The following is a 57,671-nucleotide window of genomic DNA, read 5'->3' as shown; positions in this document are numbered from 1 at the left end:
CATCGCCACGGCCTCGGCCAGCATGTCCGGAATCATGTTGTCCAGCAGCACCACATCGGCGCCGCCGGTTTCCAGAACCTCGGCCAGCTGGTCCAGCCGGTCCACTTCGATCTCGACCTTCATCATGTGCGACGCACGCGCCTTGACCGCCTCGAGCACTGCGCTCACGCCGCCGGCGGCGGCGATGTGGTTGTCCTTGATCAGGATCGCGTCGGACAGCGAATGGCGGTGGTTGAACCCGCCGCCATGCAACACGGCCAGTTTCTCGACGATCCGAAGGCCCGGTGTGGTCTTGCGGGTGCAGGTGACGCGCGCCCTGGTCCCGGCGGTCTGCGCCACCAGCCCGGCGGTCAGGGTCGCCACCCCGGTCAGACGACCGGCAAAGTTCAGCGCCACGCGTTCGCCGGACAGGATCGAGGCCGCGCTGCCGGCGATCTCCATGAGGGTCTGGCCCTTGGTGCAACGGTCCCCGTCCGCCACAAGCGGCGTGATCTTCAACGTCGGGTCCACCAGCCGGAACGCCAGGGCCGCAACCTGCATGCCCGACACAACCGCATCCTCGCGCGCGTTCAGCCGTGCGGCATAGGTCACGTCCGCCGGGATCACGGTGCGGGTAGTGATGTCGCCGCAGGTGCCCAGATCCTCGGTCAGGGCGGCGCGAACCATCGGTTCGAGGATCAGGTCGGGGACAGTGGCATGATGCATTTTGCGGTTTCCTTGAAGATTTTCGACCGCAGCGCCACGGCCTCGTCCAATGTCAGATCAGACCGCCGCCCCGGCCCTTCGGCCGTAACCGGACAATCCGACCGATAGTGCGCGCCGCGGCTTTCGGTGCGCATCAGCGCTGCTGCCGCGATCAGCGTGGCGGTTGCTGTCATGTTTCGGAACAGGTGCGACTGGCCGTGCAGCGACTCCAACACGGCGATCCGGCCCAAGGCGCGGCGCAGCCCGTCCGCGTCGCGCACCACCCCCACGCCATCAGTCATGACCTGGCGCAGTTCGGCTACGGCTTGGGGGTCGGGTTCGGTGCCGCCGGACGGCAGGCCCAGCCGCACCTCGGGCGCGTCGGCCACCGTCAGGGTGCCCGCAATGTCACGGGCGCAGGCGCGGGCAAAGACCAGCGCCTCAAGCAGACCGTTCGAGGCCAGCCGGTTCGCCCCGTGCAACCCGGTCGAGGCCGCTTCGCCACAGGCCCAGAGCCCGGCCAGCGAACTGCGGCCGTTCAGGTCGGTGGCCACGCCGCCCATGTGGTAATGCGCCGCCGCCGCCACCGGAATCGGTTGAGTTACGGGGTCGACACCGTTGCGCAGGCAGGCCTCGGTCACCGCCGGAAACTGACTGCGGATCGCCGCGCCGATCGCTGCGCGCGTATCCAGCGCGGGCCGGTTGTCGGCCTTGGTTTCCAGATAGACGGCGCGCGCCACGACATCACGCGGGGCCAGCTCGGCATCCGGGTGGATGCTTTGCATGAACCGTTCGCCGTGGCGGTTGATAAGCACGGCGCCCTCGCCACGCAAAGCCTCGGTGGCCAGTGGCATCGGGTCTTCGCCCACGTCGATCGCGGTGGGGTGAAACTGGATAAACTCGGCATCGGCGATCCGGGCCCCGGCCCGTGCCGCCATGCCGATCCCCTGCCCGCGGATCCGCGCCGGGTTGGTGGTCCGAGCATAGAGCCCCGCCGACCCGCCCGTGGCCAGTACATGCGCCGCCCCGCGCAGCAGCACCGGTTCGGTCCCCGGCGCGTCGGTCGGCGCCAGATATACGCCCGAGACCTTGGCCCCGTCGCTTTCCAGCCCCACGGCCAACGCCCCTTCGATCACCTGGACTGAAGCACGCCGTCGCAGTTCGGCGATCAGGGCGCGCATGATCTCGGCGCCGGCCTGGTCGCCTTTGACACGCACCACGCGGGCCACCGAATGCGCAGCCTCCTGCGATTGGATGAATCCGCCATCGGCGTCCCGGTCGAACCCGGTGCCCAGATCGGAAAGGTCCAGAATGTGATCCCGCGCCGCGCGGGTGACGAACTCGGCCACCTCCTGCAGGACCGATCCTGCGCCGGCGCGCATCGTGTCGCGGGCATGGGCTTCGGGGCTGTCGGACGGGTCCATCGCCGCCGCCACCCCGCCCTGCGCCCAGGCCGAACTGGCACCCGAGCCCAGCGGCTCGGGCGAGATCATCACCACCGGGTGCGGGTCGAGCTTGAGCGCGGTATAGACCGCGGCCAGCCCGCCGCCGATGATGACCACCCGAGGGGTCGAGACCGTCTGCATCGCCCCGATCAAATTCCCAGTTTGCGCGACAGGTCGATCATCCGCTGAACCGAAAGGCGCGCTTTTTCCGCCACGTCGGGGTCAACCTCGACCTGACCGGTCATGGTGTCCAGCGCATACAGCACCTTTTCCAGCGTGATCTTCTTCATGTAGGGGCACATGTTGCAGGGGCCGACGAAATCGACCTGCGGCAGCGCGTCGGCGATGTTCGACGCCATCGAACACTCGGTGATCAGCATCGCCTTTTCGGGCTGTTCGTCGGTGACGTATTTGATGATGCCGCTGGTCGAACCCGAGAAGTCGGCCTCGGCCACCACGTCGGGCGGGCATTCAGGATGCGCGATCAGGCGGGTGCCCGGGTTCCATTCGCGGAACTCGCGCAGGTCCTGCGCCGTATACTGTTCGTGCACGATGCACGATCCTTCCCACCAGACCACGTTCTTCTGCGGCACGTCGCGGGCCACGTTCTGCGCCAGGTACTGGTCGGGAGTCATTATGACCGTGTTGCTGTCCATCGCCGCCACGATCTGCGCCGCGTTGGACGAGGTGCAGCAGATGTCGGATGCCGCCTTCACCTCGGCCGTGGTGTTCACATAGGTCACGACCGGCGCGCCGGGATAGCGGCGGCGCATCTCGGCAATGCCTTCGGCGGTGATCGACTCGGCCAGCGAACAGCCGGCCTCCATGTCTGGCATCAGAACCGTCTTTTCGGGGCTGAGGATCTTCGAGGTCTCGGCCATGAAATGCACACCGCATTGCACGATCACGTCGGCCTCGACCTCGGTCGCCTTGATGGCCAGCTGCAGGCTGTCGCCGACGAAGTCCGAAATGCCGTGATAGATTTCGGGCGTCATGTAGTTGTGGCCCAGGATCACCGCGTTGCGTTCGGCTTTCAGATCGTTGATCGCCTTGACATAGGGCGCGTAGATCGCCCAATCCGCTGGCGTGACGACTCGCGACATGCGGGCGTAGATGTCGCTCATGCTGGCGGCCAGCTCGGGCGACGGGGTCAGATCGAATTTCTCGGCAAGATGCGCGCGCTGCGCGGGGAGGTCAAACACTGGACTGGTTTTCCGCCTGTTGAATAGGTGGCCTCGTTCTTATGGGGTTTCCAAACCGTTTTCCACAGTCGAACCGCGAAAAAACGCCCCGAAATTCAACGGGACGTTGGGCCACGTGACCAAATATCGCGGACAGGCCGGAGTCACCCGGCGTCAGGCACCTCAACCGCGCACCAGACGCAGTCATGATCCGAGAGCGGCTTGGCGTCGGCGGTCAGCGACGACAGCAGACCCCGGTCGCGGCAGATCAGCCCCTTGCCGGCGAACCAGTCCAGCTTCATCACCCGGTCCGGGTGCGGCGTGATCAGGCTGGGCCGGGTAGTGTGGCCTTCGGTCGTGAACTCCCAGGAAAAGCCGCGCTGCTCGGCCAGAGCAAACAGGGTTTCCCGGCGCCAGTCGAAATCCGGTGGCAGGTGGTTGCCGGTATTCAGATCGCCACCGATCAGCACCGGCATCCCGGGCGCAAACTCATCGAGCGCATCCAGCAGAAGCTGAAACTGCGTATGGCGATGCGCCGCCGCAGCATTGCTTTCCAGATGGGTGGAAACCACGCATACAGGCCCGTTCTCGGTCGCGACTTCTGCTGCAATCGCCATTCGGCCACCCAGCCGCGGTTGTTGCGGATCCGACGCCCCGGACTCGGCCGCAAACCAGTGGCCATGGTCGTCAAGACGGATCATGGCCACGCGTTTGAACGGAACCGAGGACAGAATCGCGTTCCCATGCCACCCGAGGGTGTTGAAATCATCCTTGCAAAAAGCGCGCTCGGTCGGGCCGCCCAGATCCAGTTCGTGGAACTCGACCCCAAAGGCGTAGGCCATACCCAGCTTGTCGGCCATTTCTGCCGTCGTGTGACGTTGACCGGTACGGGACATACCGTGGTCCACCTCGGACAGCAGAACGATGTCCGGGGTCGCAGCCGCCAGGTGGGCTGCGCTTTCTTCGGGGAACAGGCAACGTTCCACATTCCAAGCCGCAGCCGAGAAACGTGCACCCAGAACGTCCCGGGTTGCGTTTCCGCCCAGTTGCACCGCGTTCATCGCCGGTGTCTGCGCCATCAGGGCGCGGTGCGCCTCGGCCGTTCGCGGCGCTGCCAATATGCGGTCTCGGACATCATCCGAGACCGGTGGCAAAGACGACACGATGTTCGTGATCACAGGGCTTTTCCGGTTTCCGGGTGGAACAGGCTGATCGCGTCGGGCTTGAGTGAGATCCGCGTTTCTCCGGGCGCGGCTTCGACATCCTTGCCCACGTGGATCGTGAACTCCTGATCCGCCAGACGCCCGTGCAACAGGCGGTGCGCGCCAAGCTCTTCGATAATGTCGACGTGAAAAGCGATCGAGCCCTCAGCCCCGATCAGTACATCTTCGGGCCGCACACCTACAGTCACCGCGCCAGACCCTTCGGCCGTGGCAAGCACCGTGTCGCCGTTGATCATCACGCGGCCGCCCTCCAGACGTGCGCCGATCAGGTTCATCGGCGGAGCGCCCATGAAGCTGGCCACGAAGGTCGAGGCCGGGCGGTGATAGATCTCGGCCGGGGTACCGATCTGTTCGATCCGGCCCGCGTTCATCACGATGATGCGGTCGGCCATGGTCATCGCCTCGACCTGGTCATGGGTGACATAGATCGAGGTCACGCCCAGACGCCGCTGCAGCGCCTTGATCTCGATCCGCATCTGGTTGCGCAGCTTGGCGTCCAGGTTCGACAGCGGCTCGTCGAACAGGAACAGCGCCGGATCACGCACGATGGCCCGCCCCATGGCAACCCGCTGGCGCTGACCGCCCGACAGTTGCGAGGGCTTGCGGTCGAGAAACTCGTTCAGGTTCAGCATCGAAGCGGCTTCGGCCACCTTGCGGTCGATTTCGTCCTTGGGCGTCTTTCGATTTTTCAGACCATAGGCGATGTTCTTGCGCACGGTCATATGCGGGTACAGCGCATAGTTCTGGAACACCATGGCGATGTCGCGATCGGCCGGGTCAACGTCATTCATGACGCGGCCATTGATCGTCAATTCGCCTTCGGTGATTTCTTCCAGGCCGGCCACCATGCGTAGCAGAGTGGACTTTCCGCAGCCCGACGGACCGACCAGAACCACGAATTCGCCATCACCGATGTCGAAACTGGACGGGGTCAGCGCCTCGGCGCCGTTGGGATAGATTTTTCTGATGTTCTTCAGGGATACCTGAGCCATTGATTCTGCCTTACTTGTCGGATTCCGTCAGGCCCTTGACGAACCAGCTTTGGAAAAAGATGACGACCATGACCGGGGGGATGATGGCGATTATCGCCAGCAGGTTGGCCCGGCCGTATTCGGGAATGCGGTTGCCCTCCAGCACCTGCGTGATCTGCTTGATCCCGCGCACCAGGGTGAACATGTCCTCTTCGGTGGTGATCATCGTGGGCCACAAATACTGGTTCCACCCGAACACGAACATGATGATGAACATCGCCGCAATCATCGTACGCGACAGAGGCACCAGGATGTCGATGAAGAATTTCACCGGGCCGGCGCCATCGATCCGCGCGGCCTCGACCAACTCTTCTGGAACCGAGCGGAAGAACTGCCTGAAGAAGAACGTGGCGGTGGCCGAGGCGATCAGCGGGATGATGAGGCCCTGATAGGTGTTCAGCATCCCCAGCTTCTGCACCACTTCGTACGAGGGCAGAATGCGCACCTCCAGCGGCAGCAACAACGTGGTGAAGATCACCCAGAAAGCCAGCGTGGCAAAGCGCAGCCGGAAATAGACGATCGCATAGGCCGCCATCATGCCGATGATGATCTTGCCGAGGGCAAAACCGATGCCCAGGATGAACGAGTTTTTGAGCATGTTCATGCCCGTGTTCTGGCCGGAAAAGCCCGAGGCCTCGAACATTGCCTTCTGGAAGTTGGGGCCAAGTTCGTCCCCGATCGTCAGGCTGGGTCCGGTTTTGATCACCTCGACATCCGGAACGGTCGTCATCTGGAAGATCATCAGCAGCGGCAGCATCATGAACAACGATCCGACGATCAGGATCGTGTGATCAAGGATCGTGGACAGTCGGATGCCGCGCTTTCGCGTTTGGGTGGGTGAAGTGGCGGACGCCATCGCAGGGGTATGTGCTTCGGTCATTGTCTGCCCTCCTTACGTGTAGTGGATGCGGCGCTCGACCAGCCGGAACTGGAACACCGTCAGGGCCAGAACCAGAACCATCAGAACGACCGACTGCGCCGAGCTGCCACCCAGGTCGTTGCCGCGGAAGCCGTCCACATAGACCTTGTAGACCAACGTCATCGGGTTGTTGCCCGGCTCACCCTTCACCATCGTGTCGATCACACCGAAAGTATCAAACAATGCGTAGGTGATATTGATGATCAGCAGGAAAAACCCGGTCGGCGCCAGCAGGGGGAAAGTCACGTCCCAGAACCGGCCCGTAGACGAGCGGTTGTCGATCAAAGCCGCCTCACGCACCGATCGCGGGATCGATTGCAGGCCAGACAGAAAGAAGATGAAGTTCACCGGAACCTGTTTCCAGACCGAAACGATAACCATCGCGGTGGCGGTGTCATTGAAATTCACGCCCAGTTTGAAATCCCACCCGATCGAGCGCGCCAGTTCGGTCAATGGCCCCCAGCTCTGGTTGAACAGGATCAGGCCGATGAAACCCGCCACCGGCGGCGCCACGGCGTAAACCCACATCAGCAGCGTGCGATAGGTCTTGGCGCCGCGCAGCACATTGTCGGCCTTCACGGCCAGCAACAACGCGATCGACAGCGAAAAGAACGTGACCAAAACGGTGAAGATCACCGTGAACCAGGCAATGCTGAGATACTCGGAATTCCCGGCAAGGTCGCTGTAGTTGTCCAGCCCGACGAAGGTCGACCCAAACCCGAACGGATCCTGCAGGAAGAACGAAGACTGCACCGCGTGAGCGGCAGGCCAGTAGAAAAAGACCGCGATGATCAACAGCTGCGGCAACAGCAGAAGAACCGGCAGCCAGCGAGTGGAAAAACCAGCGCGTTTCATGAAAACTCCGAAAAAGGGAGGACGGTCGCACTTCTGCGACCGCCCGTTTCTTGGCGAGTGGGATCAGCTCTGGGTCTTTGCGAAACGCTCGAGCAGACCGTTGGCTTCGTCCTCGATTGCCTTGAAGGCGTCCTCGACCGAGGTTTCACCCGTCAGGATGCGGCCATATTCGCGGTTCATCACGTCGCGGATCTGGACGTAGAAGCCCATGCGATAGCCCTTGGTGTTTTCACCAGCAGGCAGCGACAGCTGCTTGATGCCGACTTCGGCGGCCGGAGCACGGTCATAGTGACCATCGCCCTTCGCCATTTCATAGGCGGCGGTGGTGATCGGAACATAGCCGGTCTCGCGGTGCCACATGTACTGGGTTTCGGGCTTGGTCAGGAACTCGAAGAATGCCGCGGTGGCCTTGTTTTCCTCGTCGCTCTTGCCGGCCATCGCGAACAGGGCCGCGCCACCGATGAAGGTCTGCTTGGGTTCTTTGGTCACAGCTTCCCAATAGGGCAGGAAGGTGGCCGAAAACTCGAACGGCAGGTCCTTCTTGGACAGGCCGCCGAACGAACCGGACGAGCCCAGCCAGATGGCAACCTTGCCTTCTTCGAACGGAGTCTGGTTGTCGCTCCAGCCGGTGCCGTACCATTCGAAGAACCCGTTGTCCTTCCAGTCTTTGACGGCGGTGAAGTGTGCCTTGATCGCCTCGTTGTTGACAAGAATCTTGGTGCCGTCAGCGCCTTCATAGCCGTTGTCGTTGGTGGCAAACGGCAGGTCGTGGCGCGAATGGAAGTTCTCGGTGAAGATCCAGGGCAGATGCGACTGCGACAGGCCGATATAACCGGCCTCTTTCAGCGCCGGCGCCGTCACGGTCTGGAACTCTTCCCAGGTTTTCGGCGGCGTCACACCCGCTTTTTCCAGCGCATCGACGTTGTAATACATGATGGGCGAGGACGAGTTGAACGGCATCCCGATCATCTTGCCGTCGCTGTCGGCATAGAAGTAGCGAACGCCCGAGATATAGTCCTCGATGTCGAACGCAACGCCGTTCTGCTCCAGCAGGTCCTGAACCGGAACGGTCGCGCCCTTAGCGCCAATCACGGTGGCGGCGCCGGCGTCGAATACCTGCAGGACGTTGGGCTGTTCACCCGCACGGAATGCGGCGATGCCGGCGGTCAGGGTCTCTTCATATGTGCCCTTGAAAACCGGCGTGATCTTGTAGTCGTCCTGGGACGCGTTGAAATCCTCGGCAATCTGGTTGACGGTGTCACCCAGGGCTCCTCCCATGGCGTGCCACCACGTAATCTCGACTTCGGCCGAGACCGTATTCGCTATCATCGCGAACGCGGCAGCAGCAGCACCTGTTTTGACGTTTATCATGTAGTTCCTCCGATTCATGTTGCGCCCCTACGGGCGGGCCAAAGCCCTGGAAACTATGGGGTATTTTCCCCGATGACATATTTCACATCCAGAAAAAGGCTGACACCTTTCCCAAAATGTGCACACGTGTTCACTAGCTTCCAACCGTGACAGTTTGATGAAAGATTCGATTCATTGCAAGAATGTTGAAACCCTCTGAACAGGCGAAACGCAAACCGCATGTGTAGCGAGAGAAACAAGGACGCAAAACGCCCCCGGCGCGCAACGGCCCAGACCGTTGCGGACCTTGCGGGCGTCTCGCGTTCAGCTGTTTCGCGCGCTTTCACGCCCGGTGCCTATGTCGATTCCGAGAAGCGTAGACGGATCCTCAAGATCGCAGCCGATACCGGGTATCAGCCGAATGCCCTGGCCGCTGGCCTCAAGGCCGGGCAATCAAATTTGGTCGCCGTCTTCGTCGGCAACATGCGCAGCCCCTACGACTCGGCCTTTGTAGGTGAACTGGCCCAGGCCCTGAGCGGGTTGAAGAAATGGCCCATTCTGATCGACCGAACCGGCGCCAACACGGATCAGGCGCTGCGAGAGCTGCTGCGCTATCCGTTGGACGCATTGATTCTGCGCGGCGGCAGCATGTCCGAAGAGATCGTCGACAGATGTGCGCGGTTCGGCATCCCGATGATCTCGTCAGGCCGTCCCGTTCAAGGGCCCCGTGTCGACAATGTCTGCTGCCGCAATACCGATGGCATGACCATGATCACCGACTTGCTGATCAGCCGGGGGCGGCGGCGGTTCGGGTTTCTCAGCGGACCCGAGGAGTTCTACTCGTCTTCGCGGCGCCGCGCCGGGGTCCTCCAGGCGCTGGATCGGGCGGGGCTTGACCTCGTGGCCGAACACCCGACTGATTACTCGGTCGACAGCGGATACGGCGCCGCGCGCAGTCTGTTGTCCCGCGCCTCTCTGGATGCGCTTGTCTGCGCCAATGACGCCACGGCGATCGGGGCGCTATCGGCTGCGCGCGATCTGTCTCTGAACGTACCCGGCGATTTGGCGATTGTTGGTTTCGACGACATCGCCATGGCGAAATGGCCAACATTCCGCCTGACAACAGTCCGGAACCCCATCGACGCCGCCGTTGACGCGATCATCGCGTTGCTGGAGCGTAGGCTCGTCGATCCCGGACGTCCCGAAGAGAGTATCTTTTTGGACCCCAGCGTCATCGAACGCGAGACGCATTGAACAGCCGCGTCAATCGAAAAACCTAGGCAGGGCCACCGGCGAACTGCTTGAGCTCCACCCCGCTCTCCTGAAGGGCACGGCGGACACCGGCCGCAATCGACACCGCCGTGGGCGTGTCTCCATGCAGGCAGATCGTGTCGATGCGGGTCGGGATATGCTTGCCTCTTTCGGTGATGATCGCCCCGGCCTTGACCATCTCGATCATGCGCGCGGCGGCCCGGTCAGGGTCGTGGATCACCGCGCCGGGCAGACTGCGATCAACCAGCGTGGCGTCGTCGTTGTAGGCGCGATCGGCAAAGATCTCGCAGGCCACCGGACAGCCCAGTTCGCGCGCGGCGCGTTGCTGGGCGGTTCCGGCCAGAACCATGATGATCAGATCCGGAGCCACCGACAACGCGGCCTCGTAGCATGCCCGCGCCATCGCCTGATCCTCGGACGCCATGTTGGCCAGCGCACCGTGCAGTTTCAGATGACGCACCTGCCCGCCGGCCGCCCGTGCCATCGCCTGCGCCGCGCCGACCTGATAGCGGATCAGGTTCTGCAGCGACGGCAGGGGATAGTGCATCCGCTGACGCCCAAAGCCGTGCAGATCGGCAAAGCCGGGATGCGCGCCGATGCCCACGCCGTTTTCGACCGCCTGCGCCATCGTCGTGGCCATCACGTCCCAGTCGCCCGCATGAAACCCGCAGGCCACGTTGGCCGACGTCACGATCTTCAGCAGCGCCGCGTCATCGCCCATTTTCCAGGGGCCAAAGCTTTCGCCCATATCGGCGTTCAGATCGACTTGAAGTGCCATGGCACAGGCTCCTTTTCTACAAAACGTCCTCTTCGCGGGCGATGGCGCCGCTGATCAGTTGATAGGATAGCAGGTCGGACATGCTGCGCGGATCGCGGATCAGCGGGCGTAGCGCCCTGGGTAGCGCGGCGCGGGCTTGCGCCGCGGCGCGCTCAGCGGCCACCGCCTCGTCCAGTGACACGAAGCGGAACCGCAGGTCGGCCCCGGCCGGGGCCTGCGCCAACTTGGGCAGGTCGCAGGGCAGAACGGTGCCGATGCGGGGATAGCCGCCGGTGGTCTGACACTCGGCCAACAGCACGAAGGGCGTGCCGTCGCCGGTGACCTGGATATCACCCGGTACGATAGTTTCCGACAGCACGCTGCGCCCGCCCGAGACATGAAAGCCCGGTCCGTCGCTTTCCAGCCGCACGCCCATGCGGTTGGCGCGCGCGTCCCGGCGAAAGGCGGTGGTTTGCAGCCGCTCCAGAACGTCGGCGGCGAACAGGTCGGTCTGGAAACTGGCCACGATTCGGATCTCCCCGCCCAAGAACCGGTCCTCGGGGTCAAAGGTCATGCCGGTTGCACCGCCCGCGTCCTGGCCGATCGCCAGGCGGTCGCCCGCCTTCAGCACGGCTCCGATCCCCGCCGTCAGATGCGCCGAACAGGCGCCAAGAACCGGATCGCCCTGCACCCCGCCGCCGATGCTGAGATACCCATAGCTGCCGGCCACGGCCGGACCGATGCTGAGCCGGGCGCCCGCAGGCAGCAGGTGCGAGGCATTCCAGACCGCCGTCGCGCCGTCGATCTGCGCCCGCATCCGCGCGCCCGTCAGGGCAATGCGCAGATCCTGATCGGCCTGGAATTCGCCGCCCATGCCAGCCATTTCCACGGCGGCTAGGTCGTCCGGCTGTCCCAGCAACGCCGCGCCTTCGGCCAATGCAAGTCGGTCCACCGCACCACCGCGCGACAGGCCCATGTCCAGATATCCGGGCCGCCCCATGTCCTGCAACGTCAGGCCGGGCCCGGCGCGCAATATGGTCAGATGCGCGCTCATGCCAGCGCCTCGCAACTGGCGCCGCCGCGCGGATCGCTGCGCATCCGCGCCAGCGATTCCGGGTCGGTGGGGCTGAACTGCACCTCGTCCCCGGGGCGCAGCAGGAATGGTTCTTGCATATCGGGCTGGAACAGACGGATGGCGGTCTGGCCCACATGCTGCCATCCGGTCGGCGTGGTGACCGAGAACAGCACAAGCTGCCGCAGCGCCACCACCAGCGCACCTTCGGGTACGCGCGGGGTCAATTCCTTTTGCCGGGGGATGTCCCAGGCGGGCGGCAATTCACCCAGATAAGGCTGACCGGGGGCAAAGCCGATGGTCTGCACACGCACCCGCGCTTCGGACAGCGACCGGATCGCCTCGGCCTCGGACAGGCCCGCCGCCTGCGCCGCCTGCCCCAACTGCGGCGCCAGATCCGTGCCAAAGACGGTGGGCACCCGCCAGAACCTGCGCCCGCCGGGCAGGTCGGCCGCGTACCAGTCGCGCTGGTCCAGCAGCGCCTGCACCTGCCGGTGCAACGCGGCATGCGTCAGATGCAGCGGATCGAACCGTACGTAGGCCGAGACCAGCGAGGACGAGGTTTCCTCAACCCCCGCCCAGCCCTCCGACTCGAGCGCGGCGCGAAAGGCGAGCGCAGCCCGGTTGGCCGGTTCGCTGAGTGCGGCGGCAAAGCTGATCAACAGCCCGTCCACCCCGGCGGTTCGTATGATCGGAAAATCCTGCATCGCCCCTGTCACATCTGGTTCGGCAGAAAGGTCACGATGCCGGGGAACACCACGATGATCGCCAGCGCCACGATCATCAGGAAGAAGAACGGCAGCGCCGCATGGGCCACCCGCAGGATGTCGCGCCCGGTCAGCGATTGCAGCACGAACAGGTTGAAGCCAACGGGCGGGGTGATCTGCGACATCTCGACCACGATCACCAGGAAGATGCCGAACCACAGCGGGTCGATCCCCGCCTGCATCACCATCGGCATGATGACCGAAGCCGTCAGCACCACGACCGAGATCCCGTCCAGAAAGCATCCCATGATCACGAAGAACACGGTCAGCGCCGCCAGCAGCGTGAAGGTGGACAGGCCCAGCGACCCGATCCATTCCGCCAGAACACGCGGAATGCCGGTGAAGCCCATCGCCACGGTCAGGAACGAGGCCCCTGCGAGAATGAAGGCGATCATGCACGAGGTCACGGTGGCCCCCATCAGCCCGTCGACGAAACTGGCCCGGGTCAACGTGCCCTCGCGCCAGGACAGAAGCAGCGCCAGCACCACGCCCACGGCGGCCGCATCGGTGGGCGAGGCGATCCCGGCATAGATCGAGCCGATCACACCGACGATCAGCAGGATCACCGGCACCAGTCGGCGCGAGCGACGCAGTTTTTCCGCGAAACTCGCCTGGATGTCCTCGGTGGGCAGGTTGGCGCGGTTGATCAGCGCCCAGATTGCGACATAGCCCACGAACAGCCCCACCAGCAGCAGTCCCGGCAGAACTCCGGCCACGAACAGACGGGCGATGGATTGCTCGGTCGCCACGCCATAGACGATCAGGATGATCGACGGCGGGATCAGCAGGCCCAGTGTGGCCGAGCCGGCCAGCGTGCCGATGATCATCTTCTCGGGATAGCCGCGGCGCGAGAGTTCCGGGATCGACAGCTTGCCGATCGTGGCCGCGGTGGCCGCCGACGACCCGGACACAGCCGCAAAGATCCCGCAGGCAAAGACGTTCACATGCAGCAACTGCCCCGGCAGCCGGTTCATCCAAGGCGACAAGCCGGTGAACATGTCCTCGGACAGGCGCGAGCGGAACAGAATCTCGCCCATCCAGATGAACAGCGGAAGCGCTGCCAGCGCCCAGGAATTGCTGTGCCCCCACAAGGTGGTCGCCATGACCAGCCCCAGCGGCGCATCGGAGAACAGCGCCATCGCCGCGATCCCGACCCCCAGCAGCGAAAACGCCACCCACAAGCCCGACCCCAGAAAGGCGAACAACAGAACAAGAAGAATGATGGAAAGCGTGGCAATCGACATCTGCTGGCCCTATTCGCTCAGAAGGTTTTCGCCCTTGCCGTCCCAGCTGGGCGCGTGGCCCGCCAGCAGACCGACAAGTTCGTCGACAAGGGCAAGAGTCAGGATGGCCAGTCCCAGCAGGACCGGCATCTGCACGATCCACAACGGCACCGACACCATGCCGGGGCTGCGGTCGCCATATTCCAGCGACTCCAGAACTAGCAGGCCCAGATACCAAGTGGCATAGGCGCTCATGGCAAGGGCAACCGTCACCACGCAGATCTCGGTCAGGCGGCGCGGTCCCTTGGGCATTCGCCCGATCAGCAGCGTCACCCGGATATGCCCGCCGGCGCGCAGCGTATAGGCCAGCGCCAGAAAGCTGGATGCGGCCAGAAAGAATCCGGTGAAATCGGCATAGGACGGGATGGTCAGACCCACGCCCCGCCCGGTCAGCGCGGCCCAGATCTTGTCGGCCAGGTTCAGCCCGACCTGCGCAAAGACCAGCACGACGATGGCCAGAATGAACAGCGCCGCCAATCCGCCGGCCGCACGATAGATGAAATCAAGACTGCGCCGCAGCATCGCCATCCCCTCCCCTTGTTGTCGAACCCGGCCGGGCGTTTGGCGCCCGGCCGGTTCGGGTCGTTTACTGCTGATAGGCCTGCAGCAACGCGGCACCGTCCTCGCCGGCGTTGGCCTTCCAGTTTTCGAGCATCTGCGCGCCGATTTCACGCAGGCCAGCCATCAACTCTTCGGATGGCTGTACCACGGTGATGCCGTTTTCCTGCAGAACTGCGGTCTGCTTGGCGGTCTCGGCCTGGCTCATTTCCCAGCCGCGGGCTTCTGCGGCGGCGGCAGCCTCGAGAACGGCGGCCTGGGTCGCGTCATCCAGACGGCGGAAGGCGCGCTTGTTCACCACGACCACGTTTTTGGGAATCCAGGCCTGGATGTCGGTGTAGTGGGTCAGAAAGTCCCACGCCTTCGAATTCACCCCGGTCGAGGGCGAGGTGATCATCGCCTCGACCCGGCCGGTGCTGAAGGCCTGCGGAATATCCGGAACCTCGACCTGCGTGGGCGCGGCGCCCGCCAGGTTGGCGAATTCTTCCAGCGTGGCGTTGTAGGTGCGGAACTTCAGGCCCGCCAGGTCATCCACGCTGTTGATTTCCTTGGTGGTGTACAGGCCCTGCGGCGGCCACGGCACCGCGTACAGCACCATCATGCCTTGCTCGTCCAGCAGACCGTTGATCACGTCTTTCTGTGCCGCCCACAGCTTTTGGGCGTCGTCATAGTTGGTGGCCAGGAACGGCAGCGAGTCTGCGCCGAAGGCCGGGTTGTCATTGGCCAGCAACGACAGAAAAAACTCTCCGACGGGCACCTGGCCGCTGCGGACTGCCTTGCTGATCTCGGGGTGCTTGAACAGCGAACCTGCAGAATGGACCTTGATTTCAAGGGCGCCGTCTGTGGCCGCGGTCACGTCCTTGGCGAAGTCGTGGATGTTCACGGTATGGAAGGTGGCGTCCGGATAGGGCGTCGGCATGTCCCAGGTCTCGGCCTGCACCTGCATGGCCAACCCGGCCAGCGCGGCAACCGCGCCACCGGCAATCTTCATCAGTTTCATTTTGGCTCTCCCTGCTTGAGTACTGGCGCAGAAGCTGACTCAACGTTTGCGATTTGTCAACGTTTTGTTATCGTTTTGACCAAAACACTGCAGAGCCCAAAGGTCAGCACGTTGAAAACACACGCCCTTCATGCCAAAACACTGATAATTTCTCAGCGTTTTGCAGATCAAAAGGCCGCAATATGACCGATTCTTCCCCCGACACACGCCGCATCGTTTCCTCTCGCCACTTGGCCGAGGGCGAAGGCTGGGAACTTTCCGAACTCGAATTCGGCCTGATCATTGTCTATAATGCGTTCTCACGCTGGATGACCCGTTGCATGGCCGCAGCCGGGCAGGCCGATCTGGGACCGCTCGACATCCTGATCCTGCACAACGTCAACCACCGCGGACGCGACAAGCGCCTGACCGACATCTGCTTTCTTCTGAACATCGAGGACAGCCACACCGTGAACTACGCCCTGCGGAAACTGCTGAAGGCTGGGCTTCTGACGTCGGAAAAGCGTGGGAAAGAGGTGTTCTACCGCACCTCGCCCGAGGGAGTGGCGCTATGCGACGCCTACCGGAAAGTTCGCCAGCAATGCCTGCTGGAAGGGCTGTCAGCCACCGACCTGTCGGGCCCGGATCTGAGGGACCTGGCCCGCGATCTGCGGGCCCTGTCCGGCCACTATGACCAGGCCAGCCGCGCGGCGGCGTCTTTGTAGCGCCTTAGCATCCGCCCACGCAGCATGATCGGTAAGAAATAAAATGGTGCGGGTGGAGGGACTTGAACCCCCACGCCTTGCGGCGCCAGAACCTAAATCTGGTGCGTCTACCAATTTCGCCACACCCGCAACACGGCGCCGACGCGCCGAATGGAAGGGCTGATAACAAACCTTTTGGACAAGCGCGAGAGGAAATCTTGCCGTCTGCGGCGGAATATTGACCCCCGTTCGGAAACAATGGAAATGACCTAGGCGAGGGGAAGATCGACCCGCGCAACGGCGCCAGAATGTTTGGCATCCGGCTTCCCGGTTTATTTTTATCGCCAAATGGATTTCTTGACGCGGAAACCCGTCGTTTTCGGAGCGAAACAAAGCGCCATAATTGTTCTGTTTTTGGACACATTCCCAAATTTTCAAAAATTGCTAAATTCTCGCTGACGTTGTGGATCACATTGGGACGTCTCGACCACCCTTATCAACCTCGCACTGAACCAATAGCAATGCGGTCCCTCCGCCTTCTGCCGTGGCGTGAACTCATCCTCTGATCTGGTTTTCCATTTTTCATATATTTTACAAACACTAACCGTCAGTCGAATTCATCACGACAAACCAAATCGCACGCCGAAACACACCCCGGTTTCAAACCCGGCGGTCCTGTCTATTCTGATTATTACACCCTGAAGTTGCGGCATTGTCATGCAACGGCCACCATAATTGCGCCACATTTCAAACGCCAAAATATCTCAATCACGTCAAAATAACACCGTGATGAAGGTAATTCTGTCTACCAAGGAGTTAATGAGTCTTTTTCGCCTTTCCGGCACCGTACGAGTTTTTTGCTCAACTCCAGTACAAGGGTCTCAGTCGTGACCGAACAGATCAACTCCGCTGCCACCGAGCAAGACGTCGTCTTTCTTGCAAGAGAAAGCTTTGTCGGCGAGCTCAAAAACCTCAACCAGCAATTCCCGAACACAGGTTTCGGCATTGCCCTGAAGACGCATGAGGGCAACGAATACCTGTTGGCAAATGCGCGAATGCCCCTTCCATCGGCCAAATCAAATGGGTTTCCGACCGGACGTCGGGTCGCGCGCCTGGACAATGGAACCCGGTTCAGCTCGATCGAAGTGCTGGCCGATTCGCGCGCCTTCGATACCATCTCGCCCGGAACCGAGGCCGAGATGCTGGGCAACGCTCTCGAACTGATCGCCCGGATCGACAGCTTTTCAGGCATGGCGCCTGCCAGTTTGACGGAATCCGGGCATACCCAAATCGCTGCAACCGGAACCGGAGGCTGAACATGGCCCGCAACGACCACCTTTTGTCTGTAGGAAACGAGGCATTGGCGCCGATGTCGGAAGCCATGTCCGCACTGACGACACAGATCGACCAACTGACAGAGGTGGCGGATGCGCGCTCGACTGCGCGGCTGGCCACGCTCAAGACCCGTATGGAAAACTTCACCGCCAGCGTCACTTTCGTCGGCCAGGTGAAGGCGGGCAAATCTTCGATCGTCAACATTCTGGCCGGTCGGCCCGGTCTGCTGCCGTCGGATGTGAACCCGTGGACCTCGGTCGTGACCACGCTGAACATCAACACCCGCATGCCCGGTGAATACAGATCCAAGTTCACCTTCTTCGAGCAGGAAGAATGGGACAATCTTATGGTCGGCGGTGGCCGTTTGGGCGAACTGGCCAATCGCGCAGGCGCCGACGACGAGATGGAGGACATCCGCCGTCAGATCGCGCAGATGAAGGCCAAGTCCGAGGAACGCCTTGGCAAGCATTTTGACCTGATCCTAGGCCAAAGCCACCAATACGATTACTTCGACGAAGAGCTGATCCAGCGCTATGTCTGCCTGGGTGACGAAGACGATCCGGACATCAACCCGAAAACGGGCCGGTTCGCCGACGTGACCAAAGCCGCGGAATTGTACATGGACATTCCGCAGTACCCGATCGCGCTGAAATTGTGCGACACGCCGGGCGTCAACGACACGTTCATGGTGCGCGAACAGATCACTCTGCGCAGCCTGCGCGGATCGGAGGTCTGCGTCGTGGTTCTGGCGGCAAGCCAAGCGCTGACCACTATGGACATGGCGCTGATGCGGATCATCGCGCAGTTCGAGAACCGGCAGATCGTCCTGTTCGTCAACCGGATCGACGAGCTGACCGACCCGGTCAAGCAAGTCCCCGAAATTCGCGACCGAATTCAGGATACACTCAAGCAAAACGGAATCGACACAAGCACCAGCGTTGTTTTCGGCAGTGCGTTGTGGGCCGAGGCCGCGCTGACCGGCAACCCGGACATTCTCACCGACGATTCCCGCCAGGCCCTCAACACGTTCTATCTGGCCGCCGGCTTTGGAGATCAGGCCGCATCGCTGGACAAGATCTGGGCCCTTTCTGGTCTGCCTGACCTGCTGTTGGCCATGAACGAACGTATCGCCCAAGGCGCAGGAACGCGTCTTTTGGACCGTGTCCGTCACCGCGCCCGCAACATCGCAAGTCAGATTCGCGCCACCTCGGTCGCCAAGAGCCTGTCGGGCGGAGACGGCGTTGTTCGCGATCTTGACGGCGTGTCACCCGAAGATGCGATCGCCACCGTCGCGGCCGAATATGACAAGAAAGCTGCCGCCCTGACGACGTCCCTGCGCGACAAGGTGTTGGAACGTCTGGCTTCGGCCGAGGCAAACTTCGTCAAACGTGCAACGGACTCGTTGATCGCGCATCTCGAGCAGAACGGCGAACAGGGCACCTGGCAATACGACCCGGCCGGGCTTCGTACCCTTCAGAAGGCCGCCTATTTCAGCTTTGCCCGCGCAATGCGCAAGGACGCCAGCGCGCTGTATTCCGCAGCCGCAGCGGATGTCGAGGCCCTGTATCAGAAGCTTCTGGGTAACCACTTGGGCGAATTCAGCATCGAGGCGCCCATTGTGCCGCGCGTACCGCCGCCATTGGGCATTGGCAGAACGATCGCGCTGGACCTTCAAAGCACATGGTGGCGTCGCTGGTGGCAACGCCGGAAAGGGTTTGAAGCCTATGCGGCGGACTACACCCGCCTGATCGCATCAGAAGCCAATTCGATCACCAAGGATCTCGAAGAAACCCAGATCGCAGCCGTTCTGGAAAATGTTCGGGCCGTCCTGTCGGATTTCATGCGCGAGCAGCAGGAAACCCTTCTGAGCATCTCGCAATCCGCCGAAAAGGCACCGGGGACCGCCCCAGACCTGATGGCCGGGCTCGAGCCGAAGAAGTCACGTGACGAAATCCTCGGCGACATCCTCAAAGACCTCAGCAACGAAGCAGCGTAAGAAAGCCATGGCAAAAGATTCACAAATCCGCTTCGTCTCTCCTCGGGCATGGGAACGCATCGAGCAGTGGTCCCGCCGCAAACCGGTTTTTGCGCTGATGGGAGAGTTCAGCGCCGGAAAGTCCACGCTCATGAACTTCCTGCTGCGCAAGCAGGCCCTACCAACGCAGGTGACGGCCACCCAGCTGCCGCCGGTCTGGTTCAGTTGGGGCAACAAACCGGCTTACGTCCAGCGCCATGACGGGACCACTTCTCCGATTGGTTTGGACGAATTGGACAAGGTGGGCGTCAACGACGCGCAGTTCATCCGCATCTATCTTGAAGCGGACATTCTCGAGGCCGTCGACCTGATCGACACGCCCGGCATTTCGGACCCCAAAATTCAGGCCGATGTCTGGCGCCGTGCGGTAGGTCAAGCCAACGGGGTGCTATGGTGTACGCACTCGACGCAGGCCTGGCGCGAGACCGAACGCGCCACGTGGGTTTCGTTGCCGGAACGGCTTCAGCACAACTCGCTTCTGTTGGTCACGCGCGCGGACGCACTGGATCTGAAAGACCGCCAGAAAGTGCTCCGCCGCATCAACCGCGAAGTGGGGCACCTGTTCAATCGGACAATCCTGTTTTCCGCCCGTGACGCGATCATCGCGCGTGACAAAACGGGCGACGCCGAGCTGTGGTCGCGCAGCGGCGGCGGCAAGATGATCGACAGCTTTCTTGAGATCACCGAGCAGATCATGGACAGCCGTGCGGAAAAACTTGCCCGCTACCAGATCGACAAGAGCCTCGCCGGCACGCCCCCGGTTCAACCGGTGCGTCCCGAACGATCCGATCGCCAGACCGCAGCCGAAGAGCCCGCGCCTTTCAAGTTGACCAACCCACTGGATCAGGATGATGGATTCGAGGCGGTCCGGAACTCGGACGATGTGATCGCAACCTTCCCGGTTCGACCGGCCCGGGTGGAGCGCCGCGGCGAGTCGACCGAACGCGAGCGAATCAACCCGGATGACGCCGACCGCTTGCGCGCCGAAATGACGCCGGTGCCCGATGACGATTTGCGGGCCTTGTTCCGGGACGAGGAAGAGGATCGGCTCAGCGTCGCGGCAACTTCGACTGCGGTGACTCAGCTGGACGACGAAGACTTTGACGAGATCGATGACGATACGCTCGACGTCGAGGACGACGAAATGTTGGTCGCAGATAGCGATGACCAGACCACCGATCAAGGCGCGCAGGACGAAGACCTGCTGGCCACGCTGTCAGAACGGTTGGTTGGCGAGTCCCCCGCGCCGGCGACGGACGATCAGGACGAGACACCGGCACCCAGTGTCGAAGACTCGGTCTCGTCCATTGCTTCGCTGTTGTCCCAGCAACAGGGTGACGATGCCACGACCTATGAACCTGAGCCGGAATCGAACGGCTTGATTTCGGCCCAGACCCCTGAAGACCAGGAACCCGAAGTGCCTTGTGAGCAGGTCGGCGAAGGCGAAACCTCGCTGGAACACCTTTTGAGCGTGCCGGCAGGAGCTCCGCTCAGCGCGGCGGCGATGTGGCGGGAAATCGCGGCCAGTGAAGATATCCCCCAAGACGTGGACGGGCTGCACGCCGTGTTCCAGGCCTTTCTTGAGGAGTTCGACAAGATCGCTCACGAGCACACCGGGCGCGACGAACAGGACAGGATTCAACCGGTGCCAAATCCGAAAGACAGGGCGGAGTGGCATGTGTTGTAACCGGGCCTCATGGGACACGTTGGAAACGGTAAACCGTTTCCCATCCCGAACGGCAATGCTACTCAGCGGCGCGACGGTTTCGAACCGCTGCGCCTTTGGGCTTAATAAGGGATAACAGAGCTTTAGATGACGATTGACGCCGCATTGACCACCGCCATGGAAACCATTCCCGACTGCATCGCAGCGGGATATGTCGACATGGAAACGGGCATGCTTCTGGGCATGTCGGCAACCGGGACCGAGGATGGTGCAGCCTTGGAAACCCTCGCCATTGCGGTGGCAAATCTGTTTCAGGGCCGGGGCGTTCAAGCATTCGAAGCACTGTTGGCCTCGGCCGGACTACAGGATCCGGAGAACCCGGGATTTGGGGAAATCTCGGTGTTTTCGAACGACCGGCTACACATCTTCATGCGGACCCGGGCCTATCCGGAACACGTGGTCTGCTACATCTGCCGCGACAGCGCGAATATCGGGCTGACGCTTACGAAATCACATCTCAGCCTGGGGCCGGTAGCGGCCGCAGTTTAGACGGGACCAGAGGGGGTCACGGCATGATGGCGACAGACATAATCAACATGCTCGAAAACATCGGGCGGTCTGCGACGCCCCGTTTGTCGCCGGCCGTTCGGTTAACCGGGGACACGGCCGAGGCCCGGCGGGCCAGCATACTGAACCTGATCCGGGGAACGGTTCTTCCAAGACGCTTGGAGTTCAACGCCCAGAACGGAACGATCCTGGCGATCGAGGTGAACAGCTCACGGATCACGGATGTTTATTCGGCAAGCACCGGCGCCCTTCCGGATTTCGAAACCGAACCGCGCGAAGCGCTGATCGAAAAGCTGGCGCGGCTCGTGTCCGACCTGGCAGCGATCGCCCCTCCGATCGAAGTGGTGTCTCTGAAACCGGACGGGCCGCTGGAGGCGGATGACGTCGGCATCACTTTCAGCGAGATGCAGAAAGCCTGTGCCGAGCTCGTTCTGCCGTCAGAGCCGCGGGTTTCGGTTGTCCCGGATCCCGTCGAGGACACGAAAGAGCAGGACAGCGCTGAAAGTGCAGAACTCAGCGTAGCCGCGGCTTTCTTCGACGGCGCCGAGCGGTTCGCCATGGGACGTCTGCTGACAAGTGCCGAGGGGGCGACCCACCAGTTCGATGGCGTGTGCGCCGATGGCCAGCCTCTTCACCCTTCGGATGATCTGTTGACCCGGTTCGCACAGGATCTGGCGGGATGGGATGCGGACAATACCGGGCTGCTCGAACAGCCGCAACTGATCGTCATGCGGCCGTCAGGTGGCAAGGGCGCGGGTGTCGCTCTGGTCCGGGATGGTCGCAATACAGCCGCCGCCGTACATGACGCGCGCAAGCTGGGTGCCGTCGTCAACCTGTGGAAATCTCTGCGGGAGTCGGTCTGATGACACCGCTTTCGCGACAGTTGAAGTTAAGTTTTAAGCAAATCTTGGGTACCAGTTTTTAGGGTAGTGTTATGAGTGAAACCAACCGCCGGGAATTGATCCGGATCGCCAGCGAAATGAAAGAGGTGAGCAATGACGAGACCTGTCAGTTCATCTCTCGCATCGTTGACGATCTCAGCGGCCTGAAACCGTCGATTGCATTCGTCGGGCAGATCAAGGCCGGGAAGTCCCGTCTGATCAACGGCTTTACGGGACAGGCAGAATTTCTGCCGTCGGACGTGAACCCGTGGACGACCGTGATCACCGACATGCATTTCGGTCATCCCTCCGGGCGCACATCGGGGGCCGAATTCCATTTCTTCGACAACCGCCAATGGCAGGCGCTGATCGCCGAAGGCGAAGAACTGCGCAACATGTTCCCCGACGATGAGGACAGCTATAAGCGCGAGATGATCGAGGAGCAGGTCGAGGCGATGAAAAACCGCGCTCGTCTGCGCCTGGGTGACAGTTTCGAACAGCTGATGGGCCAGCATCACGACCTCGAAGAACTGACGTCTGATGACCTTGCCCGCTATGTCTGTGCCGGGGATGATCCGACCGACGAAGCCGAACATGATCCGGGATCGGACCGGGGTTTGTACAGCGACATCACCCGCAAGGCCGAGGTGTATTTTGATCTTGGACACTTCCCGTTCCCGCTGACCGTGACCGACACGCCCGGCGTCAATGATCCGCTGTTGATCCGCGAAGAGATCTCGCGCCAGTACCTCAAGGAATCCGACTTTTTCGTCGTGGTTCTGTCCGCGCACCAGGCCCTGTCGCGCGCCGATTTGAAACTGTTCCGGCTGATGCAGGCGCTTGAGCTGGGTCAGATCGTGGTTTTCATCAACCGGGTCGACGAATTGGGCGGCGGTGCGGAAGACGCGGCGAAAGTACGCGCCGACGTTTTGGACGGGTTGGAAAAGGCGCTGGGGAAGTCCAGCATCGACGTTCTGATGGGCAGCGCTCAGTGGGCGCATTACGCACTGACCGGGGACGAAACCGGCGTCAACCACGATCACATCCTCGCCTGGCTGCGGGCGCATCCCGAACAGATGAAGCAGTACCTTGCCGGCGTCGAAGAGATCAAACGCGGCCCCGGCCCCATCAGCCGCGAGGCGGTTCTGCGGTATGCCGCGATGATCGCCTCGGGATTGCCCGATCTGCGCCGGCATGTCACCACCGCGCTGACTGACGGCCCGCGCAACGAACAACTGCGTATGGCGTGGCAACATCTGAACGGCTTTGCCCAGGGCGAGCTGGAACGCAGCAAGGCCCGCCTCCGCGCGCTGGAAGAAGATGGCCAACCTTCGGACGATGCGGCTGGCGAGAATGACAAGACCCTCGCCGAGTTGCGCAAGCTTGTATCGGACAAAACCGCAGAAATCACCCGCGACATGGATGATGTTCTGGCAAACTTGCGTGGTGTGATGGATGACACCGTGGCCGAAGCCGTCGTATCGGTTGTGCGCGGACCCGACGGGCAATCCCCGTTGCTTGCCAAAGGTGGCGCAACCGAACTGAACTTTACACCGTTGCGCGAACGCATGCGCGAACTGGTGCAGGGTGCGACTCAGGTCATTCGCCAGCGGATGCTCAGCGAACTCTATGCCATCGACATGCAGGCCAACGCGTCTCTGCGGTCCCTGCCGGGCTGGCAGGAGCCGACCGACAGCCGTATGAACACCAGTGCCGTGCGCTGGTTCCGTCCGGACACCACCGCATTGACCCGAGGGATTACGGTCGAGTTGCGGGTGAACTGGTTGTCGCGTCTAATTTCGCGGAAATCCGTCGTCTCTCGCGCCGAGCGCATGATCGTGCAAGAATTCGAGATGATCGGAGATGATCTGATCGATACCGCACGCGAGAACCTGCTGGAGCGCTTGAACACCGCTCTGGATCATTTCCTGGCCCTGCTCGCCGGGCATCTTGAAAACCGCACCGCGACGGGCGAGACATGTGAGCGCACCCAGGCGCAGGTCGATTTCGACCGCGCACGCCGGATCGCGGACGAACTGCAATCGACCTTTGGCGCTGAACACAGCGACGAACGACAAGCGGAGGCCGCCGAGTGATTGAATTTCCCGGAACCGAGACGGAAGTGCGTCAGCTTGACCGTTTTCTGACCGCAACCGAACGCCTTCCGTCCACGCCCGAGTTGGACGGCATGCGCGCGCGGGCACAGTCCCACGCCGAGCGGTTGTCAAACGCGGTCTCAATCGGTTTTGCAGGGGAATTCGGCGCCGGGAAGTCCAGTCTTGCCAACATGCTCGCCGGAGCTGACATCCTGCCCACGGGTCCGCAACATCTGAAATTGCCTCTGGTGATTGTCACCTATGCGGACACGCCTGAAACGACCGTTGGGTGGTGGGACCGCGAGCCAAAGGTTTATTCCGGCATCGCCCTGGAAAAGGCCGCGGCCGACAATCCTGATTTTATCTCGGTGGGGCTGAACACCCCTGCCCTGCGCGAAATCTCGTTGTTCGACCTGCCCGGCTCCGGTGCGCTGGACGACACTTACAAACAAACGCTTGATTTGTTGAAATTCGTCGATTGCGCCATCTGGTGCACGAACGGAACCAACGCTTGGCGCGAGACCGAGCGCCATTTGTGGGCACAAGTCCCGCAAAACCTGCGCGACAACAGCTTGCTAGCCGTCACTCACACGGACCTGCCCCCTGTCCGCGACGCCCTCGATCGCGTTCTGTCGCGGTTGGAGAAGGAGAAGTCGGGCATGTTCCGCGCGATCGTACCGATCGGGACACCAGTTGCCGTTCGCGCCATGGCGCAAGAGCCGGAACCGGACTTCGCCTTGTGGGAAACCTGCGGCGGCCAGAACCTTGCGGAGAAGGTGCTTGAAATTGCATCGCATCGCCGCCGAACGGATCTGGAGGCCGCGCGGCAGGACCTTGCCGCTGACTTCCTGCCGTTCTTGGAGACATTGACCGGCGCGGGCGAAGCCGCAGCCTCGGACACCAGAACGGTACAGCCCAGTCTGGAATCTGCGCTGCCGCCGCTGGACAACCCGATCCTCGAAGACTGGCTGGCGGCGATCGCCAGCATTTACGAAGACCTGCGCGACAGTTCGGACATCGAACCGGCCGCCTTCCTGCAAAGCTGTCAGGAAATTGTCGAGGATTTTGCTGAACGGCTGGAAAACGGGTCCGAGATCGATCCCGAAGCCGACTGGATTCCGGGCGAGTTCGAAAAGGCCACCGACCTGCTTCTGCTGCTTCAATTCGAGAGCGGCGAAGGGCCACTCAAGGATGCGATCAGCATACTGGCGCAGCTCAGCGACAACCTGGCGTGGGCCGGCAGCACGGTCGCTTCGGCCCCTCCGAAGACCGGAACCTGAGTCATTCCCGCAAAGATTGAGCCGCGGCGCGGCGAATCGTTAACACTGGAATCATGATTCCATTGTTTCGAATCCGTGGACCATGGGTCGTCTGGCACCCGGACTGAATTCTTTTTGTTCGCCGGGAGACACTACATATATGTACTCTATCAGATTTTAAATCAATATATTGATCTGCACCCGAAACCGTTCTCAGTGAAGCCACGAGGCGGCCCCATTAAAGTCAAATTTGAAACGTCTAACCGTTCTCAAGTGTCCTGCGGTTGTGTTGGTTGTGTGTTCGTGGGCTGATTGCCCGGTTATTTTGGCCGCAAGTTTTTGGAATGATGGGCGGGAAGAAATGAACCACAACCAGGCTGTCGGTGCATCGCACGACGAACCTCAAATTCAAGGTCTGCAACCGGGCGCGAAACTGCTGCGCGGCCAGTACGAAATTCTTCGCTTCCTCAGCAATGGCGGGTTCGGCATCACGTATTTGGCGCGTGACAGCCTGGAACGCGATGTGGTCATCAAGGAATGCTATCCGGGTGCCTTGTGCCGCCGCAACGGTGACCTGGTCGAACCCAATGATCCGGCCTTCAAGGACGACCTGCGCGCGATCATCGACCTGTTCATTCAGGAAGCCCGCAACCATGCTCGCCTGGTCCACCCCAATATCGTCGACGTGCACCAGGTCTTCGAAGACAACGATACTGCATATATCGCGATGGACCTGATCCGCGGATGCGATCTGCTGGATTACATCGAGGACCCCAAGACCGAAACCGGCCCGGACTTTATCGTCCAAGTCACCGAAAAGATGCTGTCCGCGGTTTCATTCATCCACCAAAGCGGGATGCTGCACCGGGACATTTCGCCAGACAACATCCTGATCGACGAAAACGGCGAACCGATCCTGATCGATTTCGGCGCCGCGCGCGAACAGGCTGCCAACCAATCGGCGGCGCTGTTGACGCTTCGGGTGATCAAGGATGGGTACTCGCCGCACGAGTTCTACGTGCGCGGCTCCGAGCAGGGTCCCAGCAGCGACTTGTATGTGTTGGCGGCAACGCTCTACCACGCGATCAGCGGCGAGCGCCCGATCGACGGCCAATCGCGCCTGAATGCCTTCAACAACGGACAGAAAGATCCCTATCAGCCGCTGACCGGTCGCTTCCAGGGTTACCCGGATGGCTTCCTTGAGGCGATCGACAAGGCCATGGAGGTCCACGCGACCGACCGCCTTCAATCCGCACTGGACTGGTTGCGGATGTTCCGCGGCCCCGGTGTCGAATTCGACAGCTTTGCCTATCGCCCCGTTTCGGTAATTGTCGCCTTGGACCGCAAGGACGAAGAGGCCGAAAAGGCCCGTATCAAGGCGGAAAGCGAAAATGCCGAAGCGGTGGTAACAGCCCTGCTGGCCGGTAATTCCGATCTGGCTCTTGGGCATGGCGAAAAGAACGACGACGGTCCGGCAAGTTTTGCCCAGAAGGACGAGCCCGCAGCGGCAGTGGATACGGTCGTCCAAAAAGGATCGGGCGGCAACGGCAAGTTGATCGCGGGTGTCGCCGCAATCACGATTCTGGCCGCTGGTGGCTTCTTCCTGATGTCCGGCGGCTCCACCGAGACGGACCCGACACCGATCCAGACCGCGACGCCCACCGAACCGGCCGAACCTGCCGAAACGCAGACGGCCGAACCAGTGATCGCACCCGAAACGACCAAGGCAGAAGAAACCGCAGCAGCAACCGAAACAGAACAGCAGGTGGCAGAAGACCAGCCTGTCGAGCAGGCCGCAGCGGCTGTCACACCGCCGGCGGTGGAAACACAGGAAGAAGCGGCGCAGCCCGAAGAACCTATCGAAGTGGCGGCGGTTGCACCGAGCGCTCCGGTCAATCTGGCCGAGACCCAAGTCAGCTATGCCCATTGGGATGTCAAAATCCCGTTCTCGACTTCGCAGCGGCGCGCCTCGACCGGAAACATCATCGCCATCACCGGTGTGGATGCCGACCAGGACATGTCCACGATCGGTGAATGGGTTCAGCGAGGCGCAGCGATCTATACCCTGAACGGCAGCCCTGTGCGCGCCGGAACGACGCTTGCCGCACAGGTTCTGGACAACCTCCAGGTTGACCCTGACGGCTATATCCGTGTCGCGGCGCGGTATCGCCCCATCGGACAGACCCGCGCGCAGAACGGCCTCCTGGCCCTGCCCGCAATCCGCGAGTTCGGGCTGGCCAACGGTTACTCGTTCGAAGCCCGCGGCGCCGATTTGCCCGAATGGCAGACGGTTGTTGCCGGAGCACCGGCCGCAACGGCAGGTGGCCTGCAGACCGGCGACATTCTTGTCCGCGAGACTGTCTCGGGAACTGAGATGATTGCTGCCGACAGTCTGGATACCGCGCTGAACGCGTTGGTTTCCGAAAACAAGCCCGAAGCACGTTTGGTTGTGCTTCGAAACGGGTCGGAAACAACCGCCGTGATGCCTTTGGCGCAGGAGTGATCATACCGGTACGTATTTGATCCGCCAGTTTGTGTTTGCTGAGGAGGATGCCGTGTTTTGGCCCTCCTGGTGGGGGCCGGCCCACCGCGAAAGGTAAGAGTGTTTCAGGTTTCCAACTTCATAAGTGCCGCTGCGCCATGCGCAGAGGTTCGTAGCAGCCCCACGGGTCACCTAAGCCCGTGCAAGTAGTCAAAAGGTGTCGACACCATGTTCAAATATAAAAGCCCACTCAGCCGGCTTCTCGAGGGTGCCGGCAAAACCAAAGAAGCCGAAGGGTCGGAACCCGAAGTCGAAACGACAGACAAGGCCGAGCCGATTGCGGACTTCAATGCACTGCGCCAAGCTCTGGCTGGTGGAAACCTGAGCACGGACAGCTACGAGGAAACCGACGAGCTGATTCCGGAAGAGAAGATGCCCGATTTCGCCGAGACCGAACAGACGGTGGAAGAGGCAACAGAAAGCGAAGAAACAGCCGAAGCCGCGCCTGAAGCGCCGGAAGAAGCCGAACAGGTCGTGACGCTGCACGTTGCGGCAACCGAAGAAGAAGAAGAGACCATCCAGTCGGTCATGGCCGAAACTGCCGAACCCGATCTGGAGGAAGTCCGAGAGGAAGAGGCCTCGGTGCCGACCCCGTTCGAGTTGCCGGAACCCATTGCAATCGAAACTGCCCCGGACGAAGCAGCGGCAGATGCCGAACCTGTGGCCACCGAGCCCGAAGAACCCGAAGCCGCCCCGGAAGTCGCCGAAGCGCCGGCCTCGGATCGTCGGTCGCGCGTCAAGACCACCTTCCTCGGGTTCGAGCGCCCTGACACACATGTGCAGGAACTGATCGAAACAGCCGAGCCGGTGGCCAAGACCGAAACCGCAGGCGCGACATTCCCGGTCGGTTGGCTGGCAGTAACCAGTGGCCCCGGGCGGGGGTCCAGCATCACGCTGACCGAAGGGCTGATGCAGATTGGCCGCAACGATGACCAGGCGATCCAATTGGATTTTGGCGACACCGGGATTTCACGGTCGAACCACGCCGTCATTGCTTATGACCCCGAAGACCGCAAATGCTATCTGGGCCATGGCGGCAAGGCAAACCTTGTGCGCCTGAACGGCAAACCCGTCCTCAGCACCGTGCCGCTGTCCAGCGGCGACCTGATCCGCATCAGCGAAACATCGCTGCGGTTCGTGGCCTTCTGTGACGAAAACTTCGACTGGCGGGACGCATAACGGATGCTGGCTACTCCGGCATATGACATTGCACTGATCCTGGATCAGGGTCAGCGCGACACGCAGGAAGACGCGGTTGCCTCGCGGGTCTTTGATGCCGCCAACGCCGGTTATGTCGTGGTGGCAGACGGTATGGGCGGTCACGCCGCGGGCGAAGTGGCTTCGGATCTGGTGGTCAAGTCCTGGTGCGAAGTGCTCGACGCAGTTCTGGAAAATCCGGAATTGACCGAGAATACGCTGCTGGATGCGCTGCCCATGGCCGCAATGCAGGCCAACGCGGCCGTGGCGGGGTATGGCGACGACCAGCACCAAGGCTTCAACATGGGCTCGACCCTGCTGGGAGTTCTGCTGCTGGGCAACAAAGTGTTCTGGATCTCGATCGGCGACAGCCCTTTGTACCTGTTCCGCAACGGCGTTCTGTCTCAGATCAACGAAGATCATTCGATGGCCCCGGTCATCGACGCACAGGTAACCCGAGGGGAGCTGTCCGAAGCCGAAGCGCAGTCCCATCCCGACCGCAACCAGCTGACCTCGGTCATCATGGGCGCGGCGATCCCCAAGGTCGACTGCCCCGAAGACGCGCTGGAACTGACGACCGATGACATCCTCATCCTCGGCAGTGACGGGCTGCAATATCTGGGCAACCACGACATCCAGTCCATCCTTCAGGACAACACTTCGGCCCTCTCCCGGGACATCGCCGACAGCCTCCTCAAGGCACTGATCGCCAAGGGTGACCCGGATCAGGACAACATTTCAATCGCCGTCATCAAAACGGCCCGACAATAACAAAAGCAAAGCAACAGGACCCATGAGAACACACCTGATCATATCCAGCATTGCCCTGGCGGCAGCAACGGGGGCAGCCTCGGCGCAAGAGGCATGCTCGACCTACGAGATCCAGCGCGGCGACAGCCTGCGTGAACTGGCCATCAAGGTCTATGCGACCGAAGACTATCGCATCATCTACGACGCCAACCGCGACACGATCGGGTCCAACCCCAACATCATCCGCGTCGGCGACGTTCTGACCTTCCCCTGCCTCGAGGATGTCGGCCGGGCCGCGCCTGAACCGGAAACCGAGGCCGAGCGCATGGCCGCCGAGATGGCAGCCGAACTGGTCAAGGCCGCGGAAGAACGTGCCGCCAAGGCCATCGCCGAGGCCGAAGCCCGCGTTGCGGAGGCCCAGCAGGCCAGCGACAAGGCTGTCATCGAAGCCAAGGCCGCTGCGAAGAAGGAAATCGAGGCCGCCCGCGCAGAAGGTGCCGCGTTGATCCGCAACGCCGGTGACGGCACCCGCCCCGAGATCCGCGACCGGCAGTTGCTGCTGATCACCGGGGGCAACTACGCGCCGTTTACGGACGAAGCCCTGCCCAATCGCGGTCTGTACACGAACCTAGTCGAAACCGCGATGCTGCGGGCGGCGCCGGAACAGGCCTACAAGATCCAGTTCGTGAACGACTGGTCGTCGCATCTGGACCTGCTGATGCCCACCCTGGCCTTCGATGCCACGTTCCCTTGGTCGCGCCCGAATTGCGAAGAAGCCGAGGCACTTTCGGAGAGCGACCGGAACCGGTGCGAGACCTACAACTTCTCGAACCCGTTCTACGAAGTGGTCGACACGTTCTTCGCCAAGGATGGTTCAGGCTACGAAACCTCGCTCAGCTACGCGGAATTCGTCGGCACCACGATCTGCCGCCCCGAGGGCTGGTCAACCTCGCACATGGACGCTGTAGGTCTTTATGAGCCTGCGATCACCATCTTGCGCCCCGTCGATCCGGACGAGTGTTTCCACGCAGTCATGGACGGGCGGGCTGACCTGGTCGCCATCGAAGCGCATCTGGCCGTCGAGGCCATCGGTCGGCTGGGCTATGAACACAAGATCATCGAAAACCCCAACCTGGCGGCGATCAAGTCGCTCAACGTCATGACCCACAAGGACAATCCGGATGGGGAAGCGATCCTCGAGACGCTCAATCAGGGTCTGGCGATCATGCAGCAATCGGGCGAATGGCGCGACATCGTCTCGACCGCCCTGCGGTACCAAATGGAAAACGGATAAGGGCCGGCAAGGTCTGACAAAACAAAAGTCTGGAGGAAGTGGACATGTTTGAAATCAATCTGAAGAAACTGGTGGCGGCAGCCACCGCAGTAACCGCCCTCAGCGCCGGCGCCGCCGCCGCTCAGGAGGCCTGTACCAACTATACGGTTCAGGACGGTGACACGATGGCAACCATCGCCATCGCGGCCTACGGCACATCGAACTACCAGCCGATCTTCAACGCAAACCGCAACGTCATCACCAACCCGAACTCGCTTGAGCCGGGCATCGTTCTGGCCCTGCCCTGTGAAGACGGCAGCCTGCCGAATGGCCGCAGCGCGCAGGAAATCATCGCCGCGGAAGAACAGCGCGCTGCAAGCGTGAAACGCTCGAGCGTCTATGAGCCGCCGATCAAACTGGTCACCGGTAACGGCTGGGCGCCCTTCGCAGATGAATCGCTGAATGGCGGTGGCATCATCCCGCGTCTGGCAACCACCTCGTTGCAGCGGGGCGGCAACGCCCGCGACTATTCGGTTAGCTTTGTTGACGACTGGAATTCGCACCTGGAAACCCTGCTGCCGCTGGGCGCGTTCGACGTGTCGATGGCATGGAACATGCCGGACTGCACCAACCGCAGCTACGAATGGTCCTGGGAAACCGAGGTGCGCTGCACGCAGTTCGACTCGTCGGTCCCAGTCTATGACATCGTGGTCGGTTTCTACACCCTGCCCGAAAGCCAGTTTGCCAACGCGACCACCTTTGACGAGCTGAAAGGGTCGACCATCTGCCGCATGGACGGCTGGTTCATCCACGATCTGGAACAGCAAGGTCTGATCAATGGCGACACCATCACCTTGATGCAGCCGATCACCGCGCGGGAATGTCTGGATGCCGTGCTGACCGGCACTGCAGATGTTGCAACCTTCGAGGTCCAGCTGTTCTCGGACACCATGGTTGAAATGGGCCTGAACCAGAACGACCTGATCGAGAACCCCTTCGTGACCTCGCTGTCGTCGCTGCGTTTCATCGCGCACCGTTCGAACCCGTTCGGCAAGCAGTACCTGGCCATGCTGAACAAGGGCCTGAACGAAATGCGTGAATCCGGCGAATGGTACGCGATCGTTTCGGACTCGCTGCGCGAGCACAACGACAAACTGATGGCCGCGTCGAACTGATCCCTCGGTTCCGCGAATGACTGGGGCTGGTCGACTGACCGGCCCCTTTTTTATTCTCCGATCAACTGATCCAGCCGACCCGCAAGGCCGCCTGCCGGGATCAAACCCTCGACTTTGCGCAGAAGTCGCGCGCCGCCAAAGTTCAGCCACTGAGACTGCCGCAACGCCCAGTAAGCGGCTTTGGCAGTTCCCAAGGCCGCGAGTTGGTCCCGTGAAACCATGAACGACCGAGGTTCCACGATCTCGTAGGGATGCAGATAAACTTGCGGCGGTATGCCGGCCTGTTCAGACCGTTCGATCAATGTCCTCGCCAGACCCGAAGTCATGAACTTCAGATAGCTGCCTCCCAGACGCACCATCGGCCCCCTGCCCGCCAATGGCGTCATGAACAACGGCAAGATCCGGAGCGTGGTCAGCCCCATTTCCTGCGAAAACCGATCACATTCCTGCACCGAGGCGAAGAATGACGAACAGTCGTAGTCGAAATGACGTTCAATCAGGCGGTACTGTTCAGGCGTTGCGCGGTTCAATCGAAAACGCGGGGCGCGAAACCCTCGAACAGGGGTGTTCCCGGCCTCTTCCAAAGCTTGCCGCGCCTGACCCAGCATACGGTCTGTGGTCTCCGCAGACTGCAGGTCCATGCTGTCATGAAAATAGTAGTGGCAGGCAACCTCGTGGCCCCGCTTTGCGATTTCGGCCACCAGATCAGGCGCATCGCGTGCCACGACCCCCGTGCAGAAGAACGTTGCGGCGCAACCCGTCGATCCGCCATGTGAGCGAAGGAAGCCATCAATGGTTTCAAAGCTTTGCCACAGCTCTTCAACTCTGAGGGGCCCGGTTTCCCAGACCCCCAGAAGGCGTTTCAGATCATGCGCAAAGTCTTCGAAATCGACGCTGAGAAACAGCCGGGTCACGCGACAGCTTGGGCCCGGGCGCTGTCATCCTTCAGCGCTTCGCGCAGCACGACATAGTCACCGATCACCAACGCATCCACTCCCGATGCGGCAAATGTCGCGCAAGCATCCAGAGGAGAATAGACGATGGGCTCCTGGATATTGAACGAGGTATTCAACAACACGGGCACTCCGGTCTTTTCACCGAACCGGGTCAACAAGGCGTGGTACAGCGGGTTCGCCGATTGCGACACCGTATGTACGCGTGCCGTCTGGTCAGTATGGGTGATTGCCGGGATGTCTGCCGCCCGATCGTCACGCACACGAGCAACGATGTTCATGTAGGGGCTGGTCTGATCGATCTCGAAAAAGGTCGAGGCCGCCTCCTCCGCAACGCTGGGCGCAAAGGGCCGGAAATGCTCGCGTTTCTTGATCTTGACGTTCAGATCGTCGCGAATGCTGTCCTTGCGTGGGTCTGCAAGGAAGGATCGGGCACCCAGAGCACGCGGGCCAAACTCTGCCCGCCCCTGGAACCAGGCGATGATCTTGCCTTCGGCCAGCAGGTCGGACACACGGTCCAGGAACTGGTCAACAGGCAAGGCCTGCTGCGGTTCCGCACAATACTGATCCAAGGCAGCGGTGATGTCGGCATCTGCCCAATCGGCACCCTGATATGGGCTGCGGACCGAGGGCAGATCGACCTGCTCGCTCGGAATGCAGGCCAGCGCTGCGCCAACTGCACAGCCAGCATCATGTGGGGCCGGTGGAATGATGACCTCGTCAAACGTGCCGTCCGCGATCAGCGTTCCATTCGCCGTGACATTTAGCGCGCAGCCGCCAGAAATTACCAATTTGCGCAGGTCCGGATTGGCTTTGCGGACCGGCTCCAGAATATGGTGCAGGGCTGCCTCGAACGCGGCTTGCACGGATGCCGCCAGGTCCACGTGGCGTTCGTTCGGCGCGGTGCCGGGCTCGCGCCGGGTGCCGAACAGTTCTTCCATACGTGGATGGAACTCGCCGCGCAGGGCTGAGTGATAGTCGCACAGCGCGGTGTTCACGCGGTAACCGCCGTCATCGTCCAGGATCAGAATTTCGCGCAGGATGGCGTCGCGATAGATGGGTTTGCCATACGGAGCCAAGCCCATCATCTTGTATTCGCCTTCCAGCATCTTGAAGCCAAGAAAACCGGTGAAGGTCGAGTAGAAATGACCCAGCGAGTTCGGCCAGCGATGATCCGCCAGACCTTCCCGCTTGCCGTTCCGCACAACTGACACGATGGTCGAGCTTTCCTCGCCTCCACCGTCATAGGACAGGGAAACGAAGCTGTCCCAGTCACGCATCGCTTCGGCGTACAATTGATGGGTCAGATGGTGGTTGATGTAGTGCAACTTGAAATCGGCCGGACCATGCACAGCCGTCAGGATCTTGCGGATGCGGAACAGGTCCATCCAGCCGCTGTCCTGTGACTCGTCCGACGAGGCATCTGACACGAACAGTGCCCCGATCCGCGCCGTTACGCTTTTTGCGGCTGAGGGGCGCTGCAAAATCTTGCGCATCGTGCCCATACCTCGGCCGACCATACGCCAAGGCTGCCAATAGACCGCAACCTCGTCGATGTCCGAGAACTTCAGCCCAGCAATGCGCAGAACTTCGGCGATCGCCTGATGGGGAAATGCCCCGTCATTCTTGACCCGCGTCAGCCGCTCTTCTTCGATTGCGGCAACCAGCTTGCCGTCCTTGAACAGCGCAGCGGCGCTGTTGCTCATTGTAGCTAAACCCAAAATTACTGACATAACCTAAAACACCCTTGGCCAAAAAACTTGCCTGATAACGCGGCCACGTTAACGGTCAGAGGCTGGTAGGTGCAACCCGGATGAAGGTGCTGCTCGATCAAATCTCAGCCTTTCACGGCCAACCGGAAGCCATGCAAGTGTGATTCACCGGACTTGTCAGCCTGTTGCACCGGTCTGGTGCCGGGCACTGCGCAGGGTACGCAACACCCACTCAGTGAACAATCGCGCCAAAAGTGCTCTTTCGTTCACGAATAGCCACTGCGTTAAGCCCGACGGCAGCCGGTTGCGAACTTGGGTTCCCCCAAACACCGAGCTTCTGCTAGGCTTAATCGTGGCATTTGTTTTGGTATTCGTGGAATGGATTTGCGGTTAATTCGATCCGTCAGCGCCCCGGCATTTTTGACCCGACGGACTGTCACATCTGTTTGCGAGGCACCTGGTCTTTGGACTGTGACTTGTCGAGGGAAGGGCTATTCATGAAAATCCTGGCTTTCAAATCCGGACATGACGGCACAGTTGCAGGTGTCGACAGCACCGACGGGCGTCTGCTGTTTTCCTACGAGGCGGAAAAGAACAGCTTCCCCCGGTATACGCCGGTTACGCCTGACACGTTCATTGACGCGGGTCTATGGTTCAAGGATTTGCCTGATGTTCTGGCCCTCAGCGGGTGGTCAAGCAACGGGGCCGACCACGTTACAACTTCGGGGGCCGGATACTTCGGCATCGGCGCGGGGTCTGAAACAGTTGGCAAACGAACCTTTTTTGGCAAGTCGGTCGATTATTACTCTTCAACTCACGAACGGGCGCATATCTGGTGCAGCTATGCCATGTCCCCCTTTCGTCAGGGCGAGCCCTGTTATGTGCTTCTGTGGGAAGGCGCATTGGGAGATTTCTACGAGATCGACAGCGACCTGACCATTCATCACCGAGGGCAGGTGATGACGGCCCCGGGCACACGCTTTGCGTTTCTCAATGCCCTCGCCGACCCCGACTTTCCGGTCACGGGCAACTCACCCCGGCCACAGGATCCCGGCCGCCTGATGGCAGCCTGCGCATTTGGTGAAGACGGTCCACCAGATGCGGATGAGACGGAACTGATCAACCGGTTGCTTTCCTCGGACCTGGGCGGCGACGCACTTCGCAAAAGCGATTTTGTGACTTCACCCTTCTTCAACATTGGAACGGACAGCCAAAAGCTGAAGAACATGGCCACCAAGCTGTCCAAAGCGATATTCCAGATGTTTCGCGACTATGCGGAACAGAACCTGCCTGAAAAGCATCCGCTGCTGATCGCCGGCGGGTGTGGCTTGAATGGACACTGGAATACCGCGTGGAAGCAAAGCGGGCTCTTCCGTGAGGTCTTCGTACCGCCGACGACCGGCGACTCGGGATGTGCCATTGGAACCGCCGTGGACGCGATGCGCCACTATACCGGCCAAGCCAAACTGGAATGGTCGGTCTATTCCGGCCAGTCCTTCTGCGACGACCGCATCGATACGCAGGGCATGACCGCAACTGAACTGAACCTCAACAGGATCGCCAAAGACCTGCTGGACGGAAAGATCATTGGCTGGACCCGCGGTAATTGCGAGATTGGGCCGCGCGCTTTGGGAAACCGGTCGATCCTGGCCGCGCCATTTTCCCCGGAGACACGTACGCGACTGAACCGGATCAAGGGACGGGCCAGCAACAGTCCAGTGGCGCCGTCTTGCCTGGAAGAGGATGCAGCACTGCACTTCGACATCAGCGCGCCCTCGCCATACATGATGGACTTTTACCGCGTTACCAATCCGGACCTGGCCGCAGTAACCCATGTCGACGGTTCGGCGCGGGTACAGACGGTCAACCGCAACCAGAACCCCTATTTTTACGACCTTCTGGCCGCGTTCAAGGCGGTGTCGGGGGTGGGCGTGCTCTGCAACACCTCGCTCAATTTCAAGAACTCCGGCTTCATTAATACAACTCGGGATCTGGCACATTATGCCCGCCAGGTCGGGTTGGATGGATTCGTCGCGGGCAATACCTATTACACATTCGACAACCCGCGCTGTTGACCGAACAAGCTATCAAGCGAGCAACCGATCATAGATCTCGCAAACCCCGTTCACATGAATATCCAAGCCGAAATTTGCACGGGCATAGTTCTTTGACGCTTGTGAAATCTCCTCGAACAACGCTCTGTCCTGATGCAACTTGCGCACAGGTTCCACGAATGCCTGAGGATCGTCGGGGTCGACCAGCACACCGGTTTCCCAGTCCGTGATCGCTTCGATGTTGCCGCCGTGACGGGTCGCGATGACTGGAGTTCCCAAATACATCGCTTCGATCAACGTACGGCCAAACGGTTCGTCCAGAGCGGTCACCAGATTGGCATCCATTGCAGCCATGTACCCATCGATCGGCTGTCGGAAACCCATCATATGGATATGCTCGCTGGTCCCCGCCTCATTTGCGATGCGAAGGCAGGTCTGGCGCAACGGTTCGTCCCGCTCGGCCGCGCTGCCGAACAGAAGACCATGCACCGGAGTGTCGGGCATCGCGTTTTGCACAGCCGCGATGACCCTTACAAAATGGTCGGGACGCTTGCGCGTGACGAAGTTTCCGAAATACCCGAGAAGCAGCGCGTCATCGGGCAATCCCATCTCGGCGATTACGGCTGCTCGGGCTTCGGACCTATCCGGTGGGTCAGGGTTGAAATCAAATGGACTGCGGATCACGGTAAACTTCTTGTCGACCGACCGCACCGGGTTGCTGGGCTTCGAAAAATGCGAAACGCTGATGATGTGGTCGGAAAATAGCGGCGCCAGTTTGTTGATCCCGAACGCGGTCGGATCCTGCCGGTGGTGCCAGATGTGTTTCCTGCCCGCCAGACGGGCCGGCAGCACCCAGTTGGCATGCATCCGACCTTCGTTTGTGTGAACGATGTCGGCATCGATGCGCTTTAGGACACTTGCCAGCCTCCATGCGCTGGAAGTCAGGTATCGCCCCGGGCCACAATCGCGCGGATAGCTGAGCCCGCCCGGAGACATCAGGCTGGGATCGTGCAGGATTTCGACGTCCAATCCCAGCGATCGGGCATACTCCGCCGCCGGGCCGGCCTCGTAGTGGACCAGGATATGGGGCACATACTTCGACCGGTCCAACGCCGCCGCAAGTTTCAAGGCTGACACGTGACTGCCGCCAATAACGGTGTCACCTTCGAAGGGAAATAGAATACGTCTTGGCATGGATGGTCTCAAAATACTCGTGACTCAAGGAATTTAGGGACAGGGCCGGAAGATCACCAACCCATCATGTTTCGTGTTTTCTGGCCAGATAAGACCGGATGGCGAATATGCAGCCCACCGTCCAGATCACATTGAACAACAAATGGGCCAGGGCAATCCCCTCGATCCCCATCCAATACAGCAACGGCAGAAATGAGGCCGTAAAGATCACCGTCGCAACAATCGTCGTGCGCACAAGCGCGCTGTCCAGCCCCATGCTCAGCAAGGCGGGGTTCAACACCAAGCCCCCCAGATACACGATCGCGGCATACATCAAGATCGTCATGACGGGCGCTGCGCCACGGAACTCTGGCCCGAACAGCAGAACGGCCAACTCTGGCATCTTCAGCGCCAACGGAATGGAGACCAGGATCGACACCCCGCAAACCGAGAGCGACACCAGCCGTACAAGACGCCAGAACCGGCCGAAATCGCCGACGGCCCATAGGCGGGTCATCTCGGGGTACAGGACTTGCCTGACGGGGCCGCCAATCCGAACAACATTGGCCATGATGCGCTTGCCCACCTGATAGAAGCCCACCGATGTCACGTCCAGCAGGGCGCCGACGACAAGTATGTCCAGCCGCTGAGTCGATTGTCGCAGGATTACGTTGAAATTCGAATTCCAAAGGAACCGCAGATACCCGGGGTTATGGGCAAAAGCCCGCCGCAGCGGCTGGGACAAAAACCTGTGCAAGTTGCGTTTTTTCAATTCGGCCAGTGCCAGAAAGAACGCAACCAGCCCGGTCAGGATCTGATGCATCAGCAACAGAGCCACAAATGCCCAGATCCCCAAGTCCAGCAGAAAGGCGATGATGACTCCGACAAGCCGAAGGCCGGCGATTACCATGTCCGAGATCGCCAGCACGTCGAACCGGTCGAAAATTCGAAGAACTCCAATGCCGGTTGGTCGGAGCGATAGAAACAACCCAAAGGCAACAAGCGTGATATAGGACGCGCCTTCAGGTTCAGACAGCCCGATGAACGGAGCAAGTTTTGGCGCCAGCATTATCGCCACCGAACCAGCCAGCAGCCCGCCAAGGCAATCGGTCACCACAGACATCTTGATCAATTGTCGGAATCTGTTCGGATCCTCTTCGATCAGAGCCTCGCTGCCGTACTTGATGGTTGCCTGCCATGGCTCGAGCCGGAACAACCTGTCCATCACCTGAATGTACGCGTCCACCAGCGCCAGAATCCCAACCGCAGCCGGCCCGATTGCGCGAGCTGTAAAGATGAGGCTGGCCAAACCGAACAGACCAACCAAAATCTGCGACAAGAACATCCATGACATGTTCTTGGCCAGCCGCTTCAACAGCGGCTTCGAGCTTGGCTCACTCATCGGTTCACGCGAAACCACGCGGCACTATCCACGCGGCGTTCAGGAAGCGGGTCATCAATTCACCCATGCACTCGGTACAATTCAATACGTTTCCAAAATTTGTGGCGGGTTAAGTCATGTTTCCGGTTGTTTCCGTTTCTATCATTTAGTTGTCTTGGATTATATCGTTTTACGAAAGCGCAGTTTGCCGATTGAATCCAGTACTGATTGTTGAAAGGGCTTTTGAAGTTGCGACAGAAACCAATTCTTGTTCGGAGCACCTGTCGGGGTGCCAACCGGTCCGGGTCGGATGCCGACCGCGCCCGGAGCCAGACTGAAAATACCCGGTCCGAAGGTTGAATACCCCGTCATGACCCGTGCACCCGTTCTTGTCCATATCGGCTATCACAAAACCGCTACGTCGTCCCTGCAACAGCAGCTGTTCTCGGCGCCGGACGCACCGTTCACGACTCCGCATGGCGATCGCAAATACATTCTTTCAAACCGGATCGTACTGCCGCAGCCGATGACCTATGATCCCGCAGAAACTCGCGAGATGTACGAGAGTTTCCTGAAAAAATCGCAGGATAGCGGGCAGGTTCCGGTGTTCTCTCACGAGAGATTCTCTGGTTACCCGGCCAGCGGCGGGTTCGACAGCACCATCATTGCCGACCGTCTGCAACGCACGTTTCCCGACGCCTACATCTTGGTCGTATTCCGCGAGCAGTTGTCGTCGATCCTGTCGATGTACAGCCAGTACATCACCGATGGCGGCCACGGATCGCTCAAGACATATCTGTCCGAACCTGAACCGAACCTGCGACGTGCGCCGATGTTCTCGGAGGAGTTCTACCGGTACCACCGCTTGTTCAAGTTCTACCAGGACAAGTTCGGCAAGGATCGTGTGCTTGGATTGGCCTACGAACAGTTCATTTCCGAGCCGGATTCTTTTGTGGAAACCCTGTGCAATTTCGTCGGCGTCGAGCACAAGAAGCGCGAATTTGAAGTCACTAACGAGAAGAGATCGGAGTGTTTTCAGATTCTGCAGCGATTTGTTAATTTCACACTCAGCGACAACCAACTGAGCAAGGGCGCATTGTTGCCATTTCCGAATGCAACGCGCAGATTCGGAAAATTGAGCCGACCGATCGGGCGCATCTTTCCCGACAAGCTGGATCAGATGCTCAAAAACCGGCTGGTCGGCAGAATTCAGTCCCGATTTGACGGTGCCTTTGCTAAGTCCAACGCTGAACTCCAATCCTTGACTGGCCTCGATTTAGGTCAGTTCGGGTATCAGCTGCCTTCGACCACAACCGCAGTCTGAACTGCGCTTTTCCGCCCCCAAAAAACAAAATGACCAGCACCCCATATGCTGGTCATTTGTCGAGTGAGTGGTCGGGCCAACGGCCCCACCGGTCGAACTTCGTTGTTAAAATAAGGTTAGCCAGTCTCAGGCGGCCTGGGAATTAGGGGTTTCCCGTAGTTTCTGCAAATTCTTTCAAATATTCCCGTTTATCATTAAATAACAAATGCTTGGCGGAGCCACCACCCCTCAATTTGCCTCATCATCCCGGGTTTTGGTCGAAAATCCCATCTTGCCGAGAAGGATCGCATTGATCCGACGGACATCGAACGAATCCTCGGCACGTTTCCGCGATGCCTGACCCATTCGTTCCACCAGATCAGGACTCTCGACAAACGAGGCCATGGCGCGGCTCAGGGTCTCGGGGTTTCGGACCGGCACGACGTAACCAGTCTCGCCGCTGATGACCGGATCAGCGCAACCCGGCGCATCCGACGTGATGATAGCCCGCCCCGACGACATCGCCTCGAGGATCGTGCGCGGTATCCCCTCGCGGTAGGCCGACGGCAGCACGAAGACCGAACACGCTGCCAAATAGGGCCGGACGTCCGAAGTTTCTCCCAAGTATTCGATCACGCCTTCGCGCGTCCATTCGTCGATCTCGCGTTGGCCGATGGAATCCGGGTTGGCGTCCATCGGACCAAGCAATTGGCATCTTGCTTGGGGGTGCGTTTCTTTCAGTAAACGGGCAGCCTGAACGAAATCAAACACGCCCTTCTCGCGCAGCAGGCGCGAGATCATCAGAAATACAGGCGGCCCAGCTGGCGGATCGGTAAATCCGTAGCGATCCAGATTTACACCAGACCCAGGCACGATGCTGAGCTTGGCATCTGGTGCAACAAGGCGCCTTTCTCGGAACTCTTCGGCATCTGCGCGGTTGTAGACCAGCACCTCGTCCACACCTTTCAGCGCAATACGATACAGAACCGATGACACAGCGCGAACCGCACGCCTCCGAAAAGTCAGGCCATGGGTGCTGTAGACATAGCCCAACCCGGTGTTCATGGCATAGATCCGGTCCACTCCCGCCCATTTTGCAGCCAGGCAACCATAGATGATTGGCTTCATGGTGTAGGCAAAGACAATGTCGGGTTTGAATTCCTTGAAAACGCGCACAAGAGCACGCAGCGTGCGCATGTCCTCAACCGGGTTCATCCCGGCACGTGACAGCGGAAACTGCACGAACTCCACACCGATTTCTGCGAGCGCAGTTTCCGTCGCTTCATGGCGCTCGGGACCGCAGGCGACGACCTCAGCCCGCTCCGACAACTCCTTCAGCAGGTCATAGCGAAAATTCAGCAAAGACGCAGTCAGATTGGCGACAACCACGATCCGTGGTCGCGCCCGCGTGGGGAGGGAGACCTGCGGTTTCAACTTTTGCAACAATGCCAACTCCTGATGGCAGAGCAGGCGCTGCGGCCCGCCTGGTTTGGTTCAACTCTCCCGGCGGCAGCTGCTATGGCCATGTTCGACCCCCGCTCCAACCCTGCGATGAGCGGCATCGGCAATGATCCGGTCCCATTTCTCAAGAATACTGCCGGGAGCCAGCCAGTCCCTGTTGTGTTGGTATCCTTGACGCATCTTGTCCAGCAATTCCGGATCGTCGCTCAGCTGCAGCACTGCGCGGGCCAGTTCCTCCGTGTCTTCAGGCGCAACAAGCAATCCATTCTCACCGTGTCGGATCAATTCTCGTGGTCCGTAGGGGCAATCAAAAGACACAACCGGCAAGCCTGCGACGGTCGCCTCTGCCACCACATTGGGAAACCCCTCGAAGCGGGAGGAAAACACCAGTATGTCTGCGCCATCCATCCACGCTCCGGGTGTGTTGCTCGCGCCCGGCAGGGAGATGACGTCCTGCAGACCCAACCGGTCCCTCTGCGCCTCGAGCGCGGCACGTTCCGGGCCTTCCCCGAAAATCGTCAGGCGCGCGTCCGGGTTATTCTGGATGATTTCCGACATTGCGTCGATCAACAGATCGAACCCCTTTTGCGGATCCAACCGCCCCACCGCGACCAGCCGATTGCCACCCGAGCCAAGGAGCTGGGCTGCACCTTCGATTGGCGCACAGGGGTTTGGAATGACCCGCGCCTTGCTCCGCAATGACGGCGGCAGGTCCTGGCGCACCCGCTCAGTCTGCATGACCACGGTGCTGGCTCGATGTCCAAGGATGTTTTGAGCGTGGCGCCAGACAGGGTTGGCGTTTTGCACGATCGGGTTGTTCCGTTCTGAAACGATCACCGGAACATCCCGCCCCAGAGCTGCAGCGAGCGTCAGGACATTGATTTTAGTCAGAAAGGATACCACCACGTCGGGGTTCTCGTCCCGGATGAAGCGACGAATACGGCGCAGGCGGGCCAGCTGATTCAGCCCCCTGAACCCGTCGTTTCCGCCTTCGGCTACCAGCAGGCTGACGCCGTCAGGGAAAGAAAAATACGACCCGCCCTCGGGCATGGTCATGCCCGCAACCGAGACCTGATCGCCAAGACCGATCCGATGGGCTGCAAGAACCGAGACGATCTTTTCGGCACCGCCAGCTCCGAACCCACCCTGAACGATCAATATCTTCACTGCGCCCGCTCCACCATTTGCGTGCTGTCGGCACGGTTCTGTTTCCCAGACGTGTTCAATTGTTCCACCGGGCCATTCAACTCGGTTTCGACCACGGGCTGGTTAAGGTTTTTGGCCTGCAGAAAAATCCGGCCGACATATTCCCCAAGGATGCCAAGAAACATCGCATTCAGGGTCATCGACAAGAGCAGCAGGATTGTCGTGGTTGCAAAACCTGCGGGCCAATCCTGGCCAAAGAACAGCTTGCCGACAAGGTAGCCGATCATCAACAGGAACATCGACAGCCCTACTGTAAGGCTGATCAGCGAAGCCAGGCGCAGCGGGAGCAGGGAATGGTTGATCAACCCGTCCACAGCCAGCGCCAACATCGCCCGGACCGGAAACTTGGATTCACCCGCTGTCCGGGCCGCGCGATCATATTCGAATCCGACCTGCGAAAACCCCATGCCGCTGATCAGTCCACGAACATAGGGCGAGCGGTCATCAACCCGGCGCAATTCGTCCAATATCCGCCTGTCAGTCAGACGAAACTCACCCGCGTTTCGCGGCAGATTATCGTTGCTGATCAAGTCGATCAGTGCATAGAAACCCCGCCGTGCAGCGGCAACGACAGGGCCATCGGGCAGGCTGCGGCGAATACCATAGACGACATGATTCCCCTGCCGCCACAGATCCAACATCTGAGGGATCAACTCGGGCGGGTCCTGCATATCGCAATCGAGCTGCACCGCGCAGGCCCCGGTCGCCGACCTGTATGCTGTCAGAACCGAAGCCTGGTACCCCATGTTCCGCGCAAAGCGGATCACACGGACCCGAGGATCCTCCCCCGCGATTTCGGACAGGATTTCAAACGTCCGATCCTCGGAATGGTTGTCGGTGAAGATGATTTCAGGCTCGTACCCATCCAGTTTGTCGAACACCGCCAGCACGCGCTCATAGGCCATACGGACGTTGTCTTCCTCGTTGTAGGCGGGGATCAGAATGGAAATGACCGTCATGCGTTTTGTCCTGCCATGTTCTTCCGCGCATCCAAAGAGATGGCCCAATCGACTGTATCCCGCAGGCCGTCCTCCAACCCGATCCGCGCGGTCCAGGGATAAAGGGAATGGATAAGTCCGGGATCGTTGACCAGGTGCATCGGCTCACCTGACGGGTCGGCATAGTCGAGCTTCCCGGGTCCGGAACCGGTCAGCTCAGCCAGGATCGCGGCCGCGTCACGGACTCGAGTAGCCACTCCGGTACAGACATTCACCAGCGGAACGTCATCCCGCGGTGCATCGGCCAACATCAGAAGGGCACGCACGGCATCGCCGACATGCAGAAAATCCCGGCTATCATCGGGGCGTCCGATGCGTGCGGCCTCCCCGTTCAGCAAAGTGCGGATCAGATACGGGACCAACTGAGGCCCGGTCTGACCCGGACCATAAGTCAGTGAAAGCCGGGCCGTCATTGCAGTGAACGGCAGGCGCGGGCGCAACATGGTCAAGTACTTGGTCCCTGCCAGCATTGATGCACCATAGCTGTCGCGCGGCATTTCGCATTGGGTTTCAGTGTAGGGAGAAGGAACCTCACCGTATTCGGCAATGGTTCCAAGACGGATGAATACATCCGGCGGTGCGTCGCAGGTCGCAGCGGCGCCCAACACAGCCATCAATGGCACAAGATTGTCGCTCACGCTGGCTTCGGCATCTTTGAGGCCGGGCCGCGCTACAGCCCGGGTGTTTGCCGCCGCATGAAACACAACCTCTGGCCGGGACGTGTCAAACACGCGGCGCAAAGCATCCCTGTCGCTCAGGTCGACACGCTGCAATTCCACATCGGGCATTCCATCAGAGAGGAATCCGGGTCGGACCACGGCCACGACCTGATCCCCTCTGTCCATACAGGCTCGGAGCAGATGCTGTCCGATGAACCCTCCGGCCCCGGTGATCAGAACGCGCCTCGTCATGACAAACCGCCGCCGGCCATGTTCTGGGCCGGATTGGTGAAAACCGCGCTTTGCGGGTCACCCGTATCATGATCAGTTGTCATCAGTTTCATTCCTGCGCCCTAGCCGGTCCCTTCGATACTATGGAATTTGGGCCCATTGGGATAGTTGCGCCAACACCGATCATTCCGCACCCACCAACCGCAGACGGAAAGCGGCCACTGGAAGACCTCGGATCAAGACGCCTTGCGCGGCATCCCGGTCATATACGGCTTGAGGAATTCCTGCGTCTTTTCATGCATATAGTCGATATGAGCCTGAGTCAGCCCGTGATGGCATGCCAACAGAATGCCGCCGCGCATTACGGCATCGGACACGGGATAACCTGCGGTATCCGCACGATACTCAACATCTTTCATGGCCGGCTGGCGCAAAATGTTGCCGGTAAAGACCGGCCGGGTCTGGATGTCCGCCGTCTCCAGGAAAATCTGCATCTCGCGACGGGTAAACGGAGCGCCCTCTCGCAGAGTCAGCGGAAACGCCAGCCAACCGGTGCGTGCGCCCGGCAGCTGTTCAGGCAGAATGAACCATTCCTCATATTGCGCAAAGAACGCGCGATGCGCAGCAAAGGCTTCCTCGCGGACCCGAATATTGTTCTCAAGCTTGCCCAGTTGCACCAGGCCGAAAGCAGCGCTGATCTCGGACGGTTCAAGATTGTAGCCGAGCGCCTCAAACAGGAACTTGGCATCATATTCGATCCCATCCAGCTGAACGTTGAAGCGGTTCTCGATGGCCTCGGATTCGACGAACAGAGACGAGCTGCGGCCCCACGACCGCATCAGCAATGCCTTGCGTGCCAACTCGTCATCATTGACGCACAGCATTCCGCCATTTCCTGCGCCGTTGATGACATGGCTGCCGTAGAAGCTGGTGGTCGAAACATCCGACCAGACGCCCGTGCTGGTACCGTCGATCGTGGCACCCAATGTGTCAGCGCTGTCTTCGATGACCTTCAGGCCATGTGCATCGGCCAGTTCCCGGATCCGACGCCAGTCCGGGAGGTTGCCAATCAACGAGGGGATCATCATCGCCGAGGTCTTGGGCGAAATCATCCGCTCGATCTGTCCGACATCTATGTTGTAGGTTCCCTCGGCCGCATCAACGAATGCGGGCACAAGCCCTTGCCGCACCAGCGGAGCGACCGTGGTGGCAAACGTCAGAGCCGGGGTGATCACCTCGGATCCTTTGGGAAGATCCAGGATTTCGACGGCCAGATAGTTCGCCGAGGACCCGGAATTGACCATGATCCCATGTGCCTTCGAAAACAGTGCAGCGACTTTCTGCTGCATCTCCCGGACTTTGGGTCCCATTTGGGTGGATGTTTTCAGAACCTCGACGACGGCGTCGATCTCTTCCTGGCCGTGGACTGTCTGTCCGTAATTCACTCTCATCAAATAATCTCCTGAAAATCTACTGTGCGGCCAGCCCGGTTTGGTCGCAACCCGTACCGGACATGAGGTCTTGGTATGCGGCGATCTGCGATTGGGTGACCTTACCCATGTCGTCGCCCGCTGCGTGGGCCTTGTACCAGTCGGTTGTCAGTTCAACGGCTTGAGACAGTTCAAGCCGAGGCCGCCAGCCCAAACGGGTCTGCGCCTTGGTGCTGTCCAACCGAAGTATTCCAGCTTCGTGGGGCGCCGTTGCGGACCCATCCGGGAACCGGAACCCGGGCGCGCCTGCCCCCCAGGCGCGCCACATCATATCCGCCAGATCCCGGACGTTGACGGTGCCCGAAACGTTTGGCCCGAAATTCCATGCCCCGGCAAAACGCTGTCCGTCGCTCAGAGTCTTCTGGGCCAGCAGCAAATACCCTGCGACCGGCTCCAGCACATGCTGCCATGGCCGAACGCTATCCGGGTTTCTGATGGTCACCGGCTGGCCATCATGCCAGGCTCGAATGATGTCCGGTATCAACCGGTCTTCGCCCCAGTCTCCTCCGCCAAAGACATTGCCCGCCCGAACCGTCGAAAGCTGAGGGCCATTCGCGTCAGAAAAGAAAGAATGCGCATAGGACAGGGCCACAAGCTCGGTTGCCGCCTTGGAGGCACTGTACGGATCCTTGCCGCCCAAAGGGTCGTTTTCGCGATAACCCCACAGCCATTCCCGATTGTCATAACACTTGTCGCTGGTGATCACGACAACGGCCTTCAGCGATGGCATTCGACGCACGGCCTCCAGAACGTTGACCGTACCTTGGACATTGGTCGCAAATGTCTCGGCCGGTTCGCGGTAGGATTTGCGCACCAAAGGTTGCGCAGCCATGTGAAACACCACTTCGGCATCCAGACCCTCGGTCGCCCGTGCCAAGGCCGCCGGATCGCGGATATCGGCAAAGCGGCTGTCCATGGTCCGATCAAGTCCGCACGCCTGATAGAAGGAAGGCCCGGGCTCAGGCGGCAAGGCAATGCCTGTGACCTGCGCACCCAGCCGGTTCAGCCAGGTCGAAATCCACCCGCCCTTGAACCCGCTATGCCCTGTCACAAGCACCCGGCGGCCGGTGAATTGACCGCCGAAGATCTGATCGGACTGACCAGTCATTGGTTCCTCAGATCGCTATGGCGGGGTAATCAGAGGAGGGCTTGGCATCAAATTGCAGCCAAGGCGGCGTATTATCCTCGCAAAGGGCCTCCAACGCGTTGCGGTCACGGATCGTATCCATCGGATGCCAGAAACCCTCGTGTCGATAGGCCATCAGCTCACCGTCGCGGGCCATCTGAGACAGCGGCGACTGTTCCAGCGGCTCCATATCGTCGACCATGTAATCCATGACCCCCGGCTCGAATACGAAATACCCACCGTTGATCCAGGTTTCGCGGCGGCGCACCTTTTCGGTGAACGCATCCACGCGGTCGCCCTTTAACTCGATGTTGCCGAAACGCGCTGGCGGCTGAACCGCCGTAACCGTTGCCAGCTTGCCGTGCGACTTGTGAAAATCGATCAGCGCGTTGATGTCGATATTCCCCAGACCATCAGAATAAGTGCACATGAAGGTCTCGCCCGGATCCAGCCATTCCTTCAGACGCCGGATGCGCCCGCTTGTCATGGTATGAGCCCCGGTATCGACCACCGATACGTTCCAACCGCCGGGCGCCGAAGGCACCAGCTTGAGCTCGCCCGTATCCAGAGCGACCGAGATATTGTTGGCGATGAGGTGGTAATTCGCGAAGAACTGCTTGAGCAAAAGCGCCTTGTATCCGGCGGCTACGACGAAATCGCGGTGCCCGAAATGGCTGTAGATATCCATGACGCGCGCGATGATCGGCCGGCCGCCGATTTCGACCATCGGCTTGGGGATCGAGACTGTTTCCTCGGCCAGCCGAGACCCCAGACCGCCAGCAAGCAGTATCGTTTTCATTCGTGCCACTCCCTCAAAATACTTGTTACTAAAATCTGCATGTCTGCGTGGGCCTCACACCGGCCGCTTGACGAACCGACCACCAGAGACCGCGGATCGAATTGGGCTCATTCCGTTGCTCCCGATGGCTTCAAGTATACCACACCTTGCCCGTAGCGGTTGCCCAATCCCGAAATTTCCACGGGCTGGTAGCCGTTTGTTTCCGCATAGCGCAACAATGGCTGCTCAAGAGCCGGATCATATCCCAGCAGGAAAGCGGAGGGAGGATTGGAATCAAACACTGCCTGCAACCCGGCCGCATCTGCCATCACGTATTTCGCGGCCAAGTCAGGTTCCGTGTAAGGCGCGATCCGATAGGCAAAGGGGCCAGTAGACAGTTCGGGATAGACCGGCAGTTGCGCTTCAAGCGGGTAGATCGGCATGATCGTCGCGACGGGTCCGTCCGGATGGGCACTCTCGGCAAGTGCGGTCTTCAAAGCCTCGGCACCCTGCGCCACTCGGGTGGTCGTAAAGCCGCTGGGATCGCTCAGCGCTGCCAGACCAGGAACGAGGCGCGGCGCGCCCAGCACTGCCAGCAGAACGAAACCGGCGGCAAGGACCGGGGTGACTTGCGAACGCTGCTCTGACCCGACCTTTCGGAAGACCAATGCGCCCAGCAGAGGGATCATGACCAAGGGCTGAATGTAGTACTGCGGAAACCCGGGCGACGGCACAAAGCTGAACGCGGCGGTCACGGTGATCAGAACCAAAACCAATAGAACCGCGCCGAGCCCGGAGAGCAGCATGCCGCCCGATCTGACCAAAACTGTCAGATAGGCAACGACGAACAGGCAAACCAGTGCCGCTCCACCCAACCAGACCGAATAGGCCAACTGAACTTTGCCCCCAAGGCCCAGAGCCAGATCGGGTTCAGAGGCGGCGTTGGCCTGCCAGTAGGCCACGTGCGGACCCGTATGGAACTTGAGGACATGCGCGATGAAAACCGCGGGATCAACGGCCATGTACCAGAACAGCGGCAAGGCCCCCAGCAGCCCACCCGCCAGCATCGGCAGGGTCACCCGTCGAACACGTTCTGCAAACGCCATATGCCCCGGCATCAGAAAAGTGGCAATCGCGACGGGCGGAATGAAAACCACCGCGCTGACTTTCATCCCCGCGGCGATCGACAGGCAGACTCCAATCAGTACAAAAACAACTGGCCGCGGATGGTCGCGCTGGGTTTCCAGCAGAAAACCCCCGACACCCCATACGACGAAGGGCAATGGTAGCAGGTTGTTGCTGGCGGCCATTCCGGCCTGGGCCAGAAGTGTTCCGTCAACCATCAAGACCATGATGAAGAATGCCGCAAGCAGAGCCGATCCGGACAGGCGCCAGGTCACCCAACCGGTACCGCCGATCAACGCAATCCAGCCAAGAAACACACCAAGGCGCGCTGAGCCCAGCAGACCCTCCTGACCCGTGATCAAATTGAGACCGCGGAAATACCACGCCGAATCCGGAACGTGATTGTAGAAGAAGTCCTGGTACAGGCGCCATTGGCCCAACAATTCTGCCGGTGCCACGAACATCAGTTCGTCCCGACGCAAACCAAACGACATGATGCGGCCGAACAGAGCCGCCAACATCACGGCCAGCAGCCCCCCAAACAAGAGCCACAGCGCCGCGCGACGACGACCAGACCCGGCCTGAGAAACGGCCCGGTCACGCATATGTTCGGCCTCAGCCGTCATATCCCTCTCGCTTTGCCCGTTCGGACGGGCCCGCCAAAATCTGCAGGTTGCCGTAAACCGCCAAGGTCGCAAATAAACATCAACGATATGCTCCGAAGAGCCCTTCTGAAATCGTAACCCGCGGCTGAAAATGCCGCTCACTTAAATGTACTTTTGACAAATTTTAGCGACCGGCGTTGATCGTCTCCAGGTTTTTTTGCGGTGCGAAGTTTGCAATACGCTTGGGCGTCGGCACAGGTTTGATCTGCGGCTTGCCGGTGCGCGCGGCCAGCTCTTTGCCATCGATCGGGCGCAGACCGTTTGCACCGTAACCCGGCACCAGATCCTTGAGCAGCTTTTTGACCCCAAGATCATTGCCGTCCTGAGCAGCCTGTTCCAGCTTGAGGATCAGCGCCCGCAAACGCGCGGCAGAGACGCCTTCGGGAATTGCCGAGGAAACGCCAGGAATACCGCTTTCGCGACGCTCTTCGGTCACGTCGAACAGCTCTTCGTACAGCTTTTCACCCTGACGGATACCGATGAATTTGATGTCGATGTCCTGATAGGGCTCGAGGCCGGCCAGACGGATCATACGCTCGGCCAGGTCCACGATCTTGACCGGCCGACCCATATCCAGAACGAAAATCTCGCCGTGGCTGTCTTCAAGGTTCAGACCCCGCGCGGCGGCAACCAGCGTCAGCTGCACGGCTTCACGGATGGTCATGAAGTACCGCTCCATTTTCGGATCAGTCACCGTCAGTGGGCCACCTTCCGAGATCTGGCGCTGGAACAGCGGGATCAGCGAACCGGACGACCCCAGCACGTTACCGAACCGAACCGAAAAGAACCGGGTTTTCTCGTCGGTCTCGTTGGTCACGCGGTCCTGCGCCTGAACGTAGAACTCGGCCACGCGCTTGGTGGCGCCCATGACGCTGGTGCTGTTCACGGCCTTGTCCGTCGAGACCTGCACCATGGCGATTGCACCCACATTGCGGGCCGCGTCCGCAACATTCCGGGTTCCGATCACGTTGGTCAGAACGCCTTCGCAAGGGTTCAGCTCAACCATCGGCACATGCTTCAGCGCAGCAGCATTGAAGACCAACTCGGGGCGGTGACGTTCAAAGATCGCGTTCACGCGGGACGCATTGCGGATGTCGGCCACGTAGATCCGGCGTGCAACATCCGGGAAGTTTTGACCCAGATCCATGTCGATGGAGTAGGCGTTGTATTCCGTGTTCTCGATCATCACCAGCTCGGCCGGCTCGAACGAGGCGATCTGGCGTGTCAGCTCGCTACCGATCGACCCTCCGGCGCCGGTGATCAGGACGCGGCGGCCCTTGAACATCTCGCGCAGCATCGAACGTTCGACCGCTTTCTGCGGACGGTCCAGGATGTCTTCAGGATTGACGGTCCGGATGCCGTTGCTCTCGGTGCCAAGTTCTTCGAGTCCCGCCAGACGCGATACCGGAATGCTGTTGGCTTCAGCCCAACGAGTCAGCTTGCGAATGCCATCACTTTCAAAATGGGTAACAGGCTCGGTCAACAGAACGCGCTGCGGCAGTTGGTCATAATACTTCAGACGTTCGATAACGGCGTCTGCATCCAACAGCGACCCGATGATCTTCACATCGTGGAAATACAGGCCTTGCGTGTTCCGCGCATCATCGATGATGCCGACGGGTTCATACTTGGACTCCTGATTGCGCAGAGACCGCACGAACAGGTCGCAGCTGGCGCCGGTACCGACCAGAATAACCGGGATTTTCCCGTTGGACGCATCCGGGCAACGGCGCGCCGGATCGCTCGTCAACTCGGTGCTGCGCGCCAGAACGCGCAGTGTACCAAAGGCGGGCACCAGCAGCAGGAACTGAATGACATAGACCGCCAGCGGCACTTGCGCGGTAACCGGCAGGGCAGCGCCCAGCAATGCCAGCAATACAACAGACAGACCCGCAGCCCGGACGATCAACGTGACATCGCGCAGCGAAGTCGACCGCGTGTGGCGTTTGTAGATGCCGGAAAGCGGCAAAACCGCCAGTGCCACCAGGCAAGTCATCACCACCAACGGCAACAGAACGGACCCGAACTGTTCAGGAACAATGCCACCATTGGCCAGAACGACGGCCACGGCCACGGCTCCGGCGGATGCGAATACATCCCCGATCAGCAGACGCCGGTTGGCGCTCATTTCGGTCAGCTTCTGTCGCAGCTTCGACTGGATGTCTGCAAAGGCGCGATCTTGTTCGATCGTGCTGTCTGCATCCGGTCCACTTTTGAGCTTAACCAACTCTTGCTCGTACATACTCATAAGAACCCCCGGCAAAAATTGCCACTTACCACTCGACTTAAATGAGACGGGCCAAACACACCCGCTCCACCACTAAAAAGCCTCAATTCCCGATCGTCACCACATGGCGCCGGCCGGCAAACACATTGCTTCGCTAAAAGTCTCCCACGCGATTCCGGGCGCCTAGAAACCTCCGCCCTGAACCAAACCCCCTTTTAACTCGTCAACTCGTTACACTACGCGTGGTCTGGCCCATCACACGGTCCCGACCACGAACCCACGTTTTCAACGCTACCACACCAACATGGGTATCAAAATCCCCTTTCCACCACTTGGACACCATAATATCACAGAAATGCCATTTTTTGCAGCAGGTGACCGCCGTCGCAGTTTCATTTGTTGTATCCTCACGGCCCGATATTCCCGGTTCATCGTGCACGCACAAAGCCCTAAGGCGCTTTTGTTTCCTGAATGGAAACCAAATTCTGGCTTCGATCATGACATGGCCTGCGATTCGCTTCTGTGAATTGCATCCGAAACCGTCCAATTCAGGCAGAGTCCCGGATTGCGGCGGGCAAGCCATTCCACGTCGGTCGCATAGAACTCGGTCATCTTCGCCTCCAGCTCGGGCGACAGGGCCGGGTAGGTCACCTTTCGAGCGACAGCGTTTCGGATGGACCGCACCGGCCAGGTGTGACGTACAGGGTCCAGAACAGCTCGAACCGGCTTTAGCACACGACGCAGCGACAGTGGCACCATGGGTGTATTCTTATCTTTGACTTTCTGCTGCACAGGCGGCTCCAGCTGTCCGTCATATCCAATATGGCCGGCCACCTTCTTCAGGTTCCCATGAGGGTTCACGCGGACATCCTCATAGGCCAACAGCAGGATCTGGTCCTCTGGGAACAAGTCGTAGAACCGCTTCAGATGGTGGCCATATCGCCCATCGGACAGAAAACGCTGGTCGGCCGCGACCGCCGGATCCAGATAATCTTCGATCCTTCCCGAGACCTCGCCGCGGCGGAACAACATGCAATAGTCGGAATAGGCGCGCTGAACCGGGTCCCGCATCTGCAGGATCAATCGAGTTTCAGGGAAATGCTCCCGAAGGCGTTGCGCAGCCGGGGGTTCAGTCAGGTACGAATTCGATTTTTCACCAATCAGATCTGCGCCATCGCAGTCTCCGAACTGGTCACGATACCAGTCCAGTCCGTTTGCATAATACCGAGAAAAGAAATGCAACTCGGGACCCGGCATATGGATGGCCGGCGTCTGCATCAGCGACTTTTGCAACCAGGTGGTTGCACATTTCGCGGCACCGAAAATCAGAAAGTCGACCGGACGACCGTCAGGGAGAGACATAGGAATACTCGTGACCTTGCGAACAGACTAAAAAAACAAACCCGGCAAACCCCGCGCCGGAACACTCAATTCGACGTGACAATGGTTCTTCGTACGACTTCTATGGTATCCCCGGGCTGAACCGCCTCGGTCCCGTCCATCTTGCGTGGCGCCGTGCCACCCGCCCGTGTGACGATGTAGTCAATTACAACTTCACTGGCGATATCATCGTCGCTGAGCAAACCAGCGGCAGCCAGTTCTCCGTGCAGGCTTGCCGCGGTATCAAGACGCGTCCGAAGCGAGGCCAACTCGCGTTCGACCGCATTCAACTGGACCAGAGCATCCGAGCGCGCCTTGTCATCCAGTTCCAACTCGTCGCGCTCGGCACGGTTCAGCTCCTGACGAGCCAGCATCAGCGCAACCTCCTGATCCAGACGCTTGGATTCCAGATCGTTCAGAAGATTGGTCATGGTCGTCACCCGGTTCGATACGGTCAGACCTTTCTCCTTGAGCTGGTTCAGGTTTTCCAACTCCCGGCTGACATTCTCGATCTGGGTTTTGCGAAGCTCCAACTGGATGGTCAGGCTCGAGATCTGCTCTTTGAGCATCTCCTGCAGATCCCGAATTCGTTCACCCAAACCCTCGCGGGCGTTCATTGTCGCCTCGAGGATTTCACCCTCGAGCCCTCCGGGAGCGTCAGGCGCCGCGTCGGTGCCGGTCTCAATCCCTTCTTCCTGGAGGCTCGCAAGGTCAGCTTTCAGCCTCTGCCTCTCGTCTTCCAACTCATCGATCTGAGTGGAGAGCAGCCGCATTTCGCCGCCCATCCGCATGATCTGAAAATCATTGTTTGCCCCAAACTGGATCGGAGGACGGATCGGACCACCTGCAAGGGCCAGAACCTGCTGGGCAGTCATCCCGGGATGGTAGGCATAAGCGCCCGGCGAATTGACGTCTCCAAGAACAAAGACCGGAAGATGGCTGATCACTTCAAGCGCGACCTTGGGCGGCTCGGCCATGCCGGTCTGGCTGCTGAGCTCAAGCTCCAACATCTGCGACAGTTCCAGCGTGGTCAGCCCGGCCGCCTCAACCTGTCCCACCAGCGGAAACATCAGCGTTCCATCACCTGCCAGAGCGAACTCGCCGGACACGCCATCCCAAATCATGTAACTTGCGGACAATGGGTCCCAACGCATGGCACGAACCGACAGGCGATCCTGCGGCAGCAGGCGATAGCTTTCGGCCAAGGCCGGCAGAGCGGCCAGCGCAAACAACAGCGTCGCCAGAATTACTCGAAAGAAGCTGCGCAAAACCTTGCCTCCCAACTCTTAAACACCAACAAGCCGGGCGTGGGTGCCGGGCACGATACTCAAATCTCGAAAACACAAACCGCACCCACAGCGCAAGTCGGCCGTCAAAAGCAATTTCGGTCATCGGCGGGACAGAAACGATCCCGCTCGGCAAATCATAGGCGCTTGGCCTCAGGCTGACAAGCAAAGCCAATGGCGCGTCGCCTTTGGCGCTGGCTTTCCTGTCGACACTGACCTGTCAGCGCCTGGGCCACCGCGTCGGCCGCGTTCGCAACCCCCTGTGATTGCAGCCCGAAGGCTGGGTGTTTTGCGCGAAACACCCGATAAGAAAACCCCGCCTAGTTTCGCGGCAATCACGCCGCGGCTTTGGCTCCTGCTTTTCCTGACTGGCAACAGTTTAAGGCATTGGCTCGAATCGTTGACGCAACACGGAGGGCAAATCAGCGTCATCTTCTGGTCAACCCTGCATTCTCAGCCCCTGCATCCCGCGGCGGCATCGACGGCTTGCAAACAGAATCCGTTTCGACCAATCTTGCTGCATCGCCGCTTGTCGACCCGGGTTGTCGGTATTTCAGTCGCGGTTGCTCGGGTGGCGTGTCGCGTCCCTTTGTATTGGTTGATTTTTTGTGTGTCGCGGGACCCCGCGTGTTGCGAGTTGGATTTGATTTGTGAACCGGTTGCTTGAAATCCTGATCTGCCTGCTGCTGGGCCTGCTCGCGCTTCCCTTCTTTGTCATTGCGTGTGTCGTGGTGCTTTTGTCCATCGGCCGTCCATTGATGTTTTCGCAGATCCGAGCCGGACGACAGGGTCGCAATTTCCGACTCTACAAACTGCGCAGCATGAAAGAGACGCGCGCGGTGGATGGATCTTTGCACCCCGATGCGGATCGCCAGACGCGCGCCACGGCAATGATCCGACGCCTGCGCCTCGACGAGATCCCGCAACTCCTTCTGATCCTGCAAAACAAAATGGCCCTGGTTGGGCCTCGCCCCTTGCTGCCTGAAACGATCGAAGACTTCGGACCCGCCGGACAATACCGATGTTCCGTTCGGCCGGGGCTGACCGGGTGGGCGCAGGTCAGCGGCAACACCAACCTCAGCAACAGTGAAAAGCTGAGCCTTGATCTATGGTATGTGGCGCATCGGTCACTGGCGTTGGACCTGCAGATTCTGGGCGAAACGGTCGGAGCGGCCCTGCACAACGAACCCCGCCGCGACGACCGGATCGAGGCGGCCCGGAAATGGATGGACTCGAATGGCCCGCTGGCCCAGGACATGCAGGAGATGAACGCGTGAATATCGTACTTGTCGGCGCCGTCGAGACCACGCTTGCAGCCCTGATGTCGATGTGCGGTGCCGGGCATGTTCCGGCCCTTCTGGTAACCTTGTCGCCGCGCCTGTCTGCACGGCATTCGGATTTCGTCGACCTGTCACCGGCGGCCGCGAAGTATGGCGTCCCGGTTCTGCATATCGAGAAAACCAACGACCCCGCGACTCTCGAACAGATTTCCAAGGTCAAACCCGACCTGATCCTTGTGCTCGGTTGGTCACAGATCTGCGGCCCCGAGTTCCGGGCGTTGGCGCGGATTGGCTGCATCGGATTCCATCCATCGGCCCTGCCCCGCT

Annotated in this window: 47 protein-coding genes and 1 tRNA gene (2 of these 48 running past the window's edge); 18 read left to right on the top strand and 30 right to left on the bottom strand. The window is 60.3% G+C overall.

What is annotated here, in order from left to right; translation table 11 throughout:
- The 8 genes from nadC to AC2FML_RS14745 all read right to left on the bottom strand — a co-directional run.
- On the bottom strand, positions 1-705 hold the 5' portion of the coding sequence (nadC, locus tag AC2FML_RS14780; protein WP_496783734.1) for a carboxylating nicotinate-nucleotide diphosphorylase. Its footprint begins 144 nt before the window's first position; 705 of the gene's 849 nt are visible here — the first part of the coding sequence; the start codon lies at positions 703-705; its stop codon lies off the left edge, out of view.
- Entirely contained in the window at positions 678-2,270 is a 1,593-nt protein-coding gene (locus AC2FML_RS14775; RefSeq protein WP_496783733.1) for an L-aspartate oxidase, read from the bottom strand. The genes nadC and AC2FML_RS14775 overlap by 28 nt, the downstream gene beginning before the upstream one ends.
- Positions 2,271-2,278: 8 nt before the next feature.
- A complete protein-coding gene (nadA, locus tag AC2FML_RS14770; protein WP_496783732.1) occupies positions 2,279-3,331 on the bottom strand; it encodes a quinolinate synthase NadA in 1,053 nt (350 codons plus the stop codon).
- Positions 3,332-3,474: 143 nt separating this feature from the next.
- The gene (locus AC2FML_RS14765; RefSeq protein WP_496783747.1) at positions 3,475-4,485 is read right to left on the bottom strand and encodes an endonuclease/exonuclease/phosphatase family protein; all 1,011 of its coding nucleotides are present in this window, start codon (positions 4,483-4,485) and stop codon (positions 3,475-3,477) included.
- Complete coding sequence (locus AC2FML_RS14760; RefSeq protein WP_170359557.1) at positions 4,485-5,525, bottom strand: ABC transporter ATP-binding protein; 1,041 nt, start codon at positions 5,523-5,525, stop codon at positions 4,485-4,487. Before AC2FML_RS14760 ends, AC2FML_RS14765 begins: the two co-directional genes overlap by 1 nt.
- Positions 5,526-5,535: 10 nt before the next feature.
- Positions 5,536-6,420, bottom strand: coding sequence for an ABC transporter permease subunit (locus AC2FML_RS14755; protein WP_170341801.1), 885 nt, complete (start codon positions 6,418-6,420; stop codon positions 5,536-5,538).
- 36 nt (positions 6,421-6,456) lie between these two features.
- Positions 6,457-7,338: an ABC transporter permease subunit gene (locus tag AC2FML_RS14750; RefSeq protein WP_093963282.1), complete on the bottom strand. Its 882-nt coding sequence runs from the start codon at positions 7,336-7,338 to the stop codon at positions 6,457-6,459.
- Positions 7,339-7,401: 63 nt separating this feature from the next.
- Entirely contained in the window at positions 7,402-8,709 is a 1,308-nt protein-coding gene (locus AC2FML_RS14745) for an extracellular solute-binding protein (protein WP_437342730.1), read from the bottom strand.
- A 219-nt stretch (positions 8,710-8,928) separates the two neighbouring features.
- Here AC2FML_RS14745 and AC2FML_RS14740 point away from each other — a divergent pair, with 219 nt between their 5' ends.
- Entirely contained in the window at positions 8,929-9,942 is a 1,014-nt protein-coding gene (locus AC2FML_RS14740; RefSeq protein ID WP_170391545.1) for a LacI family DNA-binding transcriptional regulator, read from the top strand.
- 22 nt (positions 9,943-9,964) lie between these two features.
- Here AC2FML_RS14740 and AC2FML_RS14735 read toward each other — a convergent pair whose 3' ends face one another.
- The 6 genes from AC2FML_RS14735 to AC2FML_RS14710 form a co-directional block, all read right to left on the bottom strand.
- Positions 9,965-10,738 (bottom strand): LamB/YcsF family protein, encoded by a 774-nt coding sequence (locus AC2FML_RS14735; protein ID WP_496736633.1) that lies wholly within the window; start codon positions 10,736-10,738, stop codon positions 9,965-9,967.
- A gap of 16 nt (positions 10,739-10,754) precedes the next feature.
- Entirely contained in the window at positions 10,755-11,771 is a 1,017-nt protein-coding gene (locus AC2FML_RS14730) for a 5-oxoprolinase subunit C family protein (RefSeq protein WP_496783731.1), read from the bottom strand.
- A complete protein-coding gene (locus AC2FML_RS14725; RefSeq protein WP_496736637.1) occupies positions 11,768-12,496 on the bottom strand; it encodes a 5-oxoprolinase subunit B family protein in 729 nt (242 codons plus the stop codon). Before AC2FML_RS14725 ends, AC2FML_RS14730 begins: the two co-directional genes overlap by 4 nt.
- Positions 12,497-12,504: 8 nt before the next feature.
- Positions 12,505-13,800 (bottom strand): TRAP transporter large permease, encoded by a 1,296-nt coding sequence (locus AC2FML_RS14720; RefSeq protein ID WP_480754517.1) that lies wholly within the window; start codon positions 13,798-13,800, stop codon positions 12,505-12,507.
- 9 nt (positions 13,801-13,809) lie between these two features.
- A complete protein-coding gene (locus AC2FML_RS14715) occupies positions 13,810-14,361 on the bottom strand; it encodes a TRAP transporter small permease (protein ID WP_311201687.1) in 552 nt (183 codons plus the stop codon).
- Between the two features lie 64 nt (positions 14,362-14,425).
- Positions 14,426-15,397 carry a TRAP transporter substrate-binding protein gene (locus AC2FML_RS14710; RefSeq protein ID WP_170359565.1) on the bottom strand — a complete coding sequence of 324 codons (972 nt, stop codon included), beginning with the start codon at positions 15,395-15,397 and terminating at the stop codon, positions 14,426-14,428.
- 182 nt (positions 15,398-15,579) lie between these two features.
- On the opposite strand from AC2FML_RS14710, the gene AC2FML_RS14705 reads away from it, so the two are divergent.
- Positions 15,580-16,101 (top strand): winged helix DNA-binding protein, encoded by a 522-nt coding sequence (locus tag AC2FML_RS14705; protein ID WP_170588976.1) that lies wholly within the window; start codon positions 15,580-15,582, stop codon positions 16,099-16,101.
- A 44-nt stretch (positions 16,102-16,145) separates the two neighbouring features.
- Here the strand turns inward: AC2FML_RS14705 and AC2FML_RS14700 are convergent.
- Positions 16,146-16,230: transfer RNA gene (locus tag AC2FML_RS14700), tRNA-Leu, on the bottom strand.
- A 737-nt stretch (positions 16,231-16,967) separates the two neighbouring features.
- Between AC2FML_RS14700 and AC2FML_RS14695 the strand changes: the two genes are divergently transcribed.
- The 12 genes from AC2FML_RS14695 to AC2FML_RS14640 all read left to right on the top strand — a co-directional run bounded on the left by AC2FML_RS14695 (position 16,968) and on the right by AC2FML_RS14640 (position 32,856).
- A complete protein-coding gene (locus tag AC2FML_RS14695; RefSeq protein ID WP_093963272.1) occupies positions 16,968-17,396 on the top strand; it encodes a hypothetical protein in 429 nt (142 codons plus the stop codon).
- Positions 17,397-17,398: 2 nt separating this feature from the next.
- Positions 17,399-19,411 carry a dynamin family protein gene (locus AC2FML_RS14690; protein WP_170359567.1) on the top strand — a complete coding sequence of 671 codons (2,013 nt, stop codon included), beginning with the start codon at positions 17,399-17,401 and terminating at the stop codon, positions 19,409-19,411.
- Between the two features lie 7 nt (positions 19,412-19,418).
- The gene (locus AC2FML_RS14685) at positions 19,419-21,137 is read left to right on the top strand and encodes a dynamin family protein (RefSeq protein WP_496783730.1); all 1,719 of its coding nucleotides are present in this window, start codon (positions 19,419-19,421) and stop codon (positions 21,135-21,137) included.
- A 126-nt stretch (positions 21,138-21,263) separates the two neighbouring features.
- A complete protein-coding gene (locus AC2FML_RS14680) occupies positions 21,264-21,665 on the top strand; it encodes a hypothetical protein (RefSeq protein WP_170367238.1) in 402 nt (133 codons plus the stop codon).
- A gap of 26 nt (positions 21,666-21,691) precedes the next feature.
- The gene (locus AC2FML_RS14675) at positions 21,692-22,546 is read left to right on the top strand and encodes a hypothetical protein (RefSeq protein ID WP_496783729.1); all 855 of its coding nucleotides are present in this window, start codon (positions 21,692-21,694) and stop codon (positions 22,544-22,546) included.
- Positions 22,547-22,617: 71 nt separating this feature from the next.
- Complete coding sequence (locus AC2FML_RS14670) at positions 22,618-24,660, top strand: dynamin family protein (protein ID WP_170367236.1); 2,043 nt, start codon at positions 22,618-22,620, stop codon at positions 24,658-24,660.
- The gene (locus AC2FML_RS14665; protein WP_170441267.1) at positions 24,657-25,940 is read left to right on the top strand and encodes a dynamin family protein; all 1,284 of its coding nucleotides are present in this window, start codon (positions 24,657-24,659) and stop codon (positions 25,938-25,940) included. The genes AC2FML_RS14670 and AC2FML_RS14665 overlap by 4 nt, the downstream gene beginning before the upstream one ends.
- A gap of 340 nt (positions 25,941-26,280) precedes the next feature.
- Positions 26,281-28,422: a serine/threonine protein kinase gene (locus AC2FML_RS14660; RefSeq protein WP_170435805.1), complete on the top strand. Its 2,142-nt coding sequence runs from the start codon at positions 26,281-26,283 to the stop codon at positions 28,420-28,422.
- 207 nt (positions 28,423-28,629) lie between these two features.
- A complete protein-coding gene (locus AC2FML_RS14655; RefSeq protein WP_496783728.1) occupies positions 28,630-29,640 on the top strand; it encodes an FHA domain-containing protein in 1,011 nt (336 codons plus the stop codon).
- A gap of 3 nt (positions 29,641-29,643) precedes the next feature.
- Entirely contained in the window at positions 29,644-30,429 is a 786-nt protein-coding gene (locus AC2FML_RS14650; protein ID WP_496783727.1) for a PP2C family protein-serine/threonine phosphatase, read from the top strand.
- 22 nt (positions 30,430-30,451) lie between these two features.
- Entirely contained in the window at positions 30,452-31,702 is a 1,251-nt protein-coding gene (locus tag AC2FML_RS14645) for a transporter substrate-binding domain-containing protein (RefSeq protein ID WP_170359584.1), read from the top strand.
- Positions 31,703-31,746: 44 nt separating this feature from the next.
- A complete protein-coding gene (locus tag AC2FML_RS14640; RefSeq protein WP_170341645.1) occupies positions 31,747-32,856 on the top strand; it encodes a transporter substrate-binding domain-containing protein in 1,110 nt (369 codons plus the stop codon).
- A gap of 50 nt (positions 32,857-32,906) precedes the next feature.
- On the opposite strand, the gene AC2FML_RS14635 is transcribed toward AC2FML_RS14640, so the two are convergent.
- Together AC2FML_RS14635 and AC2FML_RS14630 are read right to left on the bottom strand one after the other, a co-directional pair.
- Complete coding sequence (locus AC2FML_RS14635; RefSeq protein ID WP_170457527.1) at positions 32,907-33,770, bottom strand: polysaccharide deacetylase family protein; 864 nt, start codon at positions 33,768-33,770, stop codon at positions 32,907-32,909.
- Entirely contained in the window at positions 33,767-35,542 is a 1,776-nt protein-coding gene (locus AC2FML_RS14630; RefSeq protein ID WP_302477052.1) for a carbamoyltransferase family protein, read from the bottom strand. The genes AC2FML_RS14635 and AC2FML_RS14630 overlap by 4 nt, the downstream gene beginning before the upstream one ends.
- Before the next feature lie 476 nt (positions 35,543-36,018).
- Here AC2FML_RS14630 and AC2FML_RS14625 point away from each other — a divergent pair, with 476 nt between their 5' ends.
- Positions 36,019-37,596 carry a carbamoyltransferase C-terminal domain-containing protein gene (locus AC2FML_RS14625; protein ID WP_496783726.1) on the top strand — a complete coding sequence of 526 codons (1,578 nt, stop codon included), beginning with the start codon at positions 36,019-36,021 and terminating at the stop codon, positions 37,594-37,596.
- Between the two features lie 12 nt (positions 37,597-37,608).
- On the opposite strand, the gene AC2FML_RS14620 is transcribed toward AC2FML_RS14625, so the two are convergent.
- Together AC2FML_RS14620 and AC2FML_RS14615 are read right to left on the bottom strand one after the other, a co-directional pair.
- Positions 37,609-38,769, bottom strand: coding sequence for a glycosyltransferase (locus AC2FML_RS14620; protein ID WP_170444721.1), 1,161 nt, complete (start codon positions 38,767-38,769; stop codon positions 37,609-37,611).
- A gap of 64 nt (positions 38,770-38,833) precedes the next feature.
- The gene (locus tag AC2FML_RS14615; protein ID WP_170341656.1) at positions 38,834-40,150 is read right to left on the bottom strand and encodes a lipopolysaccharide biosynthesis protein; all 1,317 of its coding nucleotides are present in this window, start codon (positions 40,148-40,150) and stop codon (positions 38,834-38,836) included.
- A gap of 289 nt (positions 40,151-40,439) precedes the next feature.
- Here AC2FML_RS14615 and AC2FML_RS14610 point away from each other — a divergent pair, with 289 nt between their 5' ends.
- Entirely contained in the window at positions 40,440-41,453 is a 1,014-nt protein-coding gene (locus AC2FML_RS14610) for a sulfotransferase (protein ID WP_496783725.1), read from the top strand.
- Between the two features lie 228 nt (positions 41,454-41,681).
- On the opposite strand, the gene AC2FML_RS14605 is transcribed toward AC2FML_RS14610, so the two are convergent.
- From AC2FML_RS14605 to AC2FML_RS14555, 11 genes are all read right to left on the bottom strand, one after another.
- Entirely contained in the window at positions 41,682-42,875 is a 1,194-nt protein-coding gene (locus tag AC2FML_RS14605) for a glycosyltransferase family 4 protein (protein ID WP_496783724.1), read from the bottom strand.
- Positions 42,876-42,926: 51 nt separating this feature from the next.
- Positions 42,927-44,060, bottom strand: a complete 1,134-nt coding sequence (locus tag AC2FML_RS14600) for a glycosyltransferase family 4 protein (protein ID WP_496783723.1) — start codon at positions 44,058-44,060, stop codon at positions 42,927-42,929.
- Positions 44,057-45,058 (bottom strand): glycosyltransferase family 2 protein, encoded by a 1,002-nt coding sequence (locus AC2FML_RS14595; RefSeq protein WP_170341704.1) that lies wholly within the window; start codon positions 45,056-45,058, stop codon positions 44,057-44,059. Before AC2FML_RS14595 ends, AC2FML_RS14600 begins: the two co-directional genes overlap by 4 nt.
- Positions 45,055-46,008, bottom strand: a complete 954-nt coding sequence (locus AC2FML_RS14590; RefSeq protein ID WP_496783722.1) for an NAD-dependent epimerase/dehydratase family protein — start codon at positions 46,006-46,008, stop codon at positions 45,055-45,057. The genes AC2FML_RS14595 and AC2FML_RS14590 overlap by 4 nt, the downstream gene beginning before the upstream one ends.
- Before the next feature lie 215 nt (positions 46,009-46,223).
- On the bottom strand, positions 46,224-47,438 hold the full coding sequence (locus AC2FML_RS14585) for a DegT/DnrJ/EryC1/StrS family aminotransferase (protein ID WP_496783721.1): 1,215 nt from the start codon (positions 47,436-47,438) through the stop codon (positions 46,224-46,226).
- A 19-nt stretch (positions 47,439-47,457) separates the two neighbouring features.
- On the bottom strand, positions 47,458-48,585 hold the full coding sequence (gene rfbG, locus AC2FML_RS14580) for a CDP-glucose 4,6-dehydratase (protein WP_496783720.1): 1,128 nt from the start codon (positions 48,583-48,585) through the stop codon (positions 47,458-47,460).
- A gap of 7 nt (positions 48,586-48,592) precedes the next feature.
- Entirely contained in the window at positions 48,593-49,402 is an 810-nt protein-coding gene (gene rfbF / locus AC2FML_RS14575; protein ID WP_496783719.1) for a glucose-1-phosphate cytidylyltransferase, read from the bottom strand.
- A gap of 107 nt (positions 49,403-49,509) precedes the next feature.
- Complete coding sequence (locus AC2FML_RS14570; RefSeq protein ID WP_496783718.1) at positions 49,510-51,132, bottom strand: hypothetical protein; 1,623 nt, start codon at positions 51,130-51,132, stop codon at positions 49,510-49,512.
- A gap of 163 nt (positions 51,133-51,295) precedes the next feature.
- The gene (locus tag AC2FML_RS14565) at positions 51,296-53,419 is read right to left on the bottom strand and encodes a polysaccharide biosynthesis protein (RefSeq protein WP_170359604.1); all 2,124 of its coding nucleotides are present in this window, start codon (positions 53,417-53,419) and stop codon (positions 51,296-51,298) included.
- Positions 53,420-53,893: 474 nt separating this feature from the next.
- On the bottom strand, positions 53,894-54,760 hold the full coding sequence (locus tag AC2FML_RS14560) for a sulfotransferase family protein (RefSeq protein ID WP_170367219.1): 867 nt from the start codon (positions 54,758-54,760) through the stop codon (positions 53,894-53,896).
- A 65-nt stretch (positions 54,761-54,825) separates the two neighbouring features.
- Positions 54,826-56,046, bottom strand: coding sequence for a polysaccharide biosynthesis/export family protein (locus tag AC2FML_RS14555; protein WP_170371851.1), 1,221 nt, complete (start codon positions 56,044-56,046; stop codon positions 54,826-54,828).
- A 668-nt stretch (positions 56,047-56,714) separates the two neighbouring features.
- Between AC2FML_RS14555 and AC2FML_RS14550 the strand changes: the two genes are divergently transcribed.
- Positions 56,715-57,341 carry a sugar transferase gene (locus AC2FML_RS14550; protein WP_217353610.1) on the top strand — a complete coding sequence of 209 codons (627 nt, stop codon included), beginning with the start codon at positions 56,715-56,717 and terminating at the stop codon, positions 57,339-57,341.
- On the top strand, positions 57,338-57,671 hold the 5' end (the start) of the coding sequence (locus AC2FML_RS14545) for a methionyl-tRNA formyltransferase (protein ID WP_170435836.1). It continues 581 nt past the right edge of the window; the window shows 334 of its 915 coding nt (coding positions 1-334); its start codon is at positions 57,338-57,340; its stop codon lies off the right edge, out of view. The genes AC2FML_RS14550 and AC2FML_RS14545 overlap by 4 nt, the downstream gene beginning before the upstream one ends.

It is taken from the genome of Ruegeria sp. BHSC029, assembly GCF_059613085.1.
The sequence above is the reverse complement of the archived record's forward strand: the minus strand, read 5'-3'. Positions and strand labels throughout refer to the sequence as shown.

Coding starts and splice junctions, on each gene's coding strand:
- AC2FML_RS14670 (WP_170367236.1), top strand. CDS start 22,618: ATGAGTGAAACCAACCGCCGGGAATTGATCCGGATCGCCAGCGAAATG.
- AC2FML_RS14660 (WP_170435805.1), top strand. CDS start 26,281: ATGAACCACAACCAGGCTGTCGGTGCATCGCACGACGAACCTCAAATT.
- AC2FML_RS14705 (WP_170588976.1), top strand. CDS start 15,580: ATGACCGATTCTTCCCCCGACACACGCCGCATCGTTTCCTCTCGCCAC.
- AC2FML_RS14760 (WP_170359557.1), bottom strand. CDS start 5,525: ATGGCTCAGGTATCCCTGAAGAACATCAGAAAAATCTATCCCAACGGC.
- AC2FML_RS14775 (WP_496783733.1), bottom strand. CDS start 2,270: ATGCAGACGGTCTCGACCCCTCGGGTGGTCATCATCGGCGGCGGGCTG.
- AC2FML_RS14655 (WP_496783728.1), top strand. CDS start 28,630: ATGTTCAAATATAAAAGCCCACTCAGCCGGCTTCTCGAGGGTGCCGGC.
- AC2FML_RS14590 (WP_496783722.1), bottom strand. CDS start 46,008: ATGACGAGGCGCGTTCTGATCACCGGGGCCGGAGGGTTCATCGGACAG.
- AC2FML_RS14640 (WP_170341645.1), top strand. CDS start 31,747: ATGTTTGAAATCAATCTGAAGAAACTGGTGGCGGCAGCCACCGCAGTA.
- AC2FML_RS14630 (WP_302477052.1), bottom strand. CDS start 35,542: ATGTCAGTAATTTTGGGTTTAGCTACAATGAGCAACAGCGCCGCTGCG.
- AC2FML_RS14595 (WP_170341704.1), bottom strand. CDS start 45,058: ATGACGGTCATTTCCATTCTGATCCCCGCCTACAACGAGGAAGACAAC.
- AC2FML_RS14620 (WP_170444721.1), bottom strand. CDS start 38,769: ATGCCAAGACGTATTCTATTTCCCTTCGAAGGTGACACCGTTATTGGC.
- AC2FML_RS14740 (WP_170391545.1), top strand. CDS start 8,929: ATGTGTAGCGAGAGAAACAAGGACGCAAAACGCCCCCGGCGCGCAACG.
- AC2FML_RS14755 (WP_170341801.1), bottom strand. CDS start 6,420: ATGGCGTCCGCCACTTCACCCACCCAAACGCGAAAGCGCGGCATCCGA.
- AC2FML_RS14610 (WP_496783725.1), top strand. CDS start 40,440: ATGCCGACCGCGCCCGGAGCCAGACTGAAAATACCCGGTCCGAAGGTT.
- AC2FML_RS14650 (WP_496783727.1), top strand. CDS start 29,644: ATGCTGGCTACTCCGGCATATGACATTGCACTGATCCTGGATCAGGGT.
- AC2FML_RS14680 (WP_170367238.1), top strand. CDS start 21,264: ATGACGATTGACGCCGCATTGACCACCGCCATGGAAACCATTCCCGAC.
- AC2FML_RS14565 (WP_170359604.1), bottom strand. CDS start 53,419: ATGAGTATGTACGAGCAAGAGTTGGTTAAGCTCAAAAGTGGACCGGAT.
- AC2FML_RS14645 (WP_170359584.1), top strand. CDS start 30,452: ATGAGAACACACCTGATCATATCCAGCATTGCCCTGGCGGCAGCAACG.
- AC2FML_RS14585 (WP_496783721.1), bottom strand. CDS start 47,438: ATGAGAGTGAATTACGGACAGACAGTCCACGGCCAGGAAGAGATCGAC.
- AC2FML_RS14710 (WP_170359565.1), bottom strand. CDS start 15,397: ATGAAACTGATGAAGATTGCCGGTGGCGCGGTTGCCGCGCTGGCCGGG.
- AC2FML_RS14675 (WP_496783729.1), top strand. CDS start 21,692: ATGGCGACAGACATAATCAACATGCTCGAAAACATCGGGCGGTCTGCG.
- AC2FML_RS14735 (WP_496736633.1), bottom strand. CDS start 10,738: ATGGCACTTCAAGTCGATCTGAACGCCGATATGGGCGAAAGCTTTGGC.
- AC2FML_RS14690 (WP_170359567.1), top strand. CDS start 17,399: ATGGCCCGCAACGACCACCTTTTGTCTGTAGGAAACGAGGCATTGGCG.
- AC2FML_RS14685 (WP_496783730.1), top strand. CDS start 19,419: ATGGCAAAAGATTCACAAATCCGCTTCGTCTCTCCTCGGGCATGGGAA.
- AC2FML_RS14720 (WP_480754517.1), bottom strand. CDS start 13,800: ATGTCGATTGCCACGCTTTCCATCATTCTTCTTGTTCTGTTGTTCGCC.
- AC2FML_RS14615 (WP_170341656.1), bottom strand. CDS start 40,150: ATGAGTGAGCCAAGCTCGAAGCCGCTGTTGAAGCGGCTGGCCAAGAAC.
- AC2FML_RS14750 (WP_093963282.1), bottom strand. CDS start 7,338: ATGAAACGCGCTGGTTTTTCCACTCGCTGGCTGCCGGTTCTTCTGCTG.
- AC2FML_RS14730 (WP_496783731.1), bottom strand. CDS start 11,771: ATGAGCGCGCATCTGACCATATTGCGCGCCGGGCCCGGCCTGACGTTG.
- AC2FML_RS14715 (WP_311201687.1), bottom strand. CDS start 14,361: ATGCTGCGGCGCAGTCTTGATTTCATCTATCGTGCGGCCGGCGGATTG.
- AC2FML_RS14725 (WP_496736637.1), bottom strand. CDS start 12,496: ATGCAGGATTTTCCGATCATACGAACCGCCGGGGTGGACGGGCTGTTG.
- AC2FML_RS14745 (WP_437342730.1), bottom strand. CDS start 8,709: ATGATAAACGTCAAAACAGGTGCTGCTGCTGCCGCGTTCGCGATGATA.
- rfbF (WP_496783719.1), bottom strand. CDS start 49,402: ATGAAAACGATACTGCTTGCTGGCGGTCTGGGGTCTCGGCTGGCCGAG.
- AC2FML_RS14570 (WP_496783718.1), bottom strand. CDS start 51,132: ATGACGGCTGAGGCCGAACATATGCGTGACCGGGCCGTTTCTCAGGCC.
- AC2FML_RS14625 (WP_496783726.1), top strand. CDS start 36,019: ATGAAAATCCTGGCTTTCAAATCCGGACATGACGGCACAGTTGCAGGT.
- AC2FML_RS14560 (WP_170367219.1), bottom strand. CDS start 54,760: ATGTCTCTCCCTGACGGTCGTCCGGTCGACTTTCTGATTTTCGGTGCC.
- rfbG (WP_496783720.1), bottom strand. CDS start 48,585: ATGACTGGTCAGTCCGATCAGATCTTCGGCGGTCAATTCACCGGCCGC.